This is a genomic window from Stutzerimonas balearica DSM 6083, assembly GCF_000818015.1.
Lineage (GTDB): Bacteria > Pseudomonadota > Gammaproteobacteria > Pseudomonadales > Pseudomonadaceae > Stutzerimonas > Stutzerimonas balearica.
Genome location: NZ_CP007511.1, coordinates 3,757,501 through 3,814,727, shown reverse-complemented (window position 1 = coordinate 3,814,727; position 57,227 = coordinate 3,757,501). Strand labels below are relative to the sequence as shown.

Annotated in this window: 49 protein-coding genes and 2 CRISPR repeat arrays (1 of these 51 running past the window's edge); of the genes, 21 read left to right on the top strand and 28 right to left on the bottom strand. The window is 65.0% G+C overall.

Annotated elements, in window-relative coordinates; genetic code table 11:
- The 13 genes from CL52_RS17775 to amn all read left to right on the top strand — a co-directional run.
- On the top strand, positions 1–447 hold the final stretch of the coding sequence (locus CL52_RS17775) for a sensor histidine kinase (protein ID WP_043222132.1). Its footprint begins 1,542 nt before the window's first position; 447 of the gene's 1,989 nt are visible here — the last part of the coding sequence; its start codon lies beyond the left edge, outside the window; its stop codon occupies positions 445–447.
- Between the two features lie 121 nt (positions 448–568).
- Positions 569–2,212, top strand: coding sequence for an acyl-CoA dehydrogenase family protein (locus CL52_RS17770; RefSeq protein WP_043222129.1), 1,644 nt, complete (start codon positions 569–571; stop codon positions 2,210–2,212).
- A gap of 69 nt (positions 2,213–2,281) precedes the next feature.
- Positions 2,282–2,615: direct repeats of the CRISPR family, unit length 29 nt; unit sequence GTGTTCCCCGCAGGCGCGGGGATGAACCG.
- A 164-nt stretch (positions 2,616–2,779) separates the two neighbouring features.
- Positions 2,780–5,512, top strand: a complete 2,733-nt coding sequence (locus CL52_RS17765; protein ID WP_043222128.1) for a CRISPR-associated helicase/endonuclease Cas3 — start codon at positions 2,780–2,782, stop codon at positions 5,510–5,512.
- A gap of 358 nt (positions 5,513–5,870) precedes the next feature.
- Complete coding sequence (casA, locus tag CL52_RS17760; RefSeq protein WP_043222126.1) at positions 5,871–7,424, top strand: type I-E CRISPR-associated protein Cse1/CasA; 1,554 nt, start codon at positions 5,871–5,873, stop codon at positions 7,422–7,424.
- The gene (gene casB / locus CL52_RS17755) at positions 7,421–8,059 is read left to right on the top strand and encodes a type I-E CRISPR-associated protein Cse2/CasB (protein WP_063613253.1); all 639 of its coding nucleotides are present in this window, start codon (positions 7,421–7,423) and stop codon (positions 8,057–8,059) included. The genes casA and casB overlap by 4 nt, the downstream gene beginning before the upstream one ends.
- Positions 8,056–9,090, top strand: a complete 1,035-nt coding sequence (gene cas7e / locus CL52_RS17750) for a type I-E CRISPR-associated protein Cas7/Cse4/CasC (RefSeq protein WP_041108056.1) — start codon at positions 8,056–8,058, stop codon at positions 9,088–9,090. Before casB ends, cas7e begins: the two co-directional genes overlap by 4 nt.
- Before the next feature lie 2 nt (positions 9,091–9,092).
- The gene (gene cas5e, locus CL52_RS17745) at positions 9,093–9,857 is read left to right on the top strand and encodes a type I-E CRISPR-associated protein Cas5/CasD (RefSeq protein WP_041108054.1); all 765 of its coding nucleotides are present in this window, start codon (positions 9,093–9,095) and stop codon (positions 9,855–9,857) included.
- A 23-nt stretch (positions 9,858–9,880) separates the two neighbouring features.
- Entirely contained in the window at positions 9,881–10,516 is a 636-nt protein-coding gene (cas6e, locus tag CL52_RS17740) for a type I-E CRISPR-associated protein Cas6/Cse3/CasE (RefSeq protein ID WP_043223310.1), read from the top strand.
- A 23-nt stretch (positions 10,517–10,539) separates the two neighbouring features.
- Positions 10,540–11,352 (top strand): KilA-N domain-containing protein, encoded by an 813-nt coding sequence (locus CL52_RS17735; RefSeq protein ID WP_043222122.1) that lies wholly within the window; start codon positions 10,540–10,542, stop codon positions 11,350–11,352.
- Between the two features lies 1 nt (position 11,353).
- Positions 11,354–12,280, top strand: coding sequence for a type I-E CRISPR-associated endonuclease Cas1e (gene cas1e / locus CL52_RS17730; RefSeq protein WP_200889407.1), 927 nt, complete (start codon positions 11,354–11,356; stop codon positions 12,278–12,280).
- Positions 12,280–12,579, top strand: a complete 300-nt coding sequence (cas2e, locus tag CL52_RS17725; RefSeq protein WP_043222121.1) for a type I-E CRISPR-associated endoribonuclease Cas2e — start codon at positions 12,280–12,282, stop codon at positions 12,577–12,579. The genes cas1e and cas2e overlap by 1 nt, the downstream gene beginning before the upstream one ends.
- A gap of 65 nt (positions 12,580–12,644) precedes the next feature.
- A CRISPR array of direct repeats spans positions 12,645–16,824; the repeat unit is 29 nt; unit sequence GCGTTCCCCGCAGGCGCGGGGATGAACCG.
- 444 nt (positions 16,825–17,268) lie between these two features.
- Positions 17,269–18,780 carry a succinyl-CoA:acetate CoA-transferase ScpC gene (scpC, locus tag CL52_RS17720; RefSeq protein WP_041108048.1) on the top strand — a complete coding sequence of 504 codons (1,512 nt, stop codon included), beginning with the start codon at positions 17,269–17,271 and terminating at the stop codon, positions 18,778–18,780.
- A 187-nt stretch (positions 18,781–18,967) separates the two neighbouring features.
- Positions 18,968–20,443, top strand: a complete 1,476-nt coding sequence (amn, locus tag CL52_RS17715; RefSeq protein ID WP_043222119.1) for an AMP nucleosidase — start codon at positions 18,968–18,970, stop codon at positions 20,441–20,443.
- Between the two features lie 32 nt (positions 20,444–20,475).
- On the opposite strand, the gene CL52_RS17710 is transcribed toward amn, so the two are convergent.
- The 7 genes from CL52_RS17710 to CL52_RS17680 form a co-directional block, all read right to left on the bottom strand.
- Positions 20,476–22,545 (bottom strand): pyrroloquinoline quinone-dependent dehydrogenase, encoded by a 2,070-nt coding sequence (locus CL52_RS17710; protein ID WP_043222118.1) that lies wholly within the window; start codon positions 22,543–22,545, stop codon positions 20,476–20,478.
- A complete protein-coding gene (locus tag CL52_RS21180; protein ID WP_043222116.1) occupies positions 22,542–22,913 on the bottom strand; it encodes a hypothetical protein in 372 nt (123 codons plus the stop codon). Before CL52_RS21180 ends, CL52_RS17710 begins: the two co-directional genes overlap by 4 nt.
- Positions 22,914–23,031: 118 nt before the next feature.
- The gene (locus tag CL52_RS17700; RefSeq protein ID WP_043222115.1) at positions 23,032–23,607 is read right to left on the bottom strand and encodes a HupE/UreJ family protein; all 576 of its coding nucleotides are present in this window, start codon (positions 23,605–23,607) and stop codon (positions 23,032–23,034) included.
- A gap of 207 nt (positions 23,608–23,814) precedes the next feature.
- Positions 23,815–24,429 carry an urease accessory protein UreG gene (gene ureG, locus CL52_RS17695; protein WP_043222113.1) on the bottom strand — a complete coding sequence of 205 codons (615 nt, stop codon included), beginning with the start codon at positions 24,427–24,429 and terminating at the stop codon, positions 23,815–23,817.
- Positions 24,430–25,596: 1,167 nt separating this feature from the next.
- Entirely contained in the window at positions 25,597–26,277 is a 681-nt protein-coding gene (locus CL52_RS17690) for an urease accessory protein UreF (protein WP_043222111.1), read from the bottom strand.
- Positions 26,274–26,774 (bottom strand): urease accessory protein UreE, encoded by a 501-nt coding sequence (gene ureE, locus CL52_RS17685; protein WP_041108036.1) that lies wholly within the window; start codon positions 26,772–26,774, stop codon positions 26,274–26,276. The genes CL52_RS17690 and ureE overlap by 4 nt, the downstream gene beginning before the upstream one ends.
- Before the next feature lie 171 nt (positions 26,775–26,945).
- The gene (locus CL52_RS17680) at positions 26,946–27,431 is read right to left on the bottom strand and encodes a GNAT family N-acetyltransferase (RefSeq protein ID WP_041108034.1); all 486 of its coding nucleotides are present in this window, start codon (positions 27,429–27,431) and stop codon (positions 26,946–26,948) included.
- A 207-nt stretch (positions 27,432–27,638) separates the two neighbouring features.
- Between CL52_RS17680 and CL52_RS17675 the strand changes: the two genes are divergently transcribed.
- A complete protein-coding gene (locus CL52_RS17675; RefSeq protein ID WP_043222108.1) occupies positions 27,639–28,523 on the top strand; it encodes a DMT family transporter in 885 nt (294 codons plus the stop codon).
- Between the two features lie 165 nt (positions 28,524–28,688).
- Positions 28,689–29,552 (top strand): isocitrate lyase/PEP mutase family protein, encoded by an 864-nt coding sequence (locus CL52_RS17670; RefSeq protein WP_043222106.1) that lies wholly within the window; start codon positions 28,689–28,691, stop codon positions 29,550–29,552.
- Positions 29,553–29,560: 8 nt separating this feature from the next.
- Here CL52_RS17670 and CL52_RS17665 read toward each other — a convergent pair whose 3' ends face one another.
- On the bottom strand, positions 29,561–30,283 hold the full coding sequence (locus CL52_RS17665; protein WP_041108028.1) for a TorF family putative porin: 723 nt from the start codon (positions 30,281–30,283) through the stop codon (positions 29,561–29,563).
- A 189-nt stretch (positions 30,284–30,472) separates the two neighbouring features.
- Here CL52_RS17665 and CL52_RS17660 point away from each other — a divergent pair, with 189 nt between their 5' ends.
- Positions 30,473–30,739, top strand: coding sequence for a DksA/TraR family C4-type zinc finger protein (locus CL52_RS17660; RefSeq protein WP_041108026.1), 267 nt, complete (start codon positions 30,473–30,475; stop codon positions 30,737–30,739).
- A gap of 246 nt (positions 30,740–30,985) precedes the next feature.
- Here CL52_RS17660 and ureC read toward each other — a convergent pair whose 3' ends face one another.
- From ureC to urtA, 11 genes are all read right to left on the bottom strand, one after another.
- The gene (gene ureC / locus CL52_RS17655) at positions 30,986–32,686 is read right to left on the bottom strand and encodes an urease subunit alpha (protein WP_043222104.1); all 1,701 of its coding nucleotides are present in this window, start codon (positions 32,684–32,686) and stop codon (positions 30,986–30,988) included.
- Positions 32,687–32,787: 101 nt separating this feature from the next.
- Positions 32,788–33,093: an urease subunit beta gene (locus tag CL52_RS17650; protein ID WP_043222103.1), complete on the bottom strand. Its 306-nt coding sequence runs from the start codon at positions 33,091–33,093 to the stop codon at positions 32,788–32,790.
- Positions 33,090–33,644, bottom strand: a complete 555-nt coding sequence (locus CL52_RS17645) for a GNAT family N-acetyltransferase (protein ID WP_082042001.1) — start codon at positions 33,642–33,644, stop codon at positions 33,090–33,092. Before CL52_RS17645 ends, CL52_RS17650 begins: the two co-directional genes overlap by 4 nt.
- A gap of 11 nt (positions 33,645–33,655) precedes the next feature.
- Positions 33,656–33,958, bottom strand: a complete 303-nt coding sequence (gene ureA / locus CL52_RS17640; protein WP_043222101.1) for an urease subunit gamma — start codon at positions 33,956–33,958, stop codon at positions 33,656–33,658.
- A 169-nt stretch (positions 33,959–34,127) separates the two neighbouring features.
- Positions 34,128–34,961 carry an urease accessory protein UreD gene (locus CL52_RS17635; protein WP_043222100.1) on the bottom strand — a complete coding sequence of 278 codons (834 nt, stop codon included), beginning with the start codon at positions 34,959–34,961 and terminating at the stop codon, positions 34,128–34,130.
- A gap of 178 nt (positions 34,962–35,139) precedes the next feature.
- The gene (mgtA, locus tag CL52_RS17630; RefSeq protein WP_043222098.1) at positions 35,140–38,688 is read right to left on the bottom strand and encodes a magnesium-translocating P-type ATPase; all 3,549 of its coding nucleotides are present in this window, start codon (positions 38,686–38,688) and stop codon (positions 35,140–35,142) included.
- 103 nt (positions 38,689–38,791) lie between these two features.
- Positions 38,792–39,490, bottom strand: a complete 699-nt coding sequence (gene urtE / locus CL52_RS17625) for an urea ABC transporter ATP-binding subunit UrtE (RefSeq protein WP_043222096.1) — start codon at positions 39,488–39,490, stop codon at positions 38,792–38,794.
- A gap of 130 nt (positions 39,491–39,620) precedes the next feature.
- The gene (gene urtD, locus CL52_RS17620) at positions 39,621–40,472 is read right to left on the bottom strand and encodes an urea ABC transporter ATP-binding protein UrtD (protein ID WP_041108014.1); all 852 of its coding nucleotides are present in this window, start codon (positions 40,470–40,472) and stop codon (positions 39,621–39,623) included.
- Positions 40,469–41,548: an urea ABC transporter permease subunit UrtC gene (gene urtC / locus CL52_RS17615; protein WP_041108012.1), complete on the bottom strand. Its 1,080-nt coding sequence runs from the start codon at positions 41,546–41,548 to the stop codon at positions 40,469–40,471. Before urtC ends, urtD begins: the two co-directional genes overlap by 4 nt.
- Before the next feature lie 121 nt (positions 41,549–41,669).
- Positions 41,670–43,241 carry an urea ABC transporter permease subunit UrtB gene (gene urtB / locus CL52_RS17610; RefSeq protein ID WP_043222094.1) on the bottom strand — a complete coding sequence of 524 codons (1,572 nt, stop codon included), beginning with the start codon at positions 43,239–43,241 and terminating at the stop codon, positions 41,670–41,672.
- A 176-nt stretch (positions 43,242–43,417) separates the two neighbouring features.
- Positions 43,418–44,686: an urea ABC transporter substrate-binding protein gene (urtA, locus tag CL52_RS17605; protein ID WP_043222092.1), complete on the bottom strand. Its 1,269-nt coding sequence runs from the start codon at positions 44,684–44,686 to the stop codon at positions 43,418–43,420.
- Positions 44,687–44,967: 281 nt separating this feature from the next.
- Between urtA and CL52_RS17600 the strand changes: the two genes are divergently transcribed.
- Positions 44,968–45,597, top strand: coding sequence for a pseudouridine synthase (locus tag CL52_RS17600; protein WP_234292892.1), 630 nt, complete (start codon positions 44,968–44,970; stop codon positions 45,595–45,597).
- Between the two features lie 21 nt (positions 45,598–45,618).
- Here CL52_RS17600 and CL52_RS17595 read toward each other — a convergent pair whose 3' ends face one another.
- The 5 genes from CL52_RS17595 to CL52_RS17575 all read right to left on the bottom strand — a co-directional run bounded on the left by CL52_RS17595 (position 45,619) and on the right by CL52_RS17575 (position 48,352).
- Positions 45,619–45,837, bottom strand: coding sequence for a DUF2788 domain-containing protein (locus CL52_RS17595; RefSeq protein ID WP_013984129.1), 219 nt, complete (start codon positions 45,835–45,837; stop codon positions 45,619–45,621).
- A gap of 154 nt (positions 45,838–45,991) precedes the next feature.
- Positions 45,992–46,384: a globin gene (locus CL52_RS17590; protein ID WP_043222087.1), complete on the bottom strand. Its 393-nt coding sequence runs from the start codon at positions 46,382–46,384 to the stop codon at positions 45,992–45,994.
- Between the two features lie 142 nt (positions 46,385–46,526).
- Entirely contained in the window at positions 46,527–47,006 is a 480-nt protein-coding gene (locus CL52_RS17585; protein WP_041108000.1) for an Lrp/AsnC family transcriptional regulator, read from the bottom strand.
- Positions 47,007–47,313: 307 nt separating this feature from the next.
- Positions 47,314–47,961, bottom strand: coding sequence for a 2-polyprenyl-3-methyl-6-methoxy-1,4-benzoquinone monooxygenase (gene coq7, locus CL52_RS17580; RefSeq protein ID WP_041107998.1), 648 nt, complete (start codon positions 47,959–47,961; stop codon positions 47,314–47,316).
- Positions 47,962–48,010: 49 nt separating this feature from the next.
- The gene (locus CL52_RS17575; protein ID WP_041107996.1) at positions 48,011–48,352 is read right to left on the bottom strand and encodes a histidine triad nucleotide-binding protein; all 342 of its coding nucleotides are present in this window, start codon (positions 48,350–48,352) and stop codon (positions 48,011–48,013) included.
- A gap of 79 nt (positions 48,353–48,431) precedes the next feature.
- Between CL52_RS17575 and CL52_RS17570 the strand changes: the two genes are divergently transcribed.
- Positions 48,432–49,910 carry an AAA family ATPase gene (locus tag CL52_RS17570; RefSeq protein WP_043222083.1) on the top strand — a complete coding sequence of 493 codons (1,479 nt, stop codon included), beginning with the start codon at positions 48,432–48,434 and terminating at the stop codon, positions 49,908–49,910.
- Positions 49,911–49,915: 5 nt separating this feature from the next.
- Here the strand turns inward: CL52_RS17570 and CL52_RS17565 are convergent, their stop codons facing one another.
- Positions 49,916–50,815, bottom strand: coding sequence for a DUF805 domain-containing protein (locus CL52_RS17565; RefSeq protein ID WP_043222080.1), 900 nt, complete (start codon positions 50,813–50,815; stop codon positions 49,916–49,918).
- Positions 50,816–50,849: 34 nt separating this feature from the next.
- Positions 50,850–51,278 (bottom strand): protoporphyrinogen oxidase HemJ, encoded by a 429-nt coding sequence (hemJ, locus tag CL52_RS17560; RefSeq protein WP_043222077.1) that lies wholly within the window; start codon positions 51,276–51,278, stop codon positions 50,850–50,852.
- A gap of 134 nt (positions 51,279–51,412) precedes the next feature.
- On the opposite strand from hemJ, the gene argC reads away from it, so the two are divergent.
- Together argC and erpA are read left to right on the top strand one after the other, a co-directional pair.
- Positions 51,413–52,447 carry an N-acetyl-gamma-glutamyl-phosphate reductase gene (gene argC, locus CL52_RS17555; RefSeq protein ID WP_043222074.1) on the top strand — a complete coding sequence of 345 codons (1,035 nt, stop codon included), beginning with the start codon at positions 51,413–51,415 and terminating at the stop codon, positions 52,445–52,447.
- A 112-nt stretch (positions 52,448–52,559) separates the two neighbouring features.
- Positions 52,560–52,910 carry an iron-sulfur cluster insertion protein ErpA gene (gene erpA, locus CL52_RS17550; RefSeq protein WP_041107988.1) on the top strand — a complete coding sequence of 117 codons (351 nt, stop codon included), beginning with the start codon at positions 52,560–52,562 and terminating at the stop codon, positions 52,908–52,910.
- Between the two features lie 48 nt (positions 52,911–52,958).
- Here erpA and CL52_RS17545 read toward each other — a convergent pair whose 3' ends face one another.
- Positions 52,959–54,050, bottom strand: a complete 1,092-nt coding sequence (locus CL52_RS17545) for an anhydro-N-acetylmuramic acid kinase (protein ID WP_143008648.1) — start codon at positions 54,048–54,050, stop codon at positions 52,959–52,961.
- A 2-nt stretch (positions 54,051–54,052) separates the two neighbouring features.
- The gene (locus tag CL52_RS17540) at positions 54,053–55,441 is read right to left on the bottom strand and encodes a peptidoglycan DD-metalloendopeptidase family protein (protein ID WP_200889406.1); all 1,389 of its coding nucleotides are present in this window, start codon (positions 55,439–55,441) and stop codon (positions 54,053–54,055) included.
- Between the two features lie 169 nt (positions 55,442–55,610).
- Between CL52_RS17540 and tyrS the strand changes: the two genes are divergently transcribed.
- A complete protein-coding gene (gene tyrS / locus CL52_RS17535) occupies positions 55,611–56,816 on the top strand; it encodes a tyrosine--tRNA ligase (RefSeq protein ID WP_041107987.1) in 1,206 nt (401 codons plus the stop codon).
- Positions 56,817–57,227 lie beyond the last annotated feature (411 nt).

Sequence of the window (57,227 nt, the reverse complement as noted above, 5' to 3'; positions counted from 1 at the left end):
ATCCTGCGAGTCGAATGCGATGCGCGCCTGGACGAGACGCTCGTCGGTGACGAAGAGCGCATCCGGCAATGCCTGACCCGCCTGCTGGACAACGCCATCAAGTTCACCGACCACGGCGGTGTGACCCTGCGCCTGGTCTGTCTGGCCGAGCAGGGCGAGGCGTTGTCGGTGCGTCTGGAGGTGATCGACAGCGGGATCGGTTTCGCCGCGGCGGAGGGCGACGGGCTGGTCTACGAGCATTTCCGCCAGCTCGACGGCTCGCTGACCCGACGCCATGGCGGCCTGGGTATCGGCCTGGCGATCAGCAGCCTGCTGGCCAGGGTGCTGGGCGGGCAGCTCGAACATCGCTCGAGCCCGGGCGCCGGCAGTTGCTTCGCCCTCAGCCTGAGCCTGCCGCATAGCGCCGTGGCCTGCGGTGCCGAGCGCTGCAACGAGCGGGTCGCCTGAGACGCGAGGCGCATCCGCCAGCGGGGGATCGCCGGGCGCTTTGGCCGAAACCTCGCTTCAGCCCTCTCGGTGATCGTGCTTCACTCATCTGATCGCCCCGGTCGATCGAGAGGAGCCCGCCATGTTGCACAACGCCTGCGCCGATACCCACGAGGTCACCAACCAGGTGCCGCCACTGGACGGGGCCAACCTCTACCGCCTCGACGTGCCGTTGCAACAGTGGATCGCGCGCTTCGGCGGCGGCTGGGCCGAGCAGCGGCTGGACGCCTACGGCGCGCTCGCCGGTGGACCGCTGATGGGCGCCAGCTTTCTCGCCAACGAGAACAAACCGGTGCTGCGCAGTCATGACCGCTACGGCCATCGCATCGACCAGGTCGACTTCCACCCGGCCTACCACGAGCTGATGCGCTGCGCCGTCGAGCACGGCATCCCCTCGCTGCCCTGGGCCAACCCCCAGCCCGGTGCGCAGGTCGCGCGCGCCGGCCTGATGTACCTGCACAATCAGGCCGAGGCCGGTACCAGCTGCCCTCTGACCATGACCTACGCCAGCGTGCCGGCGCTGCGCCTGCAGCCAGACCTTGCCGAGCGCTGGCTGCCGAAGATCCTTGCCACCGAATATGACCCGCGCAACGTGCCGATGGAGGACAAGGCCGGTGTCACCATCGGCATGGCGATGACCGAGAAGCAAGGCGGCACCGACGTGCGCGCCAACACCACCCGCGCCTTGCCGCTCGGTGCCGGTGGACCGGGGCAGGCCTACGAGCTGGTCGGCCACAAGTGGTTCTGCTCGGCGCCGATGTGCGACGCCTTCCTGACCCTGGCGCAGACCGACAAGGGCCTGTCCTGCTTCCTGCTGCCGCGCCATCGCCCGGACGGCACGCGCAATGCGTTCCAGATCCAGCGCCTGAAGAACAAGCTCGGCAACTGGGCCAACGCCTCCAGCGAAGTGGAGTTTCGCGGCGCGCTGGCCTGGATGGTCGGCGACGAGGGCCGCGGCGTGCCGACCATCATCGAGATGGTCGCCTCGACCCGTTTCGACTGCATGATCGGCTCCAGCTCCCTCATGCGCCAGGCGCTGACCCAGGCGTTGCACCATTGCCGGCATCGGCTGGTCGGCGGCCGCGCATTGCTCGACCAGCCGCTGATGCAGAACGTGCTCGCCGACCTGGCGCTGGAGAGTGAAGCGGCGCTGGCGCTGACCCTGCGCATGGGGCACGCACTGGACAACCGGGCCGACGAGGCCCAGGACAAGTTCGCCCGCCTGGTCACCGCGGTGGGCAAGTACTGGATCTGCAAACGCGCCCCGGAAATGATCGCCGAGGCCAGCGAGTGCCTGGGTGGTGCCGGCTACGTCGAGGAAACCATCCTGCCGCGCCTCTACCGCGAGGCGCCGGTCAACTCCATCTGGGAGGGCTCGGGTAACGTGCAATGCCTGGACGTGCTGCGCGCACTGTCGAAGGAGGCCGGTGTGCTCGACGTCTTCTTCGCCGAGCTCGGTGACGGCCAGGGCGACCGCGATCTGGCGGCGCATATCGCCCGCCTCAAGCGCGACCTGCACGACACCGACGACATCCAATACCGCGCCCGCCAGCTCACCGAAGACATGGCCATCGCGCTGCAGGCCAAGCTACTGCTCGAAGCCGGCAACAGCGCCGTGAGCGACGCCTTCATCGCCAGCCGCCTGGCCACCAGCCGCCGTGCCTACGGCACCCTGCCGCGCGGCATCGCACTGCCGCCAATCCTCGACCGCTCCAGCCCGGACTGACCGACCGGCAGGCGCGGTAGATTGCGGCGATAGGGATTTTCCATTGCCCATCAGACGCTTACGATTGGAGTGTTCCCCGCAGGCGCGGGGATGAACCGCGACGTAGCAGTCATATTCGTCATGCCAATGCGTGTTCCCCGCAGGCGCGGGGATGAACCGCGGTACCTGTTTTGGACTTCCAAGCTTTGGCAGTGTTCCCCGCAGGCGCGGGGATGAACCGTTCAGCACGTCATGCAGCACCAGGGCCTTCGGGTGTTCCCCGCAGGCGCGGGGATGAACCGGCCTGGATCGAGACCAACCTCCCCCACCTGGAGTGTTCCCCGCAGGCGCGGGGATGAACCGGCTTGGAATGCTCGCCTCCGCTCTGGCGTGAAGTGTTCCCCGCAGGCGCGGGGATGAACCGCTGACGGGCCTATAGTCACGAGTTTCCTTGGCATACATGAAAACTTTACCTGTTCGCACGTCCAGTATTCCGCCATGGCGCGGCAAGCCGCTAGGCTGCGATATCAAATGGCTACCTTAGGTCTTGCCAGCAAACGGTGAGACACGCTTTCAGGGAGATAGAAAGTGACGGTCCCATCTTTCTTTGCTTATTGGGGAAAGGCATCCGCGCAGGGTGAGAGTGGCGAGCGCTTTCACCTTTTGCCTTTTCATTCCCTTGATGTGGCGGCCTGCGGCCAGACTCTGATTAAGCTGCCGCATTTTTCCCTGCAGCCTTTGGCTCGTGAGCTGGGCTGGCCGCTGAGCCAGGTCGAATCGCTGTTCGTGCTGTTCCTGGCACTGCATGACCTGGGTAAGTTCGCCCGATCCTTCCAAGGGCTAGTTACCGACCTTTCCCCCGATTTAGTTCCGGCAGACCGTGACAAGCCCTATACGAAGCGACACGACACCTTGGGCTGGATGCTCTGGTGCGAGGATTTTGCGAGCGAATCAGAGACTGCGTTCTTGCCAGATGCCTCTCATGAGTTCTGGGGTGTTTGGCTACGTGCAGTGGTCGGTCATCACGGCAAGCCTCCGCAGGAGCATGAGTCAGGTGGCCTGATCGCGTTCGACGCGAGCGAACACTTTCTGCGCTCGGACCGGCGCGCTGCACACGCCTTCGTTGACGAGCTCGCGAGCTGGCTGTGCCCGAGAGAAATCCCGCCCCCCGAACGTAAACAACTGGTGGTGTTGAAGCGGCACGCCTGGCGGCTGGCAGGCTTGGCGGTCCTCGCGGATTGGTTGGGCTCCAATCAGGTGCACTTCCCCTACCGAAGCGACCCGACGGTCCTGACTGACTACTGGCTGCATGCCCAGCAACAGGCGCGGGAGGCTGTAACCTCCGCTGGGCTGGAGTGGCACGCGATTCGCCACTGGCCCCATCCGCAGCAACTGTTCGATTACCTCACCGATCCGACCCCATTGCAGCAGTACGCCGCTACGGTCGAGCTAGAAGGCGGGCCTCAGCTGTTCCTGTTGGAAGACGTGACGGGCGCGGGAAAGACCGAGGCTGCACTGATCCTCAGTCAGCGCCTCATGCAGAACGGTTTGGCGCACGGCCTGTATTTCGCGCTGCCGAGCATGGCCACCGCCAACCAGATGTACCAGCGGGTCGGCAGTATCTACCGGCGCCTTTATGCTCCAGGCGCGCTTCCATCGCTCGTTCTGTCCCATGGGGCCCGGCAACTGGTCGAAGGCTATCGGCAAAGCGTGTTGCATGCTTCCGACCAACCGGACGACGGCCGCTATAAGTCAGATGAAGGAACGGCCAGCGCGCAATGCAATGCATGGCTTGCCGACAACCGCAAGAAGGCTTTGCTGGCCGATGTGGGTGTCGGCACGCTCGATCAGGCGCTGCTGGCCGTCTTGCCCGCTCGGCACCAATCGCTGCGGCTCCTGGGCCTGGCGGGCAAGGTCTTGCTGGTCGACGAGGTGCACGCCTACGACCCGTACATGTTGTCGCTACTAAAAAATCTGTTGATTGCTCATGCCCGTCAGTGTGGCAGCGTGATCCTGCTCTCGGCGACGCTGCCGCTCGATGTTCGGAACCAGTTGTTGCAAGCCTATCGTTCAGGGCTGGGATGCGGCGATGGAGAAGATCTGGGCGACGCGCGTTATCCATTGGCCGTGCAGGCCGGCCAGAAGTTGCACAGCTACGCCTGCGCAACGCGGCCCCAGGTGCGTCGGAAAGTTCAGGTCAGTGCATTGCATGACGAGGAATCGGTACTGGCTCTCATCGCTGAGCAAGCGCGGGCGGGCCGCTGCATTGCCTGGATTCGCAACACCGTGAGCGATGCGCGCCGTGCGCACGCCCTGCTGACCGAACGGATGCAGGCTTCGGACGTGATGCTGTTCCACAGCCGCTACGCGATGGGCGATCGCCTGGATATCGAAAATGCCGTGCTGGCCCGTTTCGGCAAGCACTCGTCGGCTGCGCAGCGCAAAGGCAGAGTGCTGGTCGGCACCCAAGTGCTTGAGCAGAGTCTCGATTTCGACGTCGATCTGATGGTGTCCGATCTCGCCCCCATTGATCTCGTGATTCAACGTGCCGGGCGTTTGCAGCGGCACGCACGGCAGGCTAATGGCGATCCGGCAGCCGACGGTGTCGAGCAACGTGCCGCGCCGATGCTGTATCTGCTGACACCTGAACCCGTCGATGAACCGAAGGCCGATTGGTACGCCTCGATGTTTCCCAAGGGCTGCTTCGTCTATCCGGACGCCGGAAAGCTATGGCTCGGCGCACGAGCGTTGTTGGCGGCCGGCCACCTCGTCACGCCGGGCGAAGCGGGGCAGGCCGGTGCTGTGCGGGAGTTGGTCGAGGCGGTGTATGGCGTGGATGAACAGTCCGTGCCCGAGGCGCTGCAAAAGTCCAGTCGGGATCAGATTGGCGAAGGCATGGCGATGCAAAGCCAGGCGCACTTCAACGCCTTGAAGCTGGACATGGGGTACTGCATCGACAGCAGTGCGCGCTGGTATGAGGACAATCAAGTGCCAACCCGGCTTGGCGATGAAACCCAGACGCTTTATCTCGCCCTCTGGCGCGACGGAGAGTTGCAGCCGCTGTGCGACTCCGGGTTGTACTGCTGGGAGCGCTCGGCCGTAAACGTCCGGGCGGAGCAGGCGCGTGCGCTGGCTCCGGATTGGCAGCAGCGCTTCGGTGGCGCGGTGGAGCGTCTGCGAAAGGGCTACAGGTTGCTCGAGGAGCCGGCATTCGTCTTGCCGCTGGCTGCGGAGGGCGGGGCGTTGATAGCCAAGGTTTTGGATGCGCGCGGCCGGTTGGTCGAGATGCGCTATGACCGGGAAAGCGGGCTGAGTTGGTAGGGCGTCCTTGCCCGACGCCCCGCATTGGCGGGGAACTGGTTGAAGAGCAACCATCAAGCCGGTTCATTCCTTCGAGGGAAGGCGGCAACGCATCTTAGCGGGCTGCGAGGCAGTTTTGGAGTGCAAGAGATGGTTTAAGAAAAAACAGCAAGCCTTGTGGTTTTTACTTTTGGCTGCTTTACTGCCTCCTGTCAAACCTTGGGGAGGTCGGTATGAGTGCGGCTATGGCACTGATTGCGCAGGCGGTAGAGAACTATGGGGTGACTGGTGGGCTGGGTTGATGGGGTTTCTACTGCTGCTAATTCTGTCTCGTGTCAAGCGTGTTCGGATCTTCATTCAGGTCGACAAGGAGTGAGTCGTGAATTTGTTGCTTAATCGTTGGTTGAAGGCTTCGGGCCGCTCCGAGAAGGTCAATAGCATTTCAGTTGCTGAGCTGGGCGAAGTGAATTGGTGTGAGCTAGTAACGGAACGACCCGACTTCCGCGGCGCGCTGTATCAGTTCCTGATCGGCTTGCTGCAAACCGCCTATGCACCGCAAGACCTGCAGGAATGGCGCGATCGCTACGCAAATCCGCCAAGCCGGGATGAGCTGGAAGCCGCGTTTGGACCCTATCGCCATGCCTTTTTGCTGGGAAACGATGGCCCGGCGTTCATGCAGGATCTTGCACTGCCGGACGAAGCCAATCAGCTGCCGGTGCTGGAGCTGCTGATCGATGCGGGGTCGTCCAGCAACCTGTACTTCAACAAGCCGGCAGCCGATCACGGGCTATGCGAGCACTGCTTCGCTCAGGCCGTGTTGACCCTCCAACTGAACGCACCGGCCGGTGGTCGCGGCGTGCGTACCTCGCTTCGCGGTGGCGGCCCGCTGACTACCTTGCTGCGTCCGGCGGATGAGCAGGCCAGTCTCTGGCAAAAACTCTGGCTGAACGTGATACCGCAGGACGCGCTCGGTTACCCGCCCATCACATCCCTGAGCGATGTGCTGCCTTGGCTGGCACCGACGCGTACCAGCGATGACAAGGGCGGGGCGGATACGCCACCCGAGTCGGTCCATCCGCTGCAGGCGTACTGGGGCATGCCGCGTCGGATCCGGTTAGATCAGTCCACGGTAGGTCAGGGCGACTGCGCGATATGCGCTGCCAAGGATGTGCGGCTGATCCATCACTACCGAACCCGGCATGGGGGCACCAACTACACGGGCAATTGGATGCATCCGTTGACGCCCTATCACCTCGACGCAAAGGGCGAGAAGCCGCCGATTTCCTGCAAAGGACATCAGGCAGGACGGGGTTATCGCGATTGGTTGGGGTTGGTGCTGGGCAACGAAGACCACCAGCCGGATGCGGCGCTTGCGGTTTCCCGTTTTAACGCCCGGCCTGGCATGCCGCGGGTGCGCCTGTGGTGCTTCGGCTTCTCAATGTCGAACATGAAGGCGCTCTGCTGGTACGACAGCATGTTGCCGGTGCATTCCATTGGTACAGATGTGCTGCGCGACTTCACCAAGAGCGTCAAGCGGCTGCTCGACTCCGCCGAGTCGATGGCGAGCGCGCTGCACAAGCAAGTCAAGGCTGCCTGGTTTCGTCGCCCAGGCGATACCGGTAGCGAGCCTGCGGTGCTGCAAAGCTTCTGGCAGGCCACCGAACCCACCTTCTATCACCTGCTGAACGAGCTTGCCGCGCTGGACTTCGACGGCGACAGGAAAGTCGTTCCTATGTACCGCCGCTGGTTGCGAGACACCCGGCAACAGGTGCTGGCGCTATTCGATCATTGGGTGCTCAGCGGCCCGCTCGAGGATCAGGACATGCAGCGCATCGTGAAAGCGCGCGCCGACCTTGCCAAGGAGCTCAATGCAGGCAAGGCCATGAAGCCGCTATGGGAAATCGTCAACCGGTATGACAGGGAGCCGGCATGAGGCCAAGAAAGCTGAAGTTGAATGACGCGCAGCAGCATTGGGTGCGCGACTGGTGGCGCGCGTTGCAACCCCGAGGCGAAGGCGACGCACCCTTGCCAGGTCCGCTCTGGACGATGGGGCGTGGCGAGCGTGCCCAATTGCGCCGGTGCGCGGATGTGGACGAATTGCTTGGGCATGCCTCCACGCTGCTGTTAGCTGAACGTCTGATCGCCTTGGACGAGGGCGGCTGCTTGCCCGATGAGCCTTACAGCTATGAACGGCTGGCTTGGATCGCTGGTGTGCTGGCGATGGTCAAGAATGACGCCCGCGACGGCAAGAGCCTGGCGTGGCGCCTTGGTCATGGCGCCGGGCACGATCGGCCGAAGATGAGTGAGTTGCGCTTCAAAGCGATGCAGCGCAGCCCTGGCGTACCCGACCTTTTTCGCCACTGGCGCAGGGCCGTGCAGCTGGCCGATCGCGACGTGGACGTGGCGAGGCTGGCCGACGATCTGCTCAGCTGGCAGATCGAGCTGGGGCACTCGACTGTTCGCGCCAGCGATGGCGTCAAGTTTCGCTGGGCCTGCGATTACTACCTGAGCGCCCGGGATCGGGCTGCCATCGATCAAACCGAATCCAACAAGGAGATTGCTCAATGACCCGATTCGTCCAACTGCACCTGCTCACCTCCTATCCGCCTTCCAACCTCAACCGCGATGACTTGGGCAATCCGAAAACCGCGCGTCTGGGTGGCGTCGAACGGCTGCGGGTTTCTTCGCAAAGCCTCAAGCGCGCCTGGCGCACCTCAGAGCTGTTTCAACAGGCCTTGGCCGGCAATATCGGGACGCGAACCAAGCGGCTAGGGGTGGAAGCATTCGATGCGCTGATTGCCGCAGGTGTCGGCGAGAAGCAGGCGAAGGAATGGGCCGGACAGATGGCTAAGGTCTACGGGGCGGTGAAGAAGGACAACCCGCTGGAGATCGAGCAACTGGTCCACATTGCACCGCAGGAGCGGGCTACGCTCGATGCGCTGGTTGCTACCCTGGCGCGGGAAAAGCGCGGCCCCAGCGATGAAGAGCTCGATGCGCTGCTGCATGCCCAGACTGCAGTGGACATCGCCATGTTCGGCCGCATGCTCGCCGCGAAAACCGAGTTCAACGGCGAGGCGGCCGTGCAGGTGGCCCATGCCATCGGCGTGCATGCCTCGGCCGTCGAGGATGACTATTTCACCGCCGTTGACGACCTCAACAGCACTGACCCAGGTGCCGCGCATATCGGTGAGTCCGGTTTCGCCGCCGCTGTCTTTTATCAATACCTGTGTATCGACCGGGACCTCCTGAAGAGAAATCTCGGCGGCGACGAGGCACTGACGCAAAAGGCGCTGCGGGCCCTCGCCCAGGCGGCCCTGACCGTTGGACCCAACGGCAAACAAAACAGCTTCGCCAGCCGGGCTTATGCCCATTTCGGCCTGGCGGAGAAAGGCAGCCAACAGCCGCGTTCGCTTTCGCTCGCGTTCGTCAAGCCGGTCAGCGGAGGCGATTACGCCAGCGAAGCGGTGACGGTGCTCGAGCGCGTGCGTGCCAACATGGACAAGGTCTACGGCGCCTGTGCCGACAGCCACAACCAGTTCAACGTGCTGGCCGGGGAGGGTTCGGTCGCTGACTTCCTCGATTTCGTCGCAGCGGAGTGAACATGGCGGACTATCTGCTGTTGCGTCTGTACGGCCCGTTGGCGAGCTGGGGCGAAATTGCGGTGGGCGAGTCGCGGCACTCGGCGGTGCATCCGTCGCGCTCCGCCTTGCTGGGCCTGCTCGGCGCGGCGTTAGGCATCGAGCGTACCGACGAGGCCGGTCAGCGCGCGTTGATCGAGGGTTACCGTTTCGGGATCAGGCTCGAATGTACCGGATCGCCAATGCGCGACTATCACACGGTCCAGGTCGGCGTCCCGCCGCGCAAGTTCCGCTTTCGCTCGCGGCGTCAGGAGCTGTCCGCGGCCAAGGTCGAGACCATTCTTTCGGCTCGGGAGTACCGCTGCGACAGCCTCGCGCTGGTGGCAGTGGAAGCCTTGCCGAGCGCGCCCGTCGATCTCGATGCCCTCGCTCAAGCGCTGCGTGAGCCGAGCTTTTCCCTCTATCTCGGGCGCAAATCCTGCCCTTTGGCATTGCCGCTGCTACCACGAAAGGTAGCGGCCGCCAGTGTGCGTGAGGCGCTGGATACCGCGGAGTTTCCGTCGCTTCTGGGGCTGCTGGATCAGGATGCCGCGCAGGTCTGGCCGTCCCGGCAAGACCGTCAATATCTCCGCCCCGGGCAGATTCGCTATTACTGGGAGGACGGCATGGAGGCAGGAATGAAAGCCAGCTTCGACAGTTGGCGGCACGACCAGCCGCTGTCGCGCAGCCGCTGGCAATTCGCCCCGCGGCGTGAATGGGTGGCCTTGAGCGGAGGAGAGCAGGGATGACTCATTATTTTTCCTGTGCGCGATTGCTCGCCACGCCGCGCCAGGATGATTGGCTGCGTGATCTGGCTCGCCATGGCGAACCCTATCGCGACCATGCCCTGATCTGGCGTTTGTTTCCCGGCGATGGAATGCCGCGCGATTTCGTTTTTCGGCATCTTGAGGATGAGCGCAGCTTCTATGTGGTCTCGGCCCGCCCACCTGTTCCGAACTCCGACCTGTTTCAAGTGCAGACCAAGCCCTATGCACCACTGCTGGAATGTGGCGAGTGGGTGCGCTTCGACCTGCGCGCCAATCCCACGATCAGTGTTCGTCGTGAAGACGGACGTTCCCGGCGACATGATGTGCTGATGCATGCCAAGCGCAGCGTGCCTTCTGACCAGCGTGATCAGTTGGCTCAGGTGCTCGAGACGGCAGGCAAGGATTGGCTATTGGCACGTGCCGAACAGTGGGGATTGGCGGTGCGCGAAGACAGCGTTCTGCAGAACGGCTATCGCCAGCAGCGGCTTCGGCGAAAAGGCAAAGGCATCGAGTACTCCAGCCTGGATTACCAGGGCATGGCCAAGGTGATCGATCCGGACCGACTGACCAAGGCGCTGCTCGAAGGGGTTGGACACAGCAAAGGGTTCGGCTGCGGCTTGTTGCTTGTCAGGCGGGTTTAACAACCTATATCAGGGAAGAATTCATGAAAGCCAAACTCCAGGTCCTCGACCAGCAGATCGGTACCACCACCAAGGACGGCATCGAGTACATCAACATCACCGACATCGCGCGCTTCAAAAATGCGGATAGAACCGGTGTGATCATCGGAAACTGGCTGCGCAACCGGAATACCATCGAATTTCTGGGTATCTGGGAGCAACTCAATAATCCGGATTTTAAAGTCATCGAATTCGATGACTTTAAAAAACAGGCTGGCCTCAACAGTTTCACCCTCACGCCCAAGCAATGGATCGAGCAGACCGGCGCCATCGGCCTGATCTCCCGGGCCGGGCGCTACGGTGGTACCTTCGCCCAGAAGGACATCGCCTTCGAGTTCGCCAGCTGGATCTCGGTGGAGTTCAAGCTCTATCTCATCAAGGAATTCCAGCGGCTAAAGGAGCAGGAGTTCCAGCAGCTGGGCTGGGATATCCGGCGCAACCTGGCCAAGGTCAATTACCTGATCCACACCGATGCCATTCGGGAAAACCTGATCCCGGACACCCTGATGCCACAGCAGACCAGCCAGGTCTACGCCAGCGAGGCGGACCTGCTCAACGTGGCGCTGTTCGGCGTCACCGCGCGTGAGTGGCGGGACGCCAACCCGGCGCTCAAGGGCAACATCCGCGACCACGCCAACGTGCACCAGCTGGTCTGCCTGGCGAACCTGGAGTCGATGAATGCGCATTTCATCGAGCAGGGCCTGAGCCAGGCCGAGCGACTCAAGAGGTTGAACGAACTCGCCATCCGGCAGATGCGTGTCCTGGTTGCGCGGTTGTCAGCAGGCGAGGTCGAGTGACATGGCTTCGACCCTGTTGCCGCCGCTCAAGCCACTGCCCATGAAAGACCGCATCTCCATGGTGTTCGTACAGTACGGGCAGATCGACGTGCTCGACGGCGCCTTCGTGGTAGTCGACAAGAACGGCGTGCGCAAGCACATACCGGTTGGCTCGGTGGCCTGCATCATGCTCGAACCGGGCACGCGCATCTCCCACGCGGCGGTGAACCTGGCGGCGACCGTCGGTACCTTGCTGGTCTGGGTCGGCGAATCAGGCGTGCGACTGTACTCCAGCGGTCAACCCGGTGGTGCGCGGGCCGATCGCCTGCTCTACCAGGCCAAGCTGGCGCTGGATGACGACCTGCGGCTCAAGGTGGTACGCAAGATGTACGAGGTGCGCTTCGGCGAACCGGCGCCCGCCAGGCGTAGTGTCGAGCAGTTGCGCGGCATCGAGGGTGCACGGGTGCGTGGCACCTACAAGCTGCTGGCGCAGCAGTACAAGGTGAACTGGCATGCGCGCAACTATGACCGCAACCAGTGGGACGCCGCTGATATACCCAACCGTTGCCTATCCGCCGCTACTGCCTGCTTGTATGGCATCACCGAAGCAGCAGTGCTGGCCGCAGGCTATGCGCCAGCGGTGGGCTTCATTCATACCGGCAAGCCGCTGTCGTTCGTCTACGACATTGCCGACCTGTTCAAATTTGAAACCGTGGTGCCATTGGCTTTTCGCATCGCCGCCAAGTCACCGGCTGAGCCTGAACGAGAGGTGCGGATTGCATGCCGCGACCTGTTCCGCTCGGACAAACTGCTCGGCCGCATCATCCCGCTGATCGAGGAAGTACTCGCCGCTGGGGGCATCAACCCGCCCGAAGCGCCGCCAGAATCCGTTCCGCCGGCCATTCCCAATCCGGACAGCCACGGCGACGTCGGCCACAGGGCGAAGTAATGACCTTTCTCGTCGTCGTTACCGAAAACGTACCGCCGCGCCTGCGCGGGCGGCTGGCGATCTGGCTGTTGGAAGTCCGGGCAGGTGTCTACATCGGCGATGTCTCGAAGCGCACCCGCGAGATGATCTGGCAGCACCTCGAAGCCGGATTCGAGGACGGCAATGTCGTCATGGCCTGGGCCAGCAAGAGTGAATCCGGCTACGACTTCCAAACGCTCGGCCCCAACCACCGCGAACCCATCGACTACGACGGCCTTAGATTGGTCGCTTTCCAGCCGCCGCAACCCCCTGATCTTTAACAAAAGAACTCGGTAGATTTTTCGTGGCCGATTTTCTTCTTGTAGGACAATCGGTTACGTTTGGTGCGTTCCCCGCAGGCGCGGGGATGAACCGGCCTCGGCGCCCTCGAGCGCTGGGAGCGCCGCGCGTTCCCCGCAGGCGCGGGGATGAACCGTTGGCCAGCGAGCAGAAGCGCCTCGAGTCGGCGCGTTCCCCGCAGGCGCGGGGATGAACCGCCAAAGATGGAGAACCCGGTAGAGACGGCCGTGCGTTCCCCGCAGGCGCGGGGATGAACCGGCGGCCGTCCGGTTTGAGCAGGGCTGCGGCTGGCGTTCCCCGCAGGCGCGGGGATGAACCGCGTGCGGAATGACGAAGATCAGCTGCCCGCTAGCGTTCCCCGCAGGCGCGGGGATGAACCGGTTCTGCAAGCGCTCGGCGCCGCAAAGGTAGGGCGTTCCCCGCAGGCGCGGGGATGAACCGCGATGCTGAGCGATTGGGTGAATCGCCACTGCGCGTTCCCCGCAGGCGCGGGGATGAACCGCATGGGTGGAAAGCGGAATGGAGTCCGGCGCGGCGTTCCCCGCAGGCGCGGGGATGAACCGCAGACGCCACTGGAGTTAGCCCCGGCCGACTTGCGTTCCCCGCAGGCGCGGGGATGAACCGACTTGACGTTGTGTTTCTGCGCGTTCTAATTTGCGTTCCCCGCAGGCGCGGGGATGAACCGCCGCTTGTTATTCTGGCGGCGCTTATTGGTGCGCGTTCCCCGCAGGCGCGGGGATGAACCGCGCATAAGCGCGCCGGGTTGTTCTCATGATTGGCGTTCCCCGCAGGCGCGGGGATGAACCGTTCTGAGCATTGCGGGCATTCCCGAGGCGCTTGCGTTCCCCGCAGGCGCGGGGATGAACCGTACACCTGGCAGCACACGTGCGATTCCCCCAAGCGTTCCCCGCAGGCGCGGGGATGAACCGGCGCTCACCAGTACGGGAGCAATACTTCTCGAGCGTTCCCCGCAGGCGCGGGGATGAACCGCCGTTGGGCGTCTACGCGCTTGCCCAATACCAGCGTTCCCCGCAGGCGCGGGGATGAACCGTATCGCGCTGGCGGCGGTTGAGCTGGCTCAGAGCGTTCCCCGCAGGCGCGGGGATGAACCGCGCTGGCGAATCTCGGCGATCTTGCCATTGACGCGTTCCCCGCAGGCGCGGGGATGAACCGCCCATCGCCTGCGCAATCACGTTCCAGGTGCCGCGTTCCCCGCAGGCGCGGGGATGAACCGGCGGTCGTCAGGTTGGGTAGCGGGGTTGTGGCGCGTTCCCCGCAGGCGCGGGGATGAACCGACGAAGCTCGACGGCATCGCTACCGGCGCCACGCGTTCCCCGCAGGCGCGGGGATGAACCGGCCAGTTGGCGCCGAACTCTTCGGCACTGATCGCGTTCCCCGCAGGCGCGGGGATGAACCGCTGTAGGTCCCCATCTGTTCCTGACGAGCGATGCGTTCCCCGCAGGCGCGGGGATGAACCGGAAACGATCTACAGCCGCCTGCGCATACAGCCGCGTTCCCCGCAGGCGCGGGGATGAACCGCACATAGCCCCGTTTGGCATTTGGCTGTGCAAGCGTTCCCCGCAGGCGCGGGGATGAACCGACGCTGGTTGCCCGTTCGCGCGATGCGATGCGGCGTTCCCCGCAGGCGCGGGGATGAACCGGCTGAAGCGTCTCAGGCCGCAGTGACCGCCGAGCGTTCCCCGCAGGCGCGGGGATGAACCGTCGATGCCTAGGGTTTCGGAGTTCGTGTTTCCGCGTTCCCCGCAGGCGCGGGGATGAACCGCCCATGCCGCTGTGCTGTACCGTGCGCGTGGCGCGTTCCCCGCAGGCGCGGGGATGAACCGACATTGAGCTTGACCTGATCCGCTGCCTGATCGCGTTCCCCGCAGGCGCGGGGATGAACCGTCCCAGACCTTGCTGCCGTCGATGTCGTCTTCGCGTTCCCCGCAGGCGCGGGGATGAACCGTCGCTTCTGGTGGCGAGAAGCCGGCTGGAAACGCGTTCCCCGCAGGCGCGGGGATGAACCAACAGGCCGGACCCAATCATTGATGAGCGGGCAGCGTTCCCCGCAGGCGCGGGGATGAACCGCCGATCCTTGAGCCATTCGCTATCCTTTGCTGGCGTTCCCCGCAGGCGCGGGGATGAACCGCAACTGTCGCGGAAGGCCTCCTCGAGCAGCTCGCGTTCCCCGCAGGCGCGGGGATGAACCGTTCGCCCAGTGCTGGTCCCGGTGGCGGCATCCGCGTTCCCCGCAGGCGCGGGGATGAACCGCTCCGGGGCCGATTTAATGTAGCGTTGATTATGCGTTCCCCGCAGGCGCGGGGATGAACCGTCACCGTTCGCCGTTCGCTCACGAAATTCACCGCGTTCCCCGCAGGCGCGGGGATGAACCGCTGTTTGGCCGCCCGGACGAGGAGGGCAAGGAGCGTTCCCCGCAGGCGCGGGGATGAACCGCCACTCCGGCAGCCCGTACACCTCCTGGTTGAGCGTTCCCCGCAGGCGCGGGGATGAACCGATGCCGTGTTTGATCTGCTGGACTACTTGATCGCGTTCCCCGCAGGCGCGGGGATGAACCGCCGAGCAGCAGGACTGACCTGTCAGGTTTCGTGCGTTCCCCGCAGGCGCGGGGATGAACCGGCGTCGACCCTGGACGGCTACCGCAAGATCATGCGTTCCCCGCAGGCGCGGGGATGAACCGCGGAACGTGACAATCCGGCTGCCACCACTCAGGCGTTCCCCGCAGGCGCGGGGATGAACCGGTTGCCGGGTCATCGACCACTGAATTCCAGAAGCGTTCCCCGCAGGCGCGGGGATGAACCGTCGCCGACCTTGTCCTGCACATCCTTGAAGATGCGTTCCCCGCAGGCGCGGGGATGAACCGTGCAGCCAGCCCATCCGGCCGCTGGAGAAGTTGCGTTCCCCGCAGGCGCGGGGATGAACCGGTCACCCACGGGCACGGCCACGGCGCGCGGATCGCGTTCCCCGCAGGCGCGGGGATGAACCGCTCGGTAAGTCGGCAGTTTCTGCCATCAAGGGGCGTTCCCCGCAGGCGCGGGGATGAACCGGCGGCTGAGGAACTGACCGCTGGCGATATCGTGCGTTCCCCGCAGGCGCGGGGATGAACCGTCAAAATGGGTTGAGTTCGATACGCCCGAGCAGCGTTCCCCGCAGGCGCGGGGATGAACCGAAGCTGATCGGCGCGGATACGGTGCGCGAGCTGCGTTCCCCGCAGGCGCGGGGATGAACCGGCCGCCGATGCGCAGGCGGTGTGGCGCTCGTTGCGTTCCCCGCAGGCGCGGGGATGAACCGACCAGCAGGAACGTGCCATGACCATCGGAGAGGCGTTCCCCGCAGGCGCGGGGATGAACCGATCCCAATGCCAAGCGCAACCAGAATCTTTGCGCGTTCCCCGCAGGCGCGGGGATGAACCGCCAACCATATGAATGCGGTGTTTCTCTCGAACGCGTTCCCCGCAGGCGCGGGGATGAACCGGGCGCGGCCCTTATGTTCATCATTGCCGCCTGGCGTTCCCCGCAGGCGCGGGGATGAACCGGCGGGTACCGGCTCCAGTGCGGTCACTCGCGTGCGTTCCCCGCAGGCGCGGGGATGAACCGGATAGCGCCGGCAAGCAGGCCGCCATCGTCGAGCGTTCCCCGCAGGCGCGGGGATGAACCGCAGCTCGACAAGGGCTACGTCCGCACACTCGAGCGTTCCCCGCAGGCGCGGGGATGAACCGCGTAATAACAATAACCGCATATTCCGTCGCTCCGCGTTCCCCGCAGGCGCGGGGATGAACCGCCATCATCGATTCTCGGTGTGGCAGCTCAATCGCGTTCCCCGCAGGCGCGGGGATGAACCGTCCGCGTCGAAGGCAACCCAAGCCGGGTAGGGGCGTTCCCCGCAGGCGCGGGGATGAACCGGAGATGGCGGCACAGGGTGAATTGACGGCTGAGCGTTCCCCGCAGGCGCGGGGATGAACCGGACATGAGCCCTGCGCTCGACCAGCTCGAGGCGGCGTTCCCCGCAGGCGCGGGGATGAACCGGCTCGTGCCGACGCGGCTCAGGCCGAGGCCATGCGTTCCCCGCAGGCGTGGGGATGAACCGGCTGGCCTGCGCCGGTGGATGGGGCAGGTTTCGCGTTCCCCGCAGGCGCGGGAATGAACCGACGGTGTGGCGCTCGTTCCGCAAGGCGGGCACGCGTTCCCCGCAGGCGCGGGGATGAATTCAAGAGGCTGGCGACCCCGTGTCTACCTCGAGCCGCGGGCGTGTCCATGGCGGAGCGAGGCTCGGTGTAGCGTTTCCATTGGCCGCCCGGAGGCATCGGCCGCGCGGTGGTGCTGGCGCGGCTACACTCGATGCGCTGGGCGGAAAACGCTGCCTCGTGGGCGTTCTTGTCCGCGGTAATTTTTCTGCCTGGCGTCTTGTGCTTAGCTGCCGGTGACGGCGTGCTCGCCGGGGCTCAGCGGGACGGTCGACCTTGGTATAGCTGTCGAAATGGCCCGGGTCCCTAGAATGGGGTTGTGATCGGCGCGTTCCGCCAGGGGGCGGAGCGAACCTTTAAAGGCGAGCCGGGCAGGTCTGCCGCGGCACTCGGCCATACGCCGTCAGGTTATGCAAAGGGTATCGAGAACCGACCACGGACGAATTCAGAACAATTTCAGAGGTGTTGCATGGCAACGGATTTGAGCAAGTACATTCGCAATGCTGCGTTCATCGACAAGGTGGTATCCGCCCAAGAGGCGGCCTCCTGGATCGAGGACGGCATGACGCTGGGCATGAGCGGCTTCACCCTGTTCGGTGAGCCGAAGGTGTTTCCCAAGGCGCTGTCCGAGCGTGGCCAGCATGAAAAGTTCAAGGTGAACCTGTTCACCGGTGCCTCCATGGGGCCCGCCGCTGACCAGTCCATGGCCGAAGCCGGCATCATCAACAAGCGCATCCCGTATCAGGGCAACGCGGTTCAGCGCAAGAAGATCAACGCCGGCGAGATTCTCTACATCGACCAGCACCTGTCGCACACCGCCGAGCTGCTGCGCCAGGGCGTGCTGCCGCAGGTCGATTACGCCGTGATCGAAGCGGCCGCGATCACCGAGGACGGGCAGATCATCCCGACCGGTTCGGTGGGCAACTCGCCGATCTTCGTACAGAACGCCAAGCACGTGATCATCGAGCTGAACACGTCCGCTCCGCGCGAGTACGAAGGCATGCACGACATCTACATCCCCGGCCCGGCCGGCGAGGATAGCCGCAAGGACATCCCGGTCTACAACGTCAGCAAGCGTATCGGCTCCATCGGCATTCCGGTCGACCCGGCCAAGGTGCGCGGCATCGTCCTGTCCAGCGAGCCGGATATCCCGTCGCCGCTGTTCGAACCGAACGCCGAGACCCAGAAGATCGCCGACAACCTGCTGGATTTCCTGCGCCAAGAGGTGAAGCTCGGCCGTCTGACCAACAGCCTGGCGCCGCTGCAGTCCGGCGTCGGCTCGGTGGCCAACGCGGTGCTGGCCGGCATGAAGACCTCCGAGTTCAAGGACCTGACTGTCGCTTCCGAAGTGCTGCAGGACGGTGTGTTCGACCTGATCGATGCCGGTGTGGTGAAGTTCGCCGCGGGGACGGCCTTCTCGCTGTCGAAGAAGCGCGTGGAAACCCTCGCCACCGACATGGCCAAGTACGCCGACAAGGTGGTGTTCCGTCCGCAGGAAATTTCCAACCACCCGGAAGTGATTCGTCGCCTGGGCATCATCTCCTTCAACACGGCGCTGGAGGCGGACATCTACGGCAACGTGAACTCCACGCACGTCAACGGTACGCACATGATGAACGGTATCGGCGGTTCGGGTGACTTCGCCCGCAACGCGCGTATCAGCATCTTCGTGACCACCTCGACGGCGAAGGACGGCAAGGTTTCTTCGATCGTGCCGTTCGTCACCCACGTGGACCACACCAACCACGACGTCGACGTCATCATCACCGAGCAGGGCTATGCGGACCTGCGTGGCCTGGCGCCGGTCGAGGCTGCGGCGCGGGTCATCGAGAACTGCATGCACCCGGACTACAAACCGCAGGCGCTGGCTTACCTCGAGGAAGCGAAGCAGCGCGGTGGGCACACCCCGCACGTGCTGGAGAAGGCCTTCTCCTGGCATCGCCATTTTGCCGAGCACGGCACCATGCTGATGGACAAGTAACCGTGAACGGCGGCCTGCGAGAGCAGGCTGCCGAGCCGGTGTGCTGCAAGATCCGACGCCAATCGCTGGCGTCGGATTTTTTTTGCCCGAACGGCGCCGGGCATTGCCGGCATTGGCCGGGCTGGCGCGTATACATCCGTCACCAAATGCAGCCAAGATAGGCGCAGGTATCTAGCCGGGACTTGTCATGACTGCTATCGAATCCAGAACCTTTACCGTTGCCGCGAGTGCCGAGGCGGCCGTCGACCAGCTGGCCGAGCTGCATGCCCAGGCGACGACGGCGCTGAATCAGGCGCTCAAGCGTTATATCTCCGCGCGTACCGAGCCCAACGCGGCCGAGCGCAGCCTGTTCCGTTACCCGGAGTTGCGGCTGACCTACCAGTGCCATGGCGAGGTGCCGGCCTCCACGCGTGCCTATGCCAAGGTCCAGGCACCGGGCGTCTACGCTGTGACGGTCACCCAGCCGGCCGCCTTTCGCAATTACCTGCTCGATCAGCTGCGCCCGTTGATGCGCGATTTCAACGTGCAGGTCGAAGTGGGCATGAGCGAGCGCAACATCCCCTATCCCTACGTGATCGAGCAGGGCGACGAGCTGGCCGGCAGCGGCGTGACCGCCGCCGAGCTCGCACGGGTGTTTCCCAGCACCGACCTGTCGGCGGCCACCGATGACATCGCCGACGGCCTGTACGACTGGGAGAATGCCGATCCCTACCCGCTGGCGCTGTTCGATGCGGCGCGGGTGGATTTCTCGCTGCGCCGGCTGGTGCACTACACCGGCAGCGGCTGGCGCCATGTGCAGCCATGGATCCTGCTGACCAACTACCACCGCTACGTCGATCAGTTCATCCGCCACGGCCTCGACGTGCTGCGTGAGGACAGTCGCTTCGTGCGCATGGTGCTGCCGGGCAACGTCGTGGTCGAACGCGGCATGGACGAAGGCGAGGCGCAGGCGATCATTGGCGGCGTGCTCTGGCATCGCTACCAGATGCCGGCGTACCACCTGATCGCCGAGGACGGCCATGGCATCACCCTGGTCAACATCGGCGTCGGGCCGTCCAACGCGAAGAACATCACCGATCACCTCGCCGTGCTGCGCCCGCATTGCTGGCTGATGATCGGCCACTGTGGCGGCCTGCGGCAGTCGCAGTCGATCGGCGACTACGTGCTGGCGCACGCCTACATGCGCCGCGACGGGATTCTCGATCGCGTGCTGCCTCCGAACATTCCGCTGCCCGCGTTGGCCGAGGTGCAGCTGGCGCTGCAGAACGCCGCCGCGCAGATCACCGGCGAACAGGGTGATGCGCTGAAGAAGCGTCTGCGCACCGGCACGGTGCTGACCTACGACGACCGCAACTGGGAGCTGCGCTGGGCGCAGGAACGGCCGTTCATCAACCTGTCGCGGGCCGTGGCGGTGGACATGGAAAGCGGCACCATTGCCGCTCAGGGCTACCGCCTGCGGGTGCCGTACGGCACCTTGCTGTGCGTGTCGGACAAACCGCTGCACAGCGAGATCAAGCTGCCGGGCTCGGCCAACGCGTTCTACGAGCGCGCGGTGACCCAGCACCTGAAGATCGGCATCTGCGCGCTGGAGCTGTTGCGCTGCCAGCTCAACTCGCTGCATTCGCGCAAGCTGCGCAGCTTCGACGAGCCGCCGTTCCGCTAGGCGGCTCGCCGTGCTGGCGACCGGAAGGCCCGTCATTCCTTGAGGAAGTCGGGCAGTTTCGGGTCGCCTTTGGCCGGCAGGCTGTAGGCGATCACATAGTCGCCTGGCGGCGTTTCCATGAAGTGGTGGCCGCCGGCGACGATGACCAGGAACTGGCGTCCGTCGACCTCGTAGGTCATCGGCGTGGCCTGGCCACCGGCGGGCAACGCGTCTTCCCAGACCACTTCGCCGGTGTCGATGTCGATGGCACGGATCAGGTTGTCGGTCGCCGCCGCGATGAAGATCAGCCCACCCGCCGTCACCACCGGGCCGCCGTTGTTGGGTGTGCCGATGGTCACCGGCAGATGCGAGGCGATGCCGAACGGCCCGTTGCGCCGTGCGGTGCCGAGCGGCTCGTTCCACAGCACTTTGCGCGTCTGCAGGTCGATGGCCATGATCCCGCCGAACGGCGGCTCCGTGCAGGGGACGCCGGTGAAGCTGTTGCGCCAGGCCTGGATCGACACCGCATAGGGCGAGCCCGACTGGGGCACCGAACCGCCCGAGGAGGTGGTGCCGCCGGGTACGCCGAGCGGCACCATGCCGCGCTTGTCAGCCTCCTCGCGCGGGATGAGCTGGTCATGCATGGCGATGTGGTTGTAGTTCAGCACCAGGATGTTGCGCGCGGTGTCGACCGCCGCGCCGCCCCAGTCGTTGCCGCCGTTGTAGCTCGGCCACTGGATGAAGGCCTGGTCGGCGCTCGGTGGTGTGTACATGCCCTGGTAGTTGGCGCGCTTGAACTGGATGCGGCACCACAGCTGGTCCAGCGGCGTGACGCCCCAGGCATCGGCCTCGGTCAGCTCCGCTCGCGGCATGCTCGGCATCCCGGTGGAGACTGGCTGGGTCTGCGACAGCTTCTCGTCAGGCAGGCTGCTGGCCGGCACCGGGCGCTCTTGCACCGCGGTCAACGGTTCGCCGGTGCGGCGGTCGAGGACGAAGATGTCGCCCTGCTTGGTCGGCAGGATCAACGCCGGTGAGGTGCGGCCGTCCTGCGCCGGGAAGTCGACCAGTGTGCCCTGCGAGCCGAGGTCATAGTCCCAGACGTCGTTGTGCACGGTCTGGAACACCCAGCGCACCTCACCGCTAGTGACGTCGAGCGCGACCAGCGCGGTGGAGTACGGCTTTTCGAACTCGCGGCGGTTGCCGCTCCAGTAATCCACCGCGGAGTTGCCCATCGGCACGTAGACCAGGCCGAGCGCGTCGTCGCCGGTAAAGCTGGTCCAGGCGTTCGGCGTGCCGCGGGTATACACCTCGTCGCCTTCCGGCAGGCCGGTCTTGCCGGGGCGGCCCATGTCCCAGGCCCAGGCCAGCTCGCCGGTCACCGCGTCATAACCGCGGATCACCCCGGACGGGGCATCCTCTTTCTGCCCGTCGAGCACCTGGTGCCCGACCACGGCCACGCCGCGCACGATGGTGGGCGGCGAGGTCACGGCGACGTAGCCAGGCACCGAGTCGCCCATGCCCTCCATCAGGTCAACGTGGCCGCCATCGCCGAAGTCGGCACAGGGCTGGCCGGTGTCGGCATCGACCGCGACCAGCTCGGCATCGAGCGTGCCCTCGATGATGCGGCGCTTGCAGGCCGCGTCCGAGGGTGCGTCCGGGACTTCGTAGTAGCTCACGCCGCGACAGGTCGCCGAGTAGGGGATGTGGTCGGTCGATACCTTGGGGTCGTAGCGCCAGCGCTCCCGTCCGGTGCCGGCATCGAGCGAGACCAGCACGTTCAGCGCGTCGCACAGGTAGAGGTTGTCGCCCACCTTCAGCGGTGTGGTCTCGGGCGCCCACTTCTTGTCGAGCACCGCCTGCTCGGGCAGGTTGCCGGTGCGATAGCCCCACACCGGCTTGAGTTCGGCGACGTTGTCGCGGTTGATCAGGTCAAGTGGCGAATAGCGCGTGGCGGCCTTGTCGCGGCCGTAGGCGGTCCAGTCGCCTGCTGGCGGTTTGCCGGTCGTAGCCGGTGCGAGGGTCGTGCTCGGCTCCAGGCCCGGATCGGCAGCGGGTTGCTGGGCATGCCCGAGAGGCAGCCAGGCGAATGTCAACAGGCTCAGGCAGGTGGCGATGCGCTTCATGCGTGCACCTCCCGCGCGTTGTGGCGGCGGAGCCAGGGGACGAAGGCCAGGCTGAGCAGGGCGATCACGGCGAGCGCCAGCACGCGCGGCAGCAAGGCCCAGGGATCGAGCCCGACCTCCCAGAGCGCCCAGACCAGCGTGCCGATGAACACCAGCCAATACAGCCAGACGCCGCTTAGGCGCTGCAGGAACAGCAGCACGCCGGAGGCCAGCATGCCGGCGCCGGCGAGCAGGTAGTACCAGGAGCCGCCCAGGGTGATCAGCCAGAGCCCGCCCGCGGCGAGCGCGAGGCCGAACAGGGCGACGATGAGCGCAAAGATTTTCAGTGCCCAGTAGGTGAAGCCCTGGGCGTGGGGCGATGCAGGCACGTGGCACCTCCTCCTGTAACCGGTGGATGAGCCGCCGTCGGCGGCGCCGACGGGGTGACTCAGGTTTGGGGTCCGGGAGGGAGGCTCGAGTTCCGTGAATGTTTCGATTTGTGTCCGATCAGGCCGCGAGCAGCCAGGCGCCCGTCAGGGCAGAGGCGACGCCGGCGATGCGTACCAGTGGCGCGGCGGCCTGTGGCAGGCTGCGTGCCACGGCATAGCCGGCGGCATGCAGGGCGGCGGTGGCGGCAACGAAGCCGGCGGCATAACCCCAGGGGCTCGACAGCGCCGGCAGCTCGAGGCCGTGGGCGACGCCATGGCTGGCGGCGAACAGCGCGGTCAGCCCCGCCGCGATGGCCACCGGCGGGCGTACCGCCAGCGCGACCAGCAAGCCCAGCGCCAGCACCGAGCCGGCGATGCCGGTTTCCATCAGCGGCATCTCGATGCCGGCAAAGCCGAGCAGCCCGCCAAACAGCATGGTGGCGACGAAGGTCAGCGGCAGCGCCCAACGCGCGGCGCCCTGCTGCTGCGCGGCCCAGAGCCCGACAGCGAGCATCGCCAGGAGGTGGTCGAGGCCGAAGAGTGGATGCGCGAGGCCCGACATGACGCCGGCGTGGTCATGCCCGGGGTGGGCGAAGGCCAGCGCCGGGCTGAGCAGCAGGGTGGTGGCAATAAGGATTTTTCTGTTCATGTTCATTTGGTGTTCCGTCCGTTGTGTGCGTGCGAATTGTGGCGAGGCTTCGCGATTCATCTCTGTAGGCGCCAGCTTGCTGGCGCAGGGCTTTAACCTTGCTATTGGCGAGCAAGCTCGCCCCCACGGTGGCGCGGTGCCTATAGCCGCGCGAGTCTGCTCGCGTCGCCTGGCCGACTCGGTTCGGGCATGGCGCCTCCCGATGCGATGGGGTCAGGCGGCGCTGAGCATCCCCTGCGTCTCGATGAAGGCGATGATCTCGTCCAGCCCCTGGCCGACCTTCTGGTTGCTGAACACGAACGGCTTGTCGCCGCGCATCTTGCGGGCGTCGCGGTCCATGACCTCCAGCGAGGCGCCGACCATGGGCGCCAGATCGACCTTGTTGATCACCAGCAGGTCGGACTTGCAGATGCCCGGCCCGCCCTTGCGCGGCAGCTTGTCGCCAGCCGAGACATCGATGACATAGAGCGTCAGGTCCGACAGCTCCGGGCTGAAGGTGGCCGAGAGGTTGTCGCCGCCGGATTCGACGATGATCAGGTCCAGCCCCGGGAAGCGCCGATTGAGCTGCTCGACCGCCTCAAGGTTGATCGAAGCATCCTCGCGGATCGCCGTGTGCGGGCAGCCGCCGGTCTCGACACCGATGATCCGCTCGGGCGCCAGCGCCTCATTGCGCACGAGGAACTGGGCGTCTTCCTGGGTGTAGATATCGTTGGTGACCACGGCGATGTTGTAGCGATCGCGCAGGGCCTGGCACAGGGCGAGGGTCAGCGCGGTCTTGCCGGAACCGACCGGGCCGCCGATACCGACGCGCAGGGGTTGGGTGTTCATGGGTGGTCTCCTCTGGATGGCGGTGTGAGCTGCCTCGGGGTTGATGCGAAGGGTGGGCCGCTGCCGATTGGGGCAGGGGGTTGGGATTCGTTGGGTGAGGGGGGATCGTAGCCGCGCTCTGCGTAGCACCGCGCAAGGCGCAGAGCGCCTTGGATAAAGTTCGGGCTTGGATGGTGGATGGTGGCGTACGCAGCGTTGTCAGGCGCTGCGCTTTCCTCGGCTGGGACTGCAGGTTGCGCCTCGCACGGCGCGTCACTTTTTCTTGTGTGGCCAAGAAAAAGTAACCAAAAAGAAGGCCACCCCTGCATCCGGGTTTTGCTGCGCAAAACTCCGCTCCCTCCGGCGTTACTCCGGGGGCCGTCGCGAAGGGCGTCCCTGTCCCTTCACTCCTCGCTCGGCGTCCTGCCTCGCGTCCCCCTGCGCAGCACCTACGCTCGGCCTCCTGAAGGGGATTCGGGACCGAGTCGTCTGGAGGATATGAAGCAAGGGAAGCGAAACGCTTTGCTTGTTTGCGTGAGTGCGGACTAACAGGCGACGCAAAAATAGGCCGAATGGATTCCGCGTGGAGGGGCGTGAAGTCCGTAGGGTGGGTAACGCGGAGCTTACCCACCGGTTTGAAAAGTAATACGCCACGGCCGGGCGAGAACTTGCTTGTAGCCAGCGGTGGAACATGCTGCGCAGTTTTCCACCCTACATTGCGTCGCACTGGCGTTCGCTTATCCATCCGCGGGCTGGCAGGCAGGACCCGATTCCCCGTCAGGAGGCTGAGCGGAATCGTTGCGTAAGGGGATGAGCCGCATGGATGCGGCGAAAGGACTGAGGCGTCCCCGCTTAAAGGGCCCTGGATGGCTCTTGTAAGCCGGCCGCTGAAGCGGCGAGGGAGTGAACGAACCCTGCGCGTAGCGCAGGGCTGGATGCAGGGGCGCACCTTCTTTTGCTTGCTTTTCTTTGCGCGAGCAAAGCAAAGCAAGGCGCCCTGAGAGGCGCAGCCTGTCGCTCGCGCCGAGGAAAGCGCGGCGCGCCGGCACTCAGGCAGAAAGCCAACAGTTTCGCGGCCTAGATTCCTTCGCGTTGGTTCGGTGAACACCGTGCGCCACGAGTGACCCCCGGCCTCGTGAGCAGCGCTCGCTCCTGCAGACGCGCACGGCAAAGCCGGACTCGATCCACTCATGACCTGAACAACCGACTGTACTGCCGCTCATGCGCCATGCTGGTCAGCACCAGCCCGAACGGCGCGCTGCCCCATTCCCGCTCCGGCAGTTCGCGGGCCTCCCGCTGCGCCTGGCTCAGGACCGGCAACAGCCGCGAAGTCAACCGCTGCGCCGCCTGCTGCCCCAGCGGCAGGGTCTTCATCAGTACGGCGAGCTGGTTCTCCAGCCAGCCCCACAACCAGGCGGCCAGCGCCTCGCTCGGCGGGATGCGCCAGGCGCGGGCGGCCAATGCCCAGGTCAGCGCCAGGCCGGGCTCGCGAGTGCGGGCGAGCAGGGCACGGGCTGGCCCGTCCAGCTCCGGCAAGCCGTCGAGCAACTGGCCGAGTGAATAGCCCATCTGCCGGCTTTCCAGCTGCAGCTCCCGGGTTTCTCGGCTGGCGCGATGGCGTTCGGCGAGCTCGGCGAGGGCCGACCAGTCCTCGCGTGCTGCGGCTTCGCAATGCGCGAGCAGCAGAGGCGCCTCGAAGCGCGCCAGGTTCAGCAGCAGTTGATCCTCGAGCCAGGTGGCGGCCTGCTCCGGCGTGGCGACCAGGCCTTGTTCGACCGCCATTTCCAGCCCCTGCGAATAGCTGTAGCCGCCGATCGGCAGCTGCGGGCTGGCCAAGCGCAACAGGCCCCAGGCCGCCGGGCTGTTCACCTGTGCGCTCCGAACTGGTGCAGCCGTGGCGCGTAGCTGAATTCCGCCTCGCCGGCATGTGAATGGTGATGGCCGCCACCGTAGGCGCCGTGCTCGGGCTGGAAGGGTGCCTCGATCGATTCGACGGTCGCCCCCAACTGCAGCAGCATGTCCTTGAGTACGTAATCGTCGAGCAGGCGCAGCCAGCCGTCGCCGATCTGCAGGGCGACATGGCGGTTGCCGAGGTGGTAGGCGGCGCGGGTAAGCTCGAAGGCGCTGCGGCAGGTCACATGCAGCAGCTGCTCGGCGCGTGCCCGCACCCGGACGATGCGCCCGTCCTTGGCCAGCAGGCACTCACCGTCGGCGAGCGGCGCCTGGCCGCGCTCGAGGAACAGACCGACTTCTTCACCGCTGCTGCTGAAGCAGCGCAGGCGGCTCTTGCTGCGTGCGTCGTAGGTCAGTTCGAGTTCGGCCTGCCAGCTGTCGCAGGCAGGGGTGCGGCTGTGTATCACCAGCATGGGGGCATCCGTCGTTGAGATGCCGGTGATACAGCAAGCGGCTTGCCAAGCCGCCGCAGCGCCCGCCAATCGGGCGCCCATGGCCCTCGACGGGGCACGGCTGTCCTGCCGCGGAGGCCGGGGCTGTGTCGTTTTGGTGCGGCCTTCGGCAGGCCGGCTGCCAAGCGCCCCTTACTGGTGCAGGCTGCGCACCATGTACACCGCCGGGATGCGGTAGCTGGCCAGATGCGCCTGCTGCCGCGAATCGAGCGCCTCGTGGGGCTCGTAGCCCTGGCGCGACCAGAAGGCCTCGGAATCCTGCACCGAGACCAGCGCCGAATAGCGCAACCGGCTGCTCCGGGCCTGCTCGAGATTGCGCCGTACCAGCGCCGGGCCGACGCCGCGGCCGCCGGCGCGTGGCGCTACCGCGAGGTCGTGCAGATAAAGGCAGTTCGGTTCGTCGTATTGCTCGAACTCGCCGTCCAGCGGGGTCACCTTGCCGACCCGCGAGTGGTAGGCGAACAGGTAGGCACACACGCCGTCGGCGTCTTCGGCAACCCAGGCCAGCTGGGGAAAGGCTTGCAGACGGCTGCGAATCACCGCTTCGTCTTCCAGAACTTCGGCTGCATAGACCTGGGCCTGAATGCGCAGCACGGCAGGAATGTCGCCCTCCTGCATGGGTCTCAACTCGTACATCGCTTTGCTACTCGAACACCGCTGGATGGCCGCGCGGCCCGGCAAAGGGCGGCGATGATAGCCGATTCCGCCGCGCGGGTGTCGGCGGGCCGGGCCACCGATCCGCCAAACGGAATGATCGCCGCCTGACGTGACAGCCTGATGAGGGCATAATCGTTAGTCGCCTATCGACATCGACGGTCCAGTGCCTTGATTGAAAACCGCCATCCGCTTTACGGCGTGCTGCTGATTCTGCTGTCCGGGCTGGTGCTGGCCAGCCACGACGGACTCTCCAAGCACCTCACCCAGTTCTATCCGGTGTTTCTCGTGGTCTGGGCCCGCTATCTGTCGCAGACGCTGCTGATGTTCGTGCTGTTCACGCCGCGCATGGGGCGGCGCCTGCTGCAGACCCGGCGGCCCTGGCCGCAGCTGCTGCGTGGGCTGAGCCTGGTGGGTGTCAGCCTGACCTTCATCAGTGGCCTGCGTTACATCCCGCTGGCCGAGGCCACGGCGGTCATCTTCCTGACACCGCTGCTGGTCACCATCGCCTCGGCCTGGCTGGGCGAGAAGGTCAGCGCCGCGCAGTGGCTGGCCGTCGCGGTGGGGTTCGTCGGCGTACTGATCGTGGTGCGCCCCGGCGGTGCGCTGTTCACGCCTGCGGTGCTGCTGCCGTTCGCCGCGGCGCTGTGTTTCACCTGCTACCAACTGGTGACGCGCCGCCTGGCCGAAACCGATCATGCGGTGACGAGCAACCTGCTCACCAGCCTGGTGGGCACCCTGGTGCTGAGCGTGCTGGTGATCTTCAACTGGCGTACGCCGACGCCGCAGGACGCGCTGGCAATGGGCCTGCTCGGGGCGATGGCGATGCTCGGCCATCTGCTGCTGACCAATGCCTTCCGCTTCGCCAGCGCCGCGACCCTGGCGCCGTTCACCTATGGGCAGATCCTGTTCGCCGGGCTGGTCGGCCTGATCGCCTTCGGTCACGTGCCGGACCGGGGTGCGCTGCTGGGCATGGTGATCATCATCGTCAGTGGGTTGTGCATGGCCTGGGTACAGCGGGCGCAGGCCCGGCGGTTGACGGCATCGGGAGGCTGAGCGCGGATTGTGTCTTTTGACCGTCCGGACAGCTTCCCAGTAGACAGAACATGGGCCCGCGCCCCGCATTCGGTTGGCTCCGGCATTCACCCGCCGGCCGCGGCCGGAGCGAGCATAACGGCGCGGCCCGCCTTGCGTGGTAGTTCAATTCAGGTAACCAGAACAATGCAAAGACATTCCCACCACAGCCTGCGCCGCGACTTCCGCCAGCTGCTGGCTTCCGACCGTTGCTATTCGACGGCTTCGGTGTTCGACCCCATGTCGGCGCGCATCGCCGCCGACCTCGGCTTCGAAGTCGGCATTCTCGGCGGCTCGGTCGCCTCGCTGCAGGTGCTCGCCGCGCCGGACTTCGCGCTCATCACCCTCAGCGAATTCGTCGAGCAGGCCACGCGCATCGGCCGCGTTGCGCGTCTGCCGATCATTGCCGACGCCGACCACGGTTATGGCAACGCGCTGAACGTGATGCGCACGGTGATCGAGCTGGAGCGCGCCGGCATCGCCGCGCTGACCATCGAAGACACCCTGTTGCCGGCCAAATTCGGCCGCAAGTCCACGGACCTGATCGGCATGTTCGAGGCGGTCGGCAAGATCCGCGCGGCGATCGAAGCGCGGGTCGATCCGGAGCTGGCCATCATTGCGCGGACCAATGCCGCGGTGATTGGCGTGGAAGAGGTCATCGCCCGCGCGCAGGCCTATGAAAACGCCGGTGCCGACGGCATCTGCGTGGTCGGCGTGGAGGACTTCGAACACCTGGAACGCATCGCCGAAAAGGTCAGCGTGCCGCTGATGCTGGTCACCTATGGCAATCCGCGTCTGCGTGACAGCGCACGGCTGGCGGCGCTCGGCGTACGCATCGTGGTCAACGGTCACGCCGCCTACTTCGCCGCGATCAAGGCGACCTACGACTGCCTGCGCGAGCAGCGCCAGATCGACGCCAGCGACCTCAGCGCCTCGGAACTCTCGGTCAAGTACTCGACGGCCGACGAATACATGGTCTGGGCCGAGGAATTCATGCAGGTCAAGGAATAGCCGGCCTCTCAGAACAGCAGGCGCTCGGCGCGGAAGGTGATCACCTCACCGCATTCGGCATTCATCCCCGAGTAGGCACCGCACTCGTGGGGGCGCAGGTTGGAGTCGGTGTAGGACAGGTCCAGCTGGATGCCCAGCCAGGGGCGCGAGAGGTTCAGCGACCAGTCGCTGAACATGCGGACCTGGTCGCCGCCGGGCAGCAGGTGCGGAGCCTCCAGCGCGTGGGCTGCGTACTTCATGCGCACGCCCACGGCAAAGGGCGTCACCCGGCCAAGGTCCAGGTACAGCGTGCTGTCGGTGCGCCCGGCGGCGTCGCTCAGGGCCGCGCCGATACGCCTTTCGTCCAGGGTCAGGCCGGCGTAGTACTCGTTGCGGTCCCAGCTTTGCACTTCAGGAAAGCTGTAGCGGATGAGCCCCAGCTCATAGCCCGGTGCGCCGCTCTGCGGTTGCGTGGCGTAGCCCAGATAGGAATTGAGCTCGAGCTGGTGGTCGGCACTGATGCCCGCGCTCGGCGACCACTGGCCGACGTACCAGCCGCTGGCATGGCTGAGGTCCAGCCCGCCATGAAAGGCACCGGCGGTGGTCGGTGCGACCAGGCCCTGGGCCATGCTGCGGGTCGGCGCCGTGCCAAGCTTGAGATCGAACTCGCCCAGGTCGCGCTCGATCACCCGCGTATCGGTGGCGCAACCGGCCAGGGCGGCGAGGCAGAGCGGCAAAAGAATCCTGGTCATGGTCCCGGCGAAGGTCGTTTCAGAGCGTGATCAGGCGGCGTCAAGCCGCATGGCAGAGCGGTCAGAGGATAACCAGCGAGGCCGCATGGCGGGCTCCGTTCGTCGATTGCCAGCGGGCCGCTCGACGAATGGGGCGTGCTGGCGGACTCTATCGAAGAGGTGACGAGACCCGAGCGGGAGGAGGCAGCCATGGCCACTGGTTGGGCCGGCGACGGCGCGGTGCAGGACCAGATCGACAGTACCATCGAGGATGCGGTGCAACGTGCGCGCAGCCGGCTCGGGCGAGGTGAGAGCCTGACGCGTTGCGAGGAATGCGACGCGAAGATCCCCGAGGCCAGGCGCCAGGCCGTGCCGGGGGTGCGGCTGTGCGTGAAATGCCAGGCCGAGCTGGACAAGCAGGAAGCCAAGTTCAGCGGCTACAACCGCCGCGGCAGCAAGGACAGCCAGCTGCGCTGAACGGCGCGAGCGACACCCTGCCCGGGTGGGCTGAAACCCAGCCTACTGGATCACCCGGAGCGGCCGCTGTTTGCTGTTTGTAGGAGCGAGCTTGCTCGCGATCAGGGCTCGAGCGCTTCGCCTGCAAGCCTGCTGCTACGGGGGCGGTGTCCGGCGGAGCCGCTGAGCAGGTTATTCCAGCTTCGTAGGGTGGGCTTCAGCCCACCGAGTCGGGGTTGCGGCGGCGCCAGTTCAGAACAGCCAGGGTCAGAACAGGAAATAGCGCTGCGCCATCGGCAGCACCTCGGCCGGCTCGCACCAGAGCAATTGCCCGTCCGCACGGACCTGATAGTTCTGCGGGTCGACCTGGATGTCCGGTGTGTAGTCGTTGTGGATCAGGTCCTTTTTCTGCACCTGACGACAGCCCTTCACCACGCCGATCTTCTTCTTCAGCCCCAGCTGTTCCGGCACGCCGGCTTCGAACGCGGCCTGGCTGATGAAGGTGAAGCTCGACGCGTGCAGCGAGCCGCCAAAGCTCGCGAACATCGGTCGGTAGTGCACCGGTTGCGGTGTCGGGATCGACGCATTGGCGTCGCCCATCAGGCTCGCGGCAATGGCGCCGCCCTTGAGGATCAGGCTCGGCTTGACGCCGAAGAACGCCGGACGCCAGAGCACCAGGTCGGCCCACTTGCCCACTTCGATCGAGCCCACCTCGTGGCTGACGCCGTGGGTGATCGCCGGGTTGATGGTGTACTTGGCGATGTAGCGTTTGGCGCGGAAGTTGTCGTTGCCCGCGCCGTCGCCGGGCAGGGCGCCGCGCTGCTTCTTCATCTTGTCGGCGGTCTGCCAGGTGCGGGTGATCACCTCGCCGACGCGGCCCATGGCCTGGCTGTCGGAGCTGAGCATGGAGAAGGCGCCGAGGTCGTGGAGAATGTCCTCGGCGGCGATGGTCTCGCGGCGGATGCGGCTCTCGGCGAAGGCCACGTCCTCGGCGATGCTCGGGTCGAGGTGGTGGCAAACCATGAGCATGTCCAGGTGCTCGTCGATGGTGTTGCGGGTAAAGGGCCGGGTCGGGTTGGTCGAGCTGGGCAGCACGTTGGCGAAGCCGCAGGCCTTGATGATGTCGGGCGCGTGGCCGCCACCGGCGCCTTCGGTGTGGTAGGTGTGGATCGTGCGGCCCTTGAACGCGCCGAGGGTCGTCTCGACGAAGCCCGATTCGTTCAGCGTGTCGGTATGAATCGCCACCTGCACGTCGTATTGGTCGGCGACCGACAGGCAGTTGTCGATGGCCGCCGGCGTAGTGCCCCAGTCCTCGTGCAGCTTGAGGCCGATGGCACCGGCCTTGACCTGCTCGATCAGCGGCTCGGGCAGCGAGGCATTGCCCTTGCCGGTGAAGCCGATGTTCATCGGGAAGGCGTCTGCGGCCTTGAGCATCATCGCCATGTGCCAGGGGCCAGGCGTCACCGTGGTGGCGTTGGTGCCGGTCGCAGGCCCGGTACCGCCGCCAATCATGGTAGTGACGCCGCTCATCAGCGCCTCTTCGATCTGCTGCGGGCAGATGAAGTGGATGTGCGAGTCGATGCCGCCGGCGGTGAGGATCATGCCTTCGCCGGCGATGACTTCGGTGCTGGCGCCGATGGCGATGGTCACATCGGGCTGAATGTCCGGGTTGCCGGCCTTGCCGATGGCGGCGATGCGGCCGTCCTTGAGACCCACGTCGGCCTTGACGATGCCCCAGTGGTCGAGGATCAGCGCGTTGGTGATCAGGGTATCGACCACTTCGGCGGCGCACAGCTGGCTCTGGCCCATGCCGTCGCGGATCACCTTGCCGCCGCCGAACTTCACCTCTTCGCCATAGGTGGTGAAGTCTTTTTCGACTTCGATCCACAGGTCGGTGTCGGCCAGGCGCACCTTGTCGCCGACGGTGGGGCCGAACATGTCGGCATAGGCTTGGCGGGAAATCTTCATCCGTATCGTCTCGCGTAGGGTGGATGGCCGAAGCCATCCACCGATCCTGTTCACGGTGGAAAAGCCTTCGGCGTTTTCCACCCTACGAAAAGCGCTGTGCCCTAGAGCGCGCCCATTATCCGCCCGGCAAAGCCGAACACCCGGCGCTCGCCGGCCAGCTCGACCAGCTGGACCTCTCGGCTCTGTCCCGGTTCGAAGCGCACCGCGGTGCCGGCCGGGATGTTCAGGCGCATGCCGCGCGTGGCGGCGCGGTCGAAGGTGAGGGCGTCGTTGGTTTCGAAAAAGTGGTAATGCGAGCCGACCTGAATCGGCCGGTCGCCGCTGTTCGCAACCGAGAGGGTCAGGGTGCGGCGGCCGGCGTTGAGTTCGATCTCGCCGTCCTGGATCTGGTATTCGCCGGGAATCATGGTTGGGACGTCCTGTTCAGGGTCAGTTGCATCATGGTCAGGTCCAGCCAGCGGCCGAACTTGCAGCCGACCTGGCGCATCTGGCCGACATGGATGAAGCCCAGTTGCTGGTGCATATGCACCGAGGCGCGGTTCTCGCTTTCGATGAAGGCGACCATCACGTGCTTGTCGAGCATGCGGGCGCGCTCGATCAGCGCCTTCATCAGGCTGCGGCCGATGCCGCTGCCGCGATGGTCGGGGCTCACGTACACCGAGTTCTCCACGGTATGACGAAAGCCGTCGTGGGGGCGCCAGGGGCCGAAGGAGGCATAGCCGGCCACGCGGCCCCCTTCGTCGATGGCGACCAGCACGGGGTAGCCCTGCGCGTGACGCTCGGCCAGCCAGGCCTGGCGGTTGGCGAGGTCGACGCAGTGGTCGTTCCAGATCGCCGTGCTGTTCTGCACCGCGTCGTTGTAGATCTGCAGGATGCCTTCGAGGTCGGTGTCCAGGGCGTCGCGTATCTGCACGTTGGTTTCCTTCAAGAACGGTTCAAGGTCGTGGGCAGTAGACATTGACCGATATTTCAGGCGATTGGTTGATGCACCGTGACCAGCTTGGTGCCGTCCGGGAAGGTCGCCTCGACCTGGATCTCCGGAATCATCTCCGGCACGCCTTCCATGACCTGTTCGCGGGTGAGCAGGGTGGTGCCGTAGTGCATCAGCTCGGCGACCGTCTGGCCGTCGCGCGCGCCTTCGAGCAGTGCTGCGGAGATGTAGGCCATGGCCTCCGGGTAGTTGAGCTTCACACCGCGGGCCAGCCGGCGCTCGGCCACCAGGCCGGCGGTGAAGATCAGCAGCTTGTCTTTTTCTCTGGGTGTGAGGTCCATCGTGGCTTCCAGTCGCTGACGGGAGCGATGCCGCGCCCGTCGTGTTGTTGTTCGGTCCGTATCGGTGGAAAACGCTGCGCGGTTTTCCACCCTACGATTACCAGATAGTGCGCGCACGCCGGGGCGCCGGCGTAGGGAGGGCAGCGGCGCAGCCGTGCCCACCGATTATTCAGGTACTCCAGATTCGCGGCGGTACCGCTTCGCGGCCCAGCAGTTCGGGGCGCAACAGCCGCCACAGGTCGATCAGCCAGGCGCGGGCGTGCAGCGCCTCGTCGGCCAGACAGCGCGCCACGATGAGCCCCGGCAGTTGCGTCAGGTCACCGCGCACGCGGCTGGGCAATTCACGGCAGCGTTCCAGCAGGTCCGCGTCGAGCTCGCCGCTGGCGATGAGGGTCGCGAACACCGAACGCCCGTCGAGGCCGATCGGTGAGTCGAGCAACGCATCGGCGCCGGCGATGCGCTGGCGCTCGTGCCAGATCAGCCGGTCGTCGCGACGGATATCCAGGCGCGCCTGGAATTGCCCGGCGTCGAAGCGCTCGCCTGCTGCCGGCCGGCCAAGGGCGACGATGTCCCAGTAGAACAGCCGGGCGTCGCCGTGCAGCTCGATGCGAGTGTTCAGCCCGGCCTGAGCCGCGGAATAGACGATGGTCTCCTGCGGCAGCCATTCCAGCGTGGCACCGGTTTCGACGCGCAGGCGCAGGTCCTGAAAGGCCGGGCTGGCGGCGCGATACCACTTGGCTGCACCGGGGCTGGTCAGCTGCGCCCAGGCGCCGGGGCCGAGCGTGACGCTGATGTCTAGCCGATCCCCGCCGGCGATGCCGCCCGGGGGGTGGACGATGATGTGCTGGCAGACTTCCGGCCCTTCGGGATACAGATGCTTCTGCACCCGTAACGGTCCGCTATGGCGGCGCAGCACCGGGCGCGTCGCGTCGCCGATGCGGGTATAGCCGAGCTCGAGTTCGGCCTGCCAGTGCGGGGTGAAGGGGTGAGTCAGAACGGTCATGCCTGGCTGCCAGTGGTTGTTGACTGGGCAGACAGCAATAGTCGTGCCTTCGCCGGCGCTGGCCCACGCGGCGGGCCCGAACGCTGGCTGGTTGAGGTGCGGCGGGGTAGGTCTTGCACCGTGCTGGTGCGGGATATCTGCGCACGCCAAGCGGTGCCCCGAAATGAGGCGTCGGCGCTCAGGGTTGCCGCGAACCGCTGGCCTGAGCGAAGAAGCGCTGCTTGGTCCATTCCGAACAGGCCGCATAGAGCAGCGTGATCAGCAGAACCGCGCCGAGCACCGATGCCGGCAGTGGCTGCAGGGCGAACCAACCGCCGATTGGCGTGTAGGGCAGCAGCACGGTCAGCAGCGCGATGAGCAGTGAACTGACCAGCAGGAAGCGCCCCGGCCGGCTGCGGTAGAACGGCTTGTGCGTGCGCACCACGAAGATGATCACGAGTTCGGTGATCAGCGATTCGACGAACCAGCCGCTGCGAAACAGCTCCGGATGCTCGCCTACCAGGTACGGCAGCACGCCGAAGGTGAGCAGATCGAAGGCCGAGCTGATCAGGCCGAACTGGATCATGAAGCGGCGCACCTCGCCGATGTCCCAGCGATGCGGCGTGCGTGACCAGTCGGCATCGACGCGGTCACCGGCGATGCCGATGGCCGGAATGTCGGAGAGAAAGTTGTTGAGCAGGATCTGCTTGGCCAGCAGCGGCAGGAAGGGCAGGAAGAACGAGGCCACGGCCATGCTGATCATGTTGCCGAAGTTGGCGCTGGTGGTCAGGTAGATGTACTTCAGCGTGTTGGCGAAGGTACGCCGGCCTTCGTCGATGCCCTGACGGACCAGGCCCAGCTCGTGGCGCAGCAGGACGAAATCGGCCGCCTCCTTGGCCACGTCCACCGCGTTGTCCACCGAGATGCCGACGTCCGCGGCATGCAGTGCCGGCGCGTCGTTGATGCCGTCACCGAGAAAGCCCACCACGTGGCCGGTCTTCTGCAGCGCACGGATGATGCGCTCCTTCTGGTTGGGATCGACCTCGGCGAACAGGCTGACCCGCGGCGCCAGGTTGATCAGCGCCTCGTCGCGCATCTGCCCGATCTCGGCGCCGGTGATGACGCGCTCGACATCGATGCCGACGCTCTCGGCCACCTGCCGGGCGATCAGGCGGTTGTCGCCGCTGATGATCTTCACCGCCACGCCCAGCTCGCGCAGCGCCGCCAGCTCCTCGCGCACACCGGGCTCGGGTGGGTCGAAGAACAGCAGGAAGCCGGCGAAGACCAGCGCCTGCTCATCATCGACGGTACAGCGCTCGCCTTCCATGGAGCGCCAGGCAAGGCCGAGCACCCGATAGCCGGCGGCGCTCCAGGCGGCGAAGCGGGCCGCCAGCGCCTCACGCCGCTCGGCGGTCAACGGCAGCACGGCATCGCCCTGTTGCACGAATGCCGACACCTGCAGCACGTTATCCAGCGCACCCTTGCAGATCAGCCGTGGCGCGGGCTCGCTAGCGTCGCGCAAGAGCACGCTCAGGCGCTTGCGGACGAAGTCGTAGGGAATTTCATCGAGCTTGTCGGCGCCAGTCATGGCCGGCGCCTTGTCGCGGGCGTAGTCGCCGATCGCCTCGTCCAGCGGGTTGTGCAGGCCAGTCTGCAGCGATGCGTTGAGCCAGGCCATGCGCAGCACCCTGCTGCTGGGCTGGCCGTCGGCGTCCAGCGCGCCGTCGAGGGCCACCACGCCGCGGGTGAGGGTGCCGGTCTTGTCGGTGCAGAGTGTGTCCATCGCGCCGAGATTCTCGATGGCGTTGAGATGGCGCACGATCACGCCGCGCCCCGCCATGCGTCGCGCGCCGGCCGAAAGGGTCGCGCTGAGGATCGCCGGCAACAGCTCCGGCGACAGCCCGACGGCCAGGGCGATGGCGAACATCAGGGTGTCCAGCGGCGGTCGGTCGAGGAACAGGTTGAGCCCGAGCACCGCCGTGACCATCACCAGCATCACCCGCAGCAGCAGACCGCCGAACTGGCGCAGGCCGCGCTCGAACTCGGTTTCCGGCGGGCGCAGCACCAGCGAGCGCTCGATATGGCCCAGCTCGGTATGCAGGCCGCAGCGCACGGCCAGCAGGCGCGCCGTGCCGCTGCGCTGCGAGGTACCGCGGAACAGGCAGTTGTCGCGCTGCACCAGGGCGGCGTCGCTGGCGACCCGGATCGCCTGCTTTTGCACCGGAAAGGTCTCGCCGGTCAGCAGGGCCTGGTTGACGAAGCAGTCGCGCGCCTCGACCAGCCGGCCATCGGCCGGAATCAGGCTGCCGGCCGAGAGCTCGACGATATCGCCGGGCACCACTTCATCCGCGGCCAGGCTCTGCAGGCGCCCGTCGCGCCAGACATCGGCGCGGCTGGCCACCTGTTCGCGCAGGCGCGCAATCGCGCGGTTGGAACGGACCTCGTGCAGGCTGCCGACCAGCGCGCTGGCGATGACGATGGCCAGCACGATCAGGGCATCCAGCCAGTCATGGGCGATCAGCGCCACCAGCGCGCCGATCAACAGGATCAGCACCAGCGGGCTGGACAGCTGGCGCAGCAGCGAGGCGCCGAACTGCCGCGCCAGGTTCGGCCGGTACGTACGCCTGACCGACGGCTGACGCGCGGCGGCAGCGTCGCTGGCGAGCCCGCCCGGGCCGCTCTTCAGGCTGGCGTAGAGCTCATCCAGCGGCTGGCTCCAGTAGTCCGGCGTGACCGTCTCGTGGTGGTCTGCGGCCCCGGCCCGCAAGGCGTCCCGGGAGAGCCAGAAGCCGGGCAGCATCGGCAGCCAGAAGCTCAATACGCGAAACAGCAGCGTTGCCGACAGGCCGGCCGCCAGCGGCACGCCGGCCCAGCTGAGGGTCGCCACCGCGGCGGCCTCGAACGCCCCCAGCCCACCCGGCACGATGCCGACACTGCGCAACACGCTGGCCAGCATGAAGCTGGCGAAGATGCCGGCGAAGGGCGCCGCGTGGCCGACCGCGTGAAGCAGCGCCCAGAGGGTCAGGGCGTCAAGCAGGATGATCAGCAGTGAATAGCCGCTGGCCCAGCTCAGCAGGCGCGGATTGCGCGTGAGCCGGGGCTCGGCCGCGAACACCATCGCCAGCAGGCGTTGCATCCAGCGCACGTGTTGCAGGCGCCTGGCCAGGGCGCCCTGCGGCAGCCCGGCGATCAGCGGCGCGGCGATCGCCATGAGGCCGCAAAACAGCATGAAGGCTGCGCTGGTGGCGATCACGGCGAGACTGCCATGGCCGCTGTCGATCGCGATGAAGAGGGCGGCGCCGAGCGCCAGCAGGTAGGCCACGAAATAGGCCGACACGCTGACGATGAAGCAGCTGGAAACCTGAGACGCAGCGATGCCGCGGCGTTGCAGCAGGGCGACCACTGCCACCGCTCCGCTGAATCCGGAGGAAGGCAGGGCCTGGTCGATGAACAGCTTGGTCAGGCTGAGTTTGGTGGCGTCCCACAACGGCAGCGACGTGCCCGCGGCCGTCAGTACCTGGCGATACAGTTGGCCCTGGACGACGTAAGTCAGCCCCTGCAGCGCGATGGCGACCAGCAGCCAGGCCGGCTCGGCCTGGCTGAGAACCAGGGCGAAGTGGCTGGCGTCGGCCAACTGCAGGACGCCGACCACCAGCGCGCCGAGCATGGCCGCGCCCAACAGCCAGGACAGCCAGATCAGCGGCCTGGCATGTTCGGTCGGGGCGGAAGAGTCGAACGCATCGTGCATGCCGTGCACCCCCTGCTGGAGCCAACGCTGTCAATCATCGGCCCGGCGGGAGAACCGGAGATTGACACCGATCAGGCGCCCCCGTGGGGGCGCTGCAGCAAGGCTAGATCGCCACCAGGCGTTGCACACCCTCGGCGGCCATGTTTTCGCCACGGCCCTGCTGGATGATCTCGCCGCGGCTCATCACCAGGTACTGGTCGGCCAGTTCGGCGGCGAAGTCGTAGAACTGCTCCACCAGGAGGATCGCCATGTCGCCGCGCTCCGCGAGCTTCTTGATCACCGCGCCGATCTCCTTGATCACCGAGGGCTGGATGCCTTCGGTGGGTTCGTCGAGGATCAACAGGCGCGGCTGGCTCGCCAGCGCGCGGCCGATGGCGAGCTGCTGTTGCTGGCCGCCAGAGAGGTCGCCGCCGCGACGGTGCTTCATTTCCTGCAAAACCGGGAACAGCTCGTAGATGAACAGGGGTACTTCCTTGGCTTCCCTGGCGTTGAAGCGGGACAGGCCCATCAGCAGGTTTTCCTCGACGGTCAGGCGGCCGAAGATCTCGCGCCCCTGCGGCACGTAGGCGATGCCGGCGTGCACGCGCTGGTGCGGCTTGAAGCCGGTGATCGGCTTGCCCTCCCAGTTCACCGCGCCTTCCTTGGCCGGGATCAGGCCCATCAGGCACTTGAGCAGGGTGGTCTTGCCGACGCCGTTGCGTCCGAGCAGGCAGGTGACTTCGCCGACCTTCGCCTCGAACGAGAGGCCGCGCAGGATATGGCTGCCGCCGTAGTACTGGTGCAGTTGCTGGACTTGCAGCATGTCGATGTCCTTGTTTCTTTTGTGACGCGTGGAAAAGGCTGCGCCGCTTTCGGTGGATAAGCCTGCGGCGTTATCCACCCTACGATTCGACGGGCGTAGGGTGGATGGCCGAAGCCATCCACCTTTTTGCTCAGCGCCCCAGATACACCTCGATCACCCGCTCGTCCGCCTGCACCTGTTGCAGCGAACCCTCGGCCAGCACCTGGCCCTGGTGCAGCACGGTGACGTGGTCGGCGATGGTCTCGACGAAGCCCATGTCGTGCTCGACCACCATCAGCGAATGCTCGCGCGCCAGCGACTTGAACAGCTCGGCGGTGAACTCGGTCTCGGCATCGGTCATACCGGCTACCGGCTCGTCGAGCAGCAAGAGCTGCGGCGACTGCATCAGCAGCATGCCGATCTCGAGGAACTGCTTCTGCCCGTGGGACAGCAGCCCGGCCGGGCGATGACGCGACTGGCCGAGGCGGATGGTCTCCAGCACTTCGTCGATGCGGTCCTTCTGCTCGCCGTTGAGCTTGGCTCTCAAACTCGCCCATACCGACTTGTCGGTCTTCTGCGCCAGCTCCAGGTTCTCGAACACTGAAAGCGCTTCGAACACCGTGGGCTTCTGGAATTTGCGGCCGATGCCGGCCTGGGCGATGTCCACCTCGCTCATGCGGGTCAGGTCCAGGGTTTCGCCGAACCAGGCGCTGCCGCTGGTGGGGCGCGTCTTGCCGGTGATGACATCCATCATGGTGGTCTTGCCGGCGCCGTTGGGGCCGATGATGCAGCGCAGCTCGCCAACACCGATGTACAGGCTCAGATCTGTCAGTGCCTTGAAGCCGTCGAAGCTGACGTTGATGTCTTCCAGGCTGAGGATGGTGCCGTGGCGTACGTCCAGGCCCTTCTCGGCGACCCGGCCGAGGCCGATGGCATCGCGGGTCAGGCCACCCCCGGTGGGGTCGAAGCCGTCGATGACGGCGCTGCAGGGTACGGTTTTCATTCTTCGCCCCTCCGCTTGATGAGGCCGATGACGCCCTTGGGCAGGTACAGGGTGACGACGATGAACAGCGCACCGAGGGCGAACAGCCAGTATTCGGGGAAGGCCACGGTGAACCAGCTCTTCATGCCGTTGACGAGGCCGGCGCCGAGCAGGGGGCCGATCAGCGTGCCGCGTCCGCCGAGGGCGACCCAGACGGCCGCCTCGATGGATTGCGTCGGCGCCATCTCGCTGGGGTTGATGATCCCCACCTGCGGCACATAGAGCGCGCCGGCCAGGCCGCAGAGCACCGCTGACAGCGTCCAGATGAACAGCTTGTAGCCGCGCGGGTCGTAGCCGCAGAACATCAGCCGGTTCTCGGCATCGCGCAGGGCGGTGAGCACCCGGCCGAACTTGCTGCGCGCCAGGCGAAAGCCCAGGTACAGGCTGCCGGCCAGGAGCGCCACGGTGGCGAGAAACAGCGTGGCGCGGGTCGCCGGCGCCGAGATCGAGAAACCAAGGATGGTCTTGAAATCGGTGAAGCCGTTGTTGCCGCCGAAGCCGGTCTCGTTGCGGAAGAACAGGAGCATGCCGGCGAAGGTCAGCGCCTGGGTCATGATCGAGAAGTACACGCCCTTGATCCGCGAGCGGAAGGCGAAGAAGCCGAAGACGAAGGCCAGCACGCCGGGTACCAGCACCACCAGGCACATGGCCCAGAGAAAGCTCGACGTGCCGTACCAGTACCAGGGCAGCTCGTTCCAGGCGAGGAAGCTCATGAATGCCGGCAGGCCGTCACCGGCGCTCTGGCGCATCAGGTACATGCCCATGGCGTAACCGCCGAGGGCGAAGAACAGGCCGTGGCCGAGGGACAAGAGCCCCGCGTAACCCCAGACCAGATCCAGCGCCAGGGCGACGATGGCGTAGCAGAGGATCTTGCCCACCAGGGTCAGGGTGTAGGCCGAGACGTGCAGGGCATGCTCGGCCGGCAGCAGGTGCAGCAGCGGCATGGCGACGAGGACGGCTAGGACCACGCCGAGCGCCACGGCGGTGAGTGTCGGGCCGGCCTTCCGCGCAGCGGTGATTGCGAGTGGCTGGTTCATGCGCAGCTCTCCTGTAGGAGCGAGCTTGCTCGCGAAAGGGTAAACACGCGGGTGTCGGCAAGCTCTGGTTCGCGAGCAAGCTCGCTCCTACGGGGACAACGCGGCGAGAGGTGGAGGCTTTTCAATCGATCACCCTCCCTTTCAGCGCGAACAGTCCCTGCGGACGCTTCTGGATGAAGAGGATGATCAGCGCGAGGATGAGGATCTTGCCCAGCACGGCGCCGATCTGCGGTTCGAGGATCTTGTTGGCGATGCCGAGGCCGAAGGCGGCGAAGATGCTGCCGGCCAGCTGGCCGACACCGCCGAGCACCACCACCAGGAAGGAATCGATGATGTAGCTCTGGCCGAGGTCCGGGCCGACGTTGCCGATCTGGCTCAGGGCCACGCCGCCGAGCCCGGCGATGCCGGAGCCCAGCCCGAAGGCCATCATGTCGATGCGCCCGGTGGGAACGCCGCAGCAGGCGGCCATGTTGCGGTTCTGCGTTACCGCGCGCACGTTCAGGCCCAGGCGCGTCTTGTTCAGCAAGAGCCAGGTCAGGAGCACCACGAACAGCGCGAAGCCGATGATCACCATGCGGTTGTACGGCAGCACCAGGTTCGGCAGCACCTGCAGGCCACCGGACAGCCAGGCCGGGTTGGCGACCTCGACGTTTTGCGCGCCGAACAGCACCCGCACCAGCTGGATCAGGATCAGGCTGATGCCCCAGGTCGCCAGCAGGGTTTCCAGCGGGCGGCCGTACAGATGGCGGATCACCGTGCGCTCCAGCGCCATGCCGATCGCGGCGGTGACGAAGAAGGCCACCGGCAACGCCACCAGGGGGTAGAAGGCGAGGGCTTCCGGGGCGAGCCGCGCCATCAGCACCTGCACCATGTAGGTGGTGTAGGCCCCGAGCATGAGCATCTCGCCGTGGGCCATGTTGATCACCCCGAGCAGGCCGAAGGTGATCGCAAGGCCGAGGGCGGCGAGCAGCAGGATCGAGCCCAGCGACAGACCGCTGAAGGCCTGACCGAGCAGCTCGCCGATCAGGAGCTTGCGCTTGACCTGGGCCAGGCTGGTCTCGGCGGCCTTGCGCACGTTGGCGTCGGTTTCCGCCTCGTCGGCCAGCAGGTTCTCCAGGCGCACCCGGGCCATGGGCGCGCCGGTTTCGCCGAGCAGGCGCACCGCGGCGAGGCGTACGGCGGGGTCGCTCGCGGTCAGCTGCAGGTTGGCCAGCGCCAGGGTCAGCGCTTCGCTGACGGCGGCATCGTCCTCGGCGTTCAGGCGCTGCTGGAGCAGCTCGAGCTGTTCCGGCTTGCCGCTGCGCTGCAGGCGCTTGGCCGCGGCGAGGCGCTGCGCGGGGTCTTCGGCGAACAGCTGGTGGCTCGCCAGAGCGGTGTTGAGCAGGCCGCGCAGGCGGTTGTTCAGGCGCAGCTTCTTCGGCGTGCCGACCGGCTCGATATCACCTTCGAGGGCACGGTAGGCTCCGTTTTCCTCGATGAAGGGCGTCTTGTTCTGGTCGATGGCCACGCGATTGGCGCGCAGCGCTTCGATCAGCGGCAGCCGCTCAGGCGCCGGCGCGGCGGCCCAGCTTTCCAGCAGTCTGGCCTGTTTGGCCGGACTGGCCTTGGCGTAGTCGGCCGCGACTCCGGCCTGGGCTGCCCAGGGCAGAACCAGTAGGAGCAGCAGCAATAATCGGTGCAGGGCAGTGTTCATCTGTGCATTCCCCAGGGGGCGCCGGGTGCTCTCTTAGCGGAGCTGGCGGCGGTGGGCAGGCGGATGAGAACGTCTCGACTACGCGTCCCGAACCGCCCAACGAAAGCCGAGCGATCGTGGGGTGGATCGGGACGCGAAATCGGTGCGTCACCCATCCACCATGACGACCGCAGCGGTTAGTTCGACTTCACCGCGTAATCCGGCTTCTTGTCGTTGCCCGGGATGTAGGGGCTCCACGGCTGGGCGCGGACCGGGCTTTCGGTTTCCCAGACCACCGAGAACTGACCATCCTCCTGAACCTCGCCGATCATTACCGGCTTGTGCAGGTGATGGTTCTTCTCGTCCATGGTCAGGGTGTAGCCGCTCGGCGCCTCGAAGGTCTGCCCGGCGAGGGCATCGCGCACCTTGTCCACCTCGGTGCTGCCGGCTTTCTCGACCGCCTGCGCCCACATGTGGATGCCGACGTAGGTGGCTTCCATCGGGTCGTTGGTCACCGCCTTGTCGGCGCCTGGCAGGTTCTGGGCCTTGGCGTAGGCCTTCCACTTGCTGACGAAGGCTTCGTTGACCGGGTTCTCCACCGACTGGAAGTAGTTCCAGGCGGCCAGGTGGCCGACCAGCGGCTTGGTGTCGATGCCACGCAGTTCTTCCTCGCCGACCGAGAAGGCGACGACCGGAACGTCGGTGGCGTCCAGGCCCTGGTTGGCCAGCTCCTTGTAGAAGGGCACGTTGGAGTCGCCGTTGATGGTCGACACCACGGCAGTCTTGCCGCCGGCGGAGAACTTCTTGATGCTGGCGACGATGGTCTGGTAATCGCTGTGACCGAACGGCGTGTAGACCTCTTCGATACTGGATTCCGGCACGCCCTTGCTGATCAGGAAGGCGCGCAGGATCTTGTTGGTGGTGCGCGGGTAGACGTAGTCGGTACCGAGCAGGAAGAATCGCTCGGCGCTGCCGCCGTCTTCGCTCATCAGGTACTCGACGGCGGGGATGGCCTGCTGGTTCGGTGCGGCGCCGGTGTAGAAGACGTTCGGCGACAGTTCCTCGCCTTCGTACTGCACCGGGTAGAACAGCAGGCCGTTGAGCTCTTCATAGACCGGCAGCACGGATTTGCGCGATACCGAAGTCCAGCAACCGAAGGTCACCGCCACCTTGTCCTGGGTCAGCAGCTGACGGCCCTTCTCGGCGAACAGCGGCCAGTTGGAAGCCGGGTCGACCACCACCGGTTCGAGCTGCTTGCCGAGCACGCCGCCCTTGGCGTTGATCTCATCGATGGTCATCAGCGCCATGTCCTTGAGCGAGGTCTCGGAGATGGCCATGGTGCCGGACAGCGAATGCAGGATGCCGACCTTGATGGTTTCGGCGGCCTGCAGGGTGAACGGGAACAGGCCGCTGAGCATCAGGGCACTGGCGGCGAGGGTGGTCTTGATCAGAGGACGGCGTTTCATTGTGGGGCTCCTTGGCTGTCCGTGCGCAACTGTGGGCTGAAAACATCGGAACGCCAGGAGCAATGGCAGCATCCGTGCCAAATGGCGCAAAGCCTTCTGCGACGCCGCTTTGCGCCGATCCGGGGGCGATCGGGCAGCTTTCTAGGTGAGCCATGCTGGTGCATCGCAGGGCGCGTGGTGCACTGCCAGGGTCCGCTTTGCCCGATTTCGGTGCCGGCCCGCCACTTGCCCGTTGCGGGCCTGGCTTCTAGCATGGCCGGCCCGCTCCGAGACCCCTCGCCATGCCCCGTCCACCGCGTTCTCCATCCTCGCGATCGCCTGCCAGAGCGCCTGCGCCGCGGCGCGTCGCCAAGGCGCCGCCGGCCGAGCCGCGGCTGTTGCTGCTGAACAAGCCGTTCGACGTGCTCACGCAGTTCGCCGATGCCGATGGTCGTGCGACCTTGAAGGACTTCGTCTCGGTGCCGGGCGTCTACCCCGCCGGGCGCCTGGATCGCGACAGCGAGGGTCTGTTGCTGCTGACCAACGACGGTCGGTTGCAGGCGCGTATCGCCGACCCGAAGCACAAGCTGCCCAAGACCTACTGGGTGCAGGTGGAAGGCGAGGTGGACGAGACACAGCTGGAGCGGCTGCGTCAGGGCGTCGAGCTGAACGACGGCATGACCCTACCGGCCGAAGCGCGGCAGCTCCATGAGCCCGAGCTGTGGCCGCGCAATCCGCCGGTGCGCTTTCGCAAGAGCGTACCGACCAGCTGGCTAGAGCTGGTGATTCGCGAAGGGCGCAATCGCCAGGTCAGGCGCATGACGGCGGCGGTTGGCTTGCCGACCTTGCGCCTGGTACGGGTGCGCATCGGCCCCTGGGCGCTGGACGGCCTGCAGCCGGGCGAGTGGCGGGAAGTGCCGGCGCAGCTGTAGCGCGCCGGCCGGTGCCTCAACTCAGTGCGGGATGCCCTGAGTCACTTCGATGATGTATCCGATGACCGGCTTGGCGAGAAACGCGAACAGGCACAGGCCGAGACCGAGGAAGAGGATGGCGGTGCCAAGGCGCCCGGCCTTCGACTTCTTGGCCAGGTCCCAGATGATGAAGGCCATGAAGGCCATCAGCCCGCCGACCAGCACGATCATCATCCACTTTTCGAAAACTTCGGGATCCACAGGGTTCTCCTGACTGACTTCGACGACGGCGCCCGTGGCAGGCCGGGCGCGAAAACGGGGCAGTATACGCCTGCCGCAGCCGGCAGGTGCGTCCGCTGGTTGGACGGTCGTGGTCATGCAGCGTTCGGTGTGGCCGCTGGCTGGCGGTTGGCGTTCAGTAGCTCGCCTTGATCACGTCGATGCCTTTGTTCAGCACCAGGCGCCAGGCTTGCAGGTCCGCCTGTTCGAGTTGCCTGTCGTGCTGGCCTATGGTCTTGAGAAGGGCTTCGACCCACAGGTCGTAGAGCTCTGGGCGGATATCCAGGCCTGCGCGTGAGTGGCTCTGGCCCAGCGCGCGAAGCTTGGTGTCTGGCATGCCGCGGGCGAACAACACGAGGTTGAGAATGCCGGCGCGCAGCAGCTGCTTCTGCGCAGTCATGTCGGTACGCACGAATTTTTCGCGCACGGCGGGCGAGCTGGCGAGAAAGGCAGCGTAGAAGTCGTCGAAAAAGCCTGCGCTCGCGCAGCAGCGGCCATAGCTCTGCATGACGCGGTTGGTGTCTTTCATGGTCTTTCCTGGGCACGAAGGGTTGTTGCAGCGCGTCTGGGCGCGCGACGGTGGCCGGTCGATAACAGGCGGACCGGCGCAGAAGGGCGCGGATTATAGGCAGTAGCCCTTCGAATGCCAGGGATGTGCTGTGCGCCCGGTCTCAGCTTCGCAAATGCTCGAGCGGAAGTTCGGTGCTGGAGACCACCTGGCGCAGCACGAAGCTGGAGCGCACGCTGGAGACGCCTTCGATGCGCGTCAGCGTGCCAAGCAGGAACTGCTGGTAGTGGTCCATATCCGGCACCACGACCTTGAGCTGGTAGTCGGCGTCCATACCGGTGACCAGGCTGCACTCGAGTACCTCGGGGCATTTGCCGATCACGCCTTCGAAATGCTCGAAGCGTTCCGGCGTATGCCGGTCCATGCCGATCAGCACGTAGGCGGTCAGTGTCAGGCCGAGTTTCTTGCGTTCGAGCAGGGCGACCTGGCGGGCGATGTAGCCGTCATCTTCGAGCTGCTTGACGCGGCGCGAGCAGGGCGAGGCGGATAGGCCGATGCGTTCGGCCAGTTCCTGGTTGGAGATACGCGCATCGCGTTGCAATTCCGCGAGGATACGCAGGTCGTAGCGATCGAGTTTGCTCATGCTTGCCTACTGATGGAAATTTATTGTGCAGAATCTATCTCTGTAGAGATTTATTGCGCAATTTATCTGTAGGGCAGCAATTTTAGCAAACACCTGTCGCGCCGCGGCGCGTAAGCTACTCCCAACTTCCGCTTCCGGCAGAACGCGACACAGGCTAACCCGCTGGTGTCCCATGCTCGCCTCACAAGGGTTCGCATTCCGGAGCTGCACCGCCTCACTACGGCGCTGCCGAAGATGCCGTTATCCACGGCCAACCCCTCGAAGTAAAAGACCACGCCTAGGCGTGGTCTTTTTTTTTGCTAGCGGTTCAGATCCGGTAGGTAGTCTTGGTCATCACTTTGGCGACCAGGCTCATGCCGAATTTGACCGGCGCCGGGAAGCGCAAGCCTCCGGCGTCGAGCGCCGAGGTGGAGTGCTTGGCTTCATCCTCGCGCATCTGCTCGAGGATAGCCCGTGACTTCTCGTCTTGAGTCGGCAGCTGCTGCAGATGTTCGTCGAGGTGCTTGCACACCTGATCCTCCGTCGCCGCAACGAACCCCAGGCTGATGCGGTCGCTGATCAGGCCGGCGGAGGCGCCGATACCGAAGGACAGGCCATAGAAGAGGGGGTTGAGCACGCTGGTATGGCTGCCGAGCTGGCGGATGCGCTGTTCGCACCAGGCCAGGTGGTCGACCTCCTCGTCGGCCGCCTTTTCCATCGATTCGCGCACACGCGGCAGGCGCGCAGTCAGCGCCTGGCCCTGATAGAGCGCCTGGGCACAGACCTCGCCGGTATGGTTGATGCGCATGAGGCCGGCCACGTGGCGAGCTTCGCTTTCGCTCAGTTCGGCGTCCGGCTTGATCACGGCGGGCGAGGGGCGGCCGGGCTGCCCGCTGAACGGCAGCAGGGTGCGCAGGGCTGAGTCGGCCTGCATCAGCAGGCGATCGACGGGTGAATAATGACGCTGGCTTGTCATGCTGGGCTCCCGATAGTCATTACCTTGGGCATGCGGTAGATGTGGCCGCTCAGCCCGGTGGCCAGTGCAGCTGGCGCTGACCAAGTACATGCATGTGGATGTGGTAGACCGTCTGGCCGCCGAGGTCGTTGCAGTTCATCACCACGCGAAAGCCGTCCTCGCAGCCAAGCTGCTCGGCCAGGCGCTGTGCCGTGAAGAGGATGTGGCCGGCGAGCGGCTTGTCGTCCTCTTCGCTCAGGTCATGCAGCGTGGGGATGTGCTTTTTCGGAATGACCAGGAAGTGGACCGGGGCCTGAGGAGCGATGTCATGGAAGGCGATCACATCGTCGTCCTCGTAGAGCTTGCGCGCAGGTATGTCGCCCGCCACGATCTTGCAGAACAGACAATCCATCGTGTTTCTCCGGTGCTCGAATGCCAGACAGTGTATCAGCCCGTCACGGAGCCGATGAATCTCGACAGGGAGGCGGGCGTTGCGCAATGACATTCACGATCTGAGCCTGGTGCTCGAGTCTCGCGTGCGGTTGGTGGTCATCGAGTCCTGGGACGAACCGCGGGTCTTGGAGCTGCTGACCGGGCTGGCGATCAAACGGGGCACCGGGCTGTGCGTCTGGTCGGTGACCGAAGGGCTGCGCCGCCTTGGGTTCGACGGTGAGCCGCTGGGCGACGAAGACAGTACGGCGCCGGAGGTGGCGTTGAAACGGCTGCGGAGAGCGCCCCAGGCCGGGCTCTATGCCTTTTGCGATCTGCACCCGTTCCTCGACGATCCACGCATCGTGCGCTTGATCAAGGAAATCGCGCTGGCCCAGGCGGTCGATGCGCCCACGCTTGTGCTGGTATCGCATGCGCTGAAGTTGCCGGCGGAGGTCCAGCGTCTGGCCGCGCATTTCTCCCTTGCGCTGCCGGGTGATGACGACCTGTTGGCGATCGTGCGCGAAGAGGCGGCGCGCTGGAGCGAGCGCAATCAGGGCCTGCGCGTGAAAACCGACAACCTCACCCTGCAGCAGGTAGTGAAGAACTTGCGCGGTATGGGGCACGGCGAGGCGCGTAGCCTGGCGCGCACTCTGATCTGCGATGACGGAGCGATCACCCAGGAAGACCTGCCGGAGCTCAACCGTGCGAAGTTTCGTCTGCTGGACATGGACGGCGTGCTGGGGTTCGAGCACGAAACCGCGCGGTTCGCCGAGGTTGGTGGTCTGCGCACCTTCAAGCGCTGGCTGGGCGAGCGGCAAGGGGCCTTTCTTTCCGGTCAGGGTTCGGACCTGCCGCGGGGTGTCCTGCTGGTCGGTGTGCAGGGAAGCGGCAAGAGCCTGGCCGCCAAGGCAGTTGCGGGGCTCTGGGGGCTGCCGTTGCTGCGCCTGGATTTTGGTTGCCTGTACAACAAGTATTTCGGCGAAACGGAACGCAACCTGCGTGAGGCGCTGCGTCTGGCCGAGCAGATGGCGCCTTGCGTACTGTGGATGGATGAGGTCGAGAAGGGGTTGGCTACCGGCGAGATGGATGGCGGGGTCAGCCAGCGCGTGCTGGGGACGCTCCTGACCTGGATGGCCGAGCGCACTGCGCCGGTGTTCATGGTGGCGACGGCCAACGCGATCGACCGTCTGCCCCCAGAGCTGCTGCGCAAGGGTCGTTTCGACGAGCTGTTTTTCGTCGACCTGCCTGATCGCCAGGTGCGCGCGGACATCTTTCGCATTCACCTGGCTCGGCGCGAGCTGGACAGCACGGCGTTCGACCTGGAGGCTCTGGCCGCGGCGAGCGAGGGGTTCTCCGGGGCGGAAATCGAACAGGCGGTCGTCAGTGCGGTTTATGCCGGGCAGGCGCAGCGCCAGGCTGTGACCCAGGGCATGCTGCTGAGCTGCATCAGTGCCACTGCGCCGTTGTCCGTGGTGATGGCCGAGGAGATCGCAGCCCTGCGCGCGTGGGCCGCGGGGCGTACGGTCATGGCCGACTAGCGCGGCTAGCCGTGCTGCGTGCCCGTGAAGAAGGCGCCAATCAATACCAGCAACCATAGGGCGGCCAGCACCTTGACTGCCGTGCCGTTAGGTGGAGGCGGCGCGCCGAATCGGTTGATGCCGGCTTTGCCCGGTACAGCTGCCAGCACCAGCGGCATGAGGCTGCCGACGACCGGCACGAAGTGCAACAGCATGAGCCAGCCGGAGAGATTCATGTCGTGCAGCCGCTGCACGCCAATCTGGACGTTGACCACAGCCGCCGCGCTGATGATGACAACCGCCAGAACGATCGCCGCGGGCGCCAGCCATGCGAACAGCGGCATGATTGCCAGGACTAGCGCGACCAGCGCCATCATCGCGACCAGCGACCAGGCCAGGTAGCGCAGGCGACCGATACGGCCCTTAAGCGAAAATACCTTTAGCTCGGCAAAGCCAGCGGGGGGCTCGTCCAGCTGTGTGCGAGGAGGTGCATAGGGCGAGTCTGACGTGGCGGCAGCAGCGGTCTGGGAGAGCGCCGCCTGCCTGGCAAGATACTTGTCGATGAAGATCGAGCAGTGCGAGCACTGCTCGGCCTGTGGCTGCTCGGTCTGGCATTTCGGACAGGTCATGCGCCGGCCGGGACCGGCTTCGGTCGACGCTTCGATGGTCATAAGGCTGAGCGATGGCGGCGGCGCTTCCGCTTCGCGACGCGCCAAGGCACCGGCGTGCTGCAGGGCGGCCAGGTAACGCGCCGCCTGGTCGGCGCTCAGGCCTTTTTTCAATACCCGTTCGGCGCCGTCGAAGAACGCGGCGAAGCGTGCTTCATCGGTCTTGAACAGCGTCGCGAGATTGCGTTTCACATCCTCGGGGGCGGTGCCCGACGCGCACTGGCCGGAAAAGACGATCCGATAGGTCGATTGGGTCATGTGGCATCCATGTCACAGGGGAGGCAGGCGCGCCTCAGAAAGGTTTGACGATCACCAGGATGACGATCGCGATCAGAAACAGTACCGGCACCTCGTTGAACCACCGATAGAACACATGGCCACGGGTGTTCTCGTCCCGTGCAAAGCGTTTGAGCTGCGCGCCACACAGGTGGTGATAGCCGATCAACAATACGACCAGCGCCAGCTTGGCGTGCAGCCAGCCGCCGGTGGCGAAAAGCGCCGGGTTGAGCACGATCATCCAGATCCCGAAGATCAGGGTGGCGATCATCGATGGCACCATGATGCCCCGATACAGCTTGCGTTCCATCACCTTGAAGCGCTCCCGGCTGGGCACGTCCTCACTCATGGCGTGGTACACGAACAGGCGCGGCAGGTAGAAAAGGCCGGCAAACCAGCAGACGATGGCGATCACATGCAGCGCCTTGATCCACAGATAGAGCATCGGGGCGATCCTTGAGGTCGGAGCGGGCGATAGTAGTGGTTCGGGTGACTGCTCGTCATCCCGGCGGTTGGCCCCTGTACAAAGCGGCTTTATCATCACGCCCTTCAATGGCGCTTTTGTTCGCGAGGCAGTGCATGGTCAAGGTCGGTATCGTCGGCGGGACGGGCTACACCGGTGTGGAGTTGTTGCGCCTACTGGCACAGCACCCGCAGGCAGAGGTGGCGGTCATTACCTCGCGTTCGGAAGAGGGCGTTAAGGTCGCAGACATGTTCCCCAACTTGCGCGGGCACTATGACGAGCTGGCCTTCAGTGTTCCCGACGCGAAGACGCTGGGCAGCTGCGACGTGGTGTTTTTCGCGACGCCACATGGCGTAGCGCATGCGCTGGCTGGCGAACTGCTAGCGGCGGGCACCCGGGTAATCGACCTCTCGGCAGACTTTCGTCTGCGGGATGCCGACGAGTGGGCCAAGTGGTACGGACAGCCGCACGGCGCGCCTGAATTGCTCGAGTCGGCCGTGTACGGGCTGCCGGAAGTGAATCGCGAGCAGATCAAGGGGGCTCGGCTGATTGCGGTGCCAGGTTGTTATCCGACCGCCACGCAACTGGGCTTCCTGCCATTGCTGGAGAACGGCCTGGCCGACGCTGCGCATTTGATTGCCGACTGCAAGTCGGGTGTCAGCGGTGCCGGGCGAGCCGCCAAGATCGGGTCGCTGTTCACCGAAGCGGGCGAGAGCATGATGGCCTATTCGGTCAAGGGGCATCGCCATTTGCCGGAGATCACCCAGGGGCTGCGGCGTGCCGCTGGCGGCGACGTCGGGCTGACCTTCGTGCCGCATCTGACGCCGATGATCCGGGGAATTCACGCGACGCTGTACGCGACCGTTGCGGATCGCTCGGCCGATCTGCAGGCGTTGTACGAACAGCGCTACGCAAACGAGCCGTTCGTCGATGTGATGCCAGCGGGCAGCCATCCGGAGACGCGAAGCGTGCGTGGGGCGAATCTGTGCCGGATAGCCGTGCACCGGCCGCAGGGTGGCGATCTGGTGGTGGTGCTCTCGGTGATCGACAACCTGGTCAAAGGGGCGTCGGGACAGGCGATCCAGAACATGAATATCCTCTTCGGGCTCGATGAGCGGTTGGGCCTTATGGCCCCGGCCCTGCTGCCGTGAGTGAGCCAGTGCCGACCGACGGCTGGCCTTTGAATAGTTGATCATTTCGCTTGGGTAAGCGGATAATGCCCAGCATCAGGCAGTTTGGCGTCGTGCACGCTAGGAGAACCGAATGAGTGTCGAATCCTTCACGCCCATGGCTATCCAGTTCACTCAGGGGGCTGCGAGCAAAGTGAAGAATCTGGTCGAGGAAGAGGGTAATCCCCGGCTCAAATTGCGGGTGTTCGTGACGGGTGGCGGCTGTTCCGGTTTCCAGTACGGCTTCACCTTCGATGAGGACGTCGCCGACGATGACACTATCATCGAGCGAGAGGGTGTCAGCCTTGTGGTCGATGCGATGAGCTACCAGTACCTCGCCGGTGCGGAAGTCGACTATCAGGAAGGCCTGGAGGGTTCGCGGTTCATCATCAAGAATCCGAACGCCACCACTACCTGCGGTTGCGGTCAGTCGTTCTCTATCTGAGCTGACGGCCGAACGGAAGAAAGCCGCGCTCTGCTGGGCGCGGCTTTTTTATGCCGGATAGATTGCGCCCAGCACGCGAGGTCCCGCCGCGCCGGTTACCTCCGGTTCGTTGCCGGGAATTCGTTCCAGGCAGCAGTGCGCCAGCCAGGCGAACGCCATCGCTTCGACCCAGTCGGCTGGAATACCCAGCGAGTCGGTTGGCAGGACTTCGGCAGGACTGACGAGCTGGGCGATCCTCTGCATCAGCGCTTTGTTCCGCGCACCGCCTCCGCAGACGAGAACGCGCTCGGTGCCGGGTTGGGCGCTCGCCAGCGCTTCGCTGATCGAGCGGGCGGTCAGTTCGAGCAGGGTCGCCTGGACATCCTGGCCGGCAATGGGTGCCCGCTCGGCGAGGTGGCGATCCAGCCAGGCCAGGTTGAACAGTTCGCGACCCGTGCTTTTGGGGCCGCTGGTGGCGAAGAAGCCATCCTTGAGGAAAGCCGAAAGCAGATCGCTATCGGGGCTTCCCCCTGCAGCCCACGCACCGTCGCGGTCGAAGGCGAGGCCTTGCTCACGCTGGATGAAGGCGTCCATCAACACATTACCAGGCCCACAATCGAAGCCGCGCACGGGCTGCTCTGGAGCAAGCAGGCTAAGATTGCTGAACCCGCCGATATTGAGAACCGCCTGCCGGGTTCGGCCATCGGCAAACAGCGCATGGTGGAAGGCCGGGACCAATGGGGCGCCCTGGCCGCCGGCGGCGACGTCGCGACGGCGAAAGTCGGCGACCACGGAGATTCCGCTCAGCTCTGCAAGCAGTGCCGGATTGCCGATCTGAATGGTGAAGCCCCGCTGGGGCTCGTGGCGGACGGTCTGCCCATGACTGCCGATGGCTCGAACCGCGGCTGGCGATAGCGCTTGTGCGTCCAACAGTTCGCCGATTGCGTTCGCTGCCAAGCGTGCCCACTCGTTCTCGGCAATCGCTGCCCGGGCCAGCTCGTCCTGGCCTGGCTCACACAGCGCCAGGAGTTCTGCGCGGAGCCGCGCAGGCATGGGGAGGAAATGGCTGGCGACCAACCTGGGTCTATCGGATTGCTCGACCAGGGCGATGTCCAGCCCGTCTAGGCTGGTGCCGGACATCACGCCCAGGTAGTGCAGCACGCTCAGTCCTGCTTCAGAGCGAGCATTGTGGCGCGTTCTTCATCCATGCGTGCCATCAGTGGGCGGCTGGTGGCCATGAAGCGTGGTAGTTCGCTCTTGGCGATCGGGTCAGCCATTGGAAGTTTCAAGCCGAGTGGGTCTACATGGACGCCATCGACCTGAAACTCATAGTGCAGGTGCGGCCCGGTGGAGAGCCCGGTGGTTCCGATATAGCCGATGATCTGCCCTTGCTTGACCGCAGAACCACTGCGCACGCCTTTGGCGAAACCTTGCATGTGGGCGTAGAGCGTGCGGTAACGATTGCCGTGCTGGATGATCACGGTGTTGCCGTAGCCACCCTTGCGCCCGGCGAGAATCACCTTGCCATCGCCAGCGCTCTTGATGGGGGTGCCGCGTGGCGCAGCGTAATCCACGCCCTTGTGTGCACGAATCTTGTTGAGAATCGGATGCTTACGCCCGTTGGAAAAGCGCGAGCTGATACGCGCGAAATCGACCGGTGTGCGGATGAAAGCCTTGCGCATGCTGGCGCCGTCGGCGGTGTAGTAGCTCGTCGTACCGCTCTTGCTCGTGTAGCGAACGGCCGTGTAGGTCTTGCCGCGGTTCACGAAGCGGGCCGCGAGAATATTGCCGGTGCCAACGCGCTTGCCGTCGACAGTCTTCTCTTCGAATACCACTTCGAATCGGTCGCCCTGACGAATGTCCAGCGCGAAGTCGATGTCGTAGCCGAAGATATTGGCAAGGTCCATGGTGAGGTTGTGACTCAAACCGGCGCGCTTGGCGGCCAGGAAGAGACTGCTGTTAATTTCGCCATGCGCGTAGCGTGTTTCAACGCTGGGCTTGATCTCTTCTTTCTTGAAGGAGTAGCCCGTCGCACTTCTTTCGATGCGCACGCTCTGCAAGGGGCCGACCTGGCTGGAAAGGCTGCGCAGTGCGCCCTGGTCGTCAATGTCGAACTCGAGGGCCTGTCCGACTCTCAAGCGGGCAAGCTGCTTGGCTTCCTTGCTACTGGCCAGCACGTCATGAACAGTGCTTGGCGGCAGGCCCGCCTTGGCAAACAGCGTCGACAGCGTATCGCCATTTGAGACCTTGATGACCTTGACGGCTGGCTCGGTAGCCGGCTCGACCGTGGCCGTGGCGGGCGAACTGGCAGGGTCGACTGTGGCGAATGGCGAGTCGAGAGCGCTGTCGGCATTCGCCTGATCGACTGATTCTTCGCTTTGCATCGCCTGCTCGGCCGCGTACTCGAGCTTCAGATCGATAAAGCTCTTCTTCGCCTCTACCTCTCGAGAGGGAAAGACCAACAGAGCCAGGCTAAGCAGAGCAGCTACACCGCTGGCGGCCAGAAGATGGCTTTTCGGGTAGAGAGGCGCTTTTGGGGTTGGATACGTCATTAGCGTCTGGCATTTGTGCTCGGAAATAACTGCCTAAAATATAAGCAAAGCCTGGCCGGGGCAACCCTGAAGCCCTCATTTCGCCTACCGCTTGGCAGGTCGGCTGCTTTGTATTTCGGCCCTGTTCTTGTAACGTTACAGCCTTCGATTTTCTTGGGTGAGACTGTAAATGAGGTCAGTTAAGGAGCAGTTGTCCGTCATAAAGCGCGGCGCCGATGAGGTCCTCGTGGAGTCGGAGCTGATCACCAAGCTCGAGCGCGGTCAGCCGTTGCGGGTCAAGGCAGGGTTCGACCCCACCGCGCCCGACCTCCATCTGGGGCACACCGTGCTTATTAATAAGCTCAGGCAGTTTCAGGATCTGGGGCACCAGGTCATCTTTCTGATCGGTGACTTCACTGGCATGATCGGTGACCCCAGCGGCAAGAGTGCGACGCGGCCGCCGCTCACTCGAGATCAGGTGTTGGAGAACGCTGAAACCTACAAGGCTCAGGTATTCAAGATTCTCGATCCTCAAAAGACCGAGGTGGCATTCAACTCGACCTGGATGGATCAGCTGAGTCCAGCTGACTTCATCCGGCTGGCGTCCCAGTACACGGTTGCGCGAATGCTTGAGCGAGATGACTTCAAGAAGCGTTACGAAACCAATCAGTCAATCGCTATCCACGAGTTTCTCTATCCGTTGGTACAAGGCTACGACTCGGTAGCGCTGCGCGCGGACGTGGAGCTTGGTGGTACCGATCAGAAATTCAATCTGCTGATGGGGCGCGAGCTGCAGCGGGGCTATGGCCAGGAAAGTCAGTGCATTGTCACCATGCCGCTGTTGGAAGGCCTTGATGGCGTGAAGAAGATGTCCAAGTCGCTGGGCAATTACGTCGGCATCCAAGAGCCGCCGGGAGTGATGTACGGCAAGCTGGTGTCGATGCCTGATACGCTGATCTGGCGCTACTTCGAGTTGCTGAGCTTTCGTTCGGTCGAGGAGGTCGCTGAGTTTCGCCGGGATGTCGAGGCGGGGGCAAACCCTCGCGACATCAAGATCAAGCTTGCCGAAGAGATCGTTGCGCGCTTCCACGGAGAGGAGGCCGCAGCTGCTGCCCATCGCTCCGCGGGCAATCGCCTTAAAGAAGGAGAGGTGCCGGAAGACTTGCCGATGATCAATCTACTGGCCGATGAGTCGATGCCAGTCTCTGCTGTGCTCAACAAGGCTGGTCTGGTCAAGAACGCCGCGGCGGCTCGCGACCTGCTGAGTGCTGGGAGCGTTAAGGTTGATGGGGCGGTAGTGGATCGTACATTTATGTTCGAGCTGGGAGTTGAGTATCTCTGTCAGGCCGGTAAGAAGGCGTTTGCCAAGATACGCGTGGACGCCGAGAAAAGTTGAATGTCGCTATTGACGCCCAGCCAAAGCCCCCTATAATGCGCACCACTTTCGCAGCGAACTGCAGCAAAAAGACCTTTTGAATCAAGAGGTTAGATAGCTGAAAGGGCTTGCAAAGGTGGCGGATTCGAGTAGAATGCGCCGCGCTGGCAGGGCGGAGGTTGTGGCGCTGCTGGTGTCTCGGTCGAATCGATCGAGGTGGTGAAAAAGGCGGTTGACAGCGGAAATTGACGCTGTATGATTCGCCTCCCGCTTCGAGAGGTTGTAGGTTCGGCGAGGCGGCAAGCGATTGAGTAGAAAAGAAATTTTCGAAAAAGAGCTTGACAGGTTGAAAGGCCGCTGTAGAATGCGCGGCCTCGGTCGAGACGAAAGGCTTGATCGAAACGCTCTTTAACAACTGAATCAAGCAATTCG

Excerpts from the sequence above, each read along its gene's own strand:
- CL52_RS17645 (WP_082042001.1), bottom strand. The coding sequence starts at position 33,644 with ATGTCTACTGCCCACGACCTTGAACCGTTCTTGAAGGAAACCAACGTG.
- erpA (WP_041107988.1), top strand. The coding sequence starts at position 52,560 with ATGAGTGTCGAATCCTTCACGCCCATGGCTATCCAGTTCACTCAGGGG.
- urtB (WP_043222094.1), bottom strand. The coding sequence starts at position 43,241 with ATGAACACTGCCCTGCACCGATTATTGCTGCTGCTCCTACTGGTTCTG.
- argC (WP_043222074.1), top strand. The coding sequence starts at position 51,413 with ATGGTCAAGGTCGGTATCGTCGGCGGGACGGGCTACACCGGTGTGGAG.
- ureA (WP_043222101.1), bottom strand. The coding sequence starts at position 33,958 with ATGGACCTCACACCCAGAGAAAAAGACAAGCTGCTGATCTTCACCGCC.
- CL52_RS17710 (WP_043222118.1), bottom strand. The coding sequence starts at position 22,545 with ATGAAGCGCATCGCCACCTGCCTGAGCCTGTTGACATTCGCCTGGCTG.
- CL52_RS17575 (WP_041107996.1), bottom strand. The coding sequence starts at position 48,352 with ATGGATTGTCTGTTCTGCAAGATCGTGGCGGGCGACATACCTGCGCGC.
- CL52_RS17700 (WP_043222115.1), bottom strand. The coding sequence starts at position 23,607 with ATGAACATGAACAGAAAAATCCTTATTGCCACCACCCTGCTGCTCAGC.
- CL52_RS17540 (WP_200889406.1), bottom strand. The coding sequence starts at position 55,441 with ATGACGTATCCAACCCCAAAAGCGCCTCTCTACCCGAAAAGCCATCTT.
- urtE (WP_043222096.1), bottom strand. The coding sequence starts at position 39,490 with ATGCTGCAAGTCCAGCAACTGCACCAGTACTACGGCGGCAGCCATATC.
- tyrS (WP_041107987.1), top strand. The coding sequence starts at position 55,611 with ATGAGGTCAGTTAAGGAGCAGTTGTCCGTCATAAAGCGCGGCGCCGAT.
- urtD (WP_041108014.1), bottom strand. The coding sequence starts at position 40,472 with ATGAAAACCGTACCCTGCAGCGCCGTCATCGACGGCTTCGACCCCACC.
- cas5e (WP_041108054.1), top strand. The coding sequence starts at position 9,093 with ATGGCGGACTATCTGCTGTTGCGTCTGTACGGCCCGTTGGCGAGCTGG.
- CL52_RS17565 (WP_043222080.1), bottom strand. The coding sequence starts at position 50,815 with ATGACCCAATCGACCTATCGGATCGTCTTTTCCGGCCAGTGCGCGTCG.
- CL52_RS17665 (WP_041108028.1), bottom strand. The coding sequence starts at position 30,283 with ATGACCAGGATTCTTTTGCCGCTCTGCCTCGCCGCCCTGGCCGGTTGC.
- CL52_RS17735 (WP_043222122.1), top strand. The coding sequence starts at position 10,540 with ATGAAAGCCAAACTCCAGGTCCTCGACCAGCAGATCGGTACCACCACC.
- hemJ (WP_043222077.1), bottom strand. The coding sequence starts at position 51,278 with ATGCTCTATCTGTGGATCAAGGCGCTGCATGTGATCGCCATCGTCTGC.
- ureC (WP_043222104.1), bottom strand. The coding sequence starts at position 32,686 with ATGAAGATTTCCCGCCAAGCCTATGCCGACATGTTCGGCCCCACCGTC.
- amn (WP_043222119.1), top strand. The coding sequence starts at position 18,968 with ATGACTGCTATCGAATCCAGAACCTTTACCGTTGCCGCGAGTGCCGAG.
- mgtA (WP_043222098.1), bottom strand. The coding sequence starts at position 38,688 with ATGCACGATGCGTTCGACTCTTCCGCCCCGACCGAACATGCCAGGCCG.
- urtA (WP_043222092.1), bottom strand. The coding sequence starts at position 44,686 with ATGAAACGCCGTCCTCTGATCAAGACCACCCTCGCCGCCAGTGCCCTG.
- scpC (WP_041108048.1), top strand. The coding sequence starts at position 17,269 with ATGGCAACGGATTTGAGCAAGTACATTCGCAATGCTGCGTTCATCGAC.
- cas2e (WP_043222121.1), top strand. The coding sequence starts at position 12,280 with ATGACCTTTCTCGTCGTCGTTACCGAAAACGTACCGCCGCGCCTGCGC.
- CL52_RS17670 (WP_043222106.1), top strand. The coding sequence starts at position 28,689 with ATGCAAAGACATTCCCACCACAGCCTGCGCCGCGACTTCCGCCAGCTG.
- CL52_RS17660 (WP_041108026.1), top strand. The coding sequence starts at position 30,473 with ATGGCCACTGGTTGGGCCGGCGACGGCGCGGTGCAGGACCAGATCGAC.
- CL52_RS17635 (WP_043222100.1), bottom strand. The coding sequence starts at position 34,961 with ATGACCGTTCTGACTCACCCCTTCACCCCGCACTGGCAGGCCGAACTC.
- ureG (WP_043222113.1), bottom strand. The coding sequence starts at position 24,429 with ATGAACACCCAACCCCTGCGCGTCGGTATCGGCGGCCCGGTCGGTTCC.
- cas7e (WP_041108056.1), top strand. The coding sequence starts at position 8,056 with ATGACCCGATTCGTCCAACTGCACCTGCTCACCTCCTATCCGCCTTCC.
- CL52_RS17650 (WP_043222103.1), bottom strand. The coding sequence starts at position 33,093 with ATGATTCCCGGCGAATACCAGATCCAGGACGGCGAGATCGAACTCAAC.
- cas1e (WP_200889407.1), top strand. The coding sequence starts at position 11,354 with ATGGCTTCGACCCTGTTGCCGCCGCTCAAGCCACTGCCCATGAAAGAC.
- casB (WP_063613253.1), top strand. The coding sequence starts at position 7,421 with ATGAGGCCAAGAAAGCTGAAGTTGAATGACGCGCAGCAGCATTGGGTG.
- CL52_RS17600 (WP_234292892.1), top strand. The coding sequence starts at position 44,968 with ATGCCCCGTCCACCGCGTTCTCCATCCTCGCGATCGCCTGCCAGAGCG.
- CL52_RS17680 (WP_041108034.1), bottom strand. The coding sequence starts at position 27,431 with ATGCAGGAGGGCGACATTCCTGCCGTGCTGCGCATTCAGGCCCAGGTC.
- ureE (WP_041108036.1), bottom strand. The coding sequence starts at position 26,774 with ATGCTGGTGATACACAGCCGCACCCCTGCCTGCGACAGCTGGCAGGCC.
- urtC (WP_041108012.1), bottom strand. The coding sequence starts at position 41,548 with ATGAACCAGCCACTCGCAATCACCGCTGCGCGGAAGGCCGGCCCGACA.
- CL52_RS17770 (WP_043222129.1), top strand. The coding sequence starts at position 569 with ATGTTGCACAACGCCTGCGCCGATACCCACGAGGTCACCAACCAGGTG.
- coq7 (WP_041107998.1), bottom strand. The coding sequence starts at position 47,961 with ATGACAAGCCAGCGTCATTATTCACCCGTCGATCGCCTGCTGATGCAG.
- CL52_RS17590 (WP_043222087.1), bottom strand. The coding sequence starts at position 46,384 with ATGAAAGACACCAACCGCGTCATGCAGAGCTATGGCCGCTGCTGCGCG.
- CL52_RS17585 (WP_041108000.1), bottom strand. The coding sequence starts at position 47,006 with ATGAGCAAACTCGATCGCTACGACCTGCGTATCCTCGCGGAATTGCAA.